This window comes from Nakamurella lactea DSM 19367, from assembly GCF_000426645.1.
Classification (GTDB): domain Bacteria; phylum Actinomycetota; class Actinomycetes; order Mycobacteriales; family Nakamurellaceae; genus Nakamurella; species Nakamurella lactea.
The window spans coordinates 1-56,032 of record NZ_AUFT01000022.1 but is presented as its reverse complement, the minus strand read 5'-3'; the positions used below and the strand labels follow the sequence as shown (position 1 = coordinate 56,032).

Sequence of the window (56,032 nt, the reverse complement as noted above, 5' to 3'; positions counted from 1 at the left end):
GCTCCTGTAGTTCGTCGCTCGGGTTCGTCACCGGCGATGCCGCTCGATCGCGGGGCGCACGGGACTATCCGGCAGCGGTGGGCTGCCGGATCGGGCGGGCGGCTCGGCGAGCCGACCGGTTTCAGGGACGGAGCAGTACGGGCGGTCCGCGGCGGCCGTGCGCCCGGGCGACCCGCAGCAGCAACGGGCGGAGCTGGTCGGTGGGTCCGGCCGCCCAGTGGATGCCGGCGGCCACCAGCGTCGGCAGCGGCGCGAGCCGCAGCACCGTCCGGCGCAGGAGTTGCGCGCAGCGGAACAGCGCCCGTTCGCCGCCGGCCAGCACCGCCGCCGAGCCGACAGCGGCGACCAGGTGGAACACGACCATCCGGCCGAGCTGCAGTTCACCGCCGTGACCGGTCAGGCTGAACAGGGCGTGGAACAACAATTGGGAGGCGGCGAGCGGACCGAGGATCGCCCAGAACCCCCGCTGCTGACGGGCCAGCCCGGCAGCGCCCAGCCCGACCAGCGCCCCGGCGGCGAGCACGGTCGACGGATGCGGGAATTCGCCACCGCCGATCAGGTGCCCGAGCGCCGCCAGCTCCGCGGACACGGCAGCGAAAAGCCCACCCCGGATCCGCCGCCAGCGGATCGAGGTGGGTTCCAACACGCAGCTCAGGCTACCGGGATGGCCGCCCGACCCGGCCGGCCGGGCGGGTCGGTCCGCGGTTGCGTTTGCCGAGGGAGGCGGTGGGTCAGCGACCGACCAGGAAGGTCATCAGGTCGGCGTCGATCTGGTCCAGCTCCCGGTTGACGGCGGAGATCGTCGCCCGGCGTCGCCCGGACGGCATCGATGCGGCCGCCCGCACCGCCGAGGTCAGGTCGGTGATCCGGCCGGTGGCCACGTCGGCGAAGCGGGTGACCTGCAGATCGCCGGACCGACGGGAGCGCAGGTCGGCGATCGACCGCTTCAGGCCGACCAGCCGCGCCTCGACCTTGCCGGTCGCCCCGCGATAGGCGCCCACCTCGGCAGGGCTGACGCCGAGCTGGGTGGCCTTGCGGCTGTCCAGGTAGTCGCGGGTGGAGGTAGCGGCCTTGAGCGCGAACGGCGCGAGCACCGGGCCGATCACTTTCGCCGCCGTCACCACCCGCCGGGCGGCCTTCGGGTCGGTCGCCTTGTCGAACAACGACTGCGGGGTCTTCTTGGCGGCTTCGGTCGCCTTCTTGGCGGCCTCGGCAGCGGCCTTGTCGCCCTTCTTGGCCTGCTTGGCGAGCGCCTTGGCCGACTTGAGATCCGCCTTGCGGGCGGCCTTCGCGGCTTTCTCGGCCTTCTTGTCCACCTTGCTCTGCTCCTTTGCGGTGGCCTTCACGGCCTTCAGCTCGGCGTTATCGGCTGCCTTGAGCGCGCGGGCCGCGGCGTCCTGCGCCGAGCGCCGCGCGGACTCGGCGTCCGCCAGCGCCTCGGTGATGGCATCCATGGACTCGGCGGCCGAGAGCTTCTTCTTGCCGAACACTCCGCTCCTTCCGTCAGCCCAGGCGTTTCGGTGCCCGGACCGGACCGGATGCCGGCGAACGGCGCCGAACGGGCATCCGACAGCCTAAGCGGGAAGGCTCGGTGGAGCCATCCGGGGGCTCAGCCGGAGCGCGGTCGCCACGGGTCGTGCTGGTGTGCGAGCCAGACCAGCTCGGGCTCGAGCGCCCGCACCAGTAGCTGGCCTTCCGTGCGCGGATCGTCGAGTTCGCCACTCCAGACCGCCACGTCGCCGCCGACGACGACCGGGCGCGCGCCGGTCTCGACGACGACGATCTGGGTGCCGGGGGTGTGGCCCGGCGCCGGGACGAGCCGGAGCCCGGGAAGCAGCTCGCGTTCGCCGTCGACCGGCAGGTACTTCACGCCGGGCGCGTCGACCCACTCGCGGATGGTGTAGTCGTGCTCGTTGCGCGCGTCGTCGAGCTCCCGGCGCTGGACATAGATCGGCCGGCCGGCGAACAGGTGGTTGCCGCCGCAGTGGTCGAAGTGCAGGTGGGTGTTCACGACGATGTCGATGCCGGCGAGGTCGAAGTTCTGCTCGTTCAATGGGCGGAGTCGGGGATCGAGGTCGGCCACCGCCGGATGCAACCGCGTCAGGCCGGTGTCGACCAGAACGCGCGCCTCGGGGTGGTCGATCACGTGCACGTAGACCGGCATCCGCTCGCCGTCGGCGAGCAGGTCGGCAACGCAGACCGGCGTGATGGTGACGGCGGCGGGGACGGTCATGGCAGTGCCTGGTCGGAAGCCTTGCTGAACCGGGTGGCGAGGTTGTCCAGGGTTGCGCCCCAGTCGGCCACCATCTCGGCGAAGAACTCGTTCTCCCAATCCGCACCGCTCCCGTAGGCACTCGTGACGACGCGGATCACGCAACTGCCGCCGGACGCCGCCTCGATCAGGAACTCGGTGGCGATCGGGCCGGCCGTGGCCAGGTCGCGGTAGACCTCCGACAGCGGCACGCCGATCGTGGCGAACCACTCGCGCATCCCGGGCGGGATGTCCTCGGCACGGGAGGCGATCGGCCACGGTTCCTCGTAGGCGAATCGAACGTTCGGTGTGTAGTCGGTGATGACACCGGTCGAGTTGAACGCGCCGAGATCGAACGACACCTCACCGCCGATCTGCGGGTCCAGCCGGGTCGGCGCCATCCAGGCCGAGATGCCGTCGGCGGTGGCGATCGCGTCCCACACCTGCTCCGGGGTAGCGGCCAACTCGTGGACGTGCTCGGTCCGGTGTTCGACCCGGCCGGGCCGGTCGGGCTGGTCGTGAGTGGTCACGATGGCTCCTTGGGTCGGGGATAGGAAGAGACGGTCAGCCGGTGCGGCCGACCGTCGTCGTGGTGATAGCGGGCGACCAGCGCGCCGACCGCCGACTGCAGGTCGGCAGCGAACGCGGCACGGTCTTCCGGCGAGCTGAACCCGACCACCGTGTCGACGGTCAGGGTCGGCACCCGCGACCCGGACGCCGCACCGGCGGCGATCGCCGCTACCTCGGACACCGCCCGCGCGTTCACCGCGATCAGATACCCGGCCGAGAGGCGGTCGGCGACCTCGTTCGGATCGATCGTGGTGCTGTGCAATACATCTGGAGCGACCACGAAGTGGCGCGCCGAACGACGGACGAACCGTTCGGTGATACCGCCCCACCTGCGTTCCTCGGCAGGCTCGACCAACCCGTTGGCCTGCAACGCATTCAGGTGGTAGTTCACCTTCTGCCGCGTCAAGCCAACCGCTGCCGCCACCGTGGCGGCAGATCCCGGTTCCTGTAAGGCGTCCAGGATCGAGGCCCGGATCGGATCGAGCGCCACTTCCACGGCGGCCGCATCTACCAGCACCCGAACGTCGTCCATGGGTCAACGTTAGGCTTTGACAGTTAATATTGTCAAGACTCGAATATGGTCAAGACTCGGCTGACGATGCGGCCGACGGGGCGGCAACCGGGGTGGCGAACGCGCCGGCCAGCGGCAGAATCGCCGCAATCCCGACCAGCGGGACGACGAAACCCCAGCGCAGACTGCCGGCCGAGCTGACCAACCCGGTCAGCACCCCGCCCAGGACGAAACCCAGATAGTTGAATTGGTTGAGCCTGGCCACCAGGGCGTCGACCCGGCGCCGGTCGGGACCGGGACCGGCCAGTCGGCCCGCCGCCGCGAAGGTGAGCGGGGCGACCACCGCCACTCCCGCGCCGAGCACGGCGAATCCGACGATCGCCGGCGCCGGCCCTGGTGCGGTCACCACCAGCACCAACCCGGCGACTCCGACGCCGGCCGCCGATCGCACCACGGCGACCGCTCCGTACCGGCGGACCAGCAGGTCTCCGCTCAACCGCGAGCACAGGCTCGCTGCCTGGTAGGCGCCGAAGGCCAGCGGTGCCACCGCCGCGGACGCCGCCAGCACGTCGCGCAGATAGATCGACGACCACGACGAGGCCGCCGAGTCGGCCACGTAGAACAACACAAGTGCGGCGCCCAGCACCGCCAGTGGACGCCACGGAATCGGCACCAGGGCAACACGTCCGGTCGAATCGCCGGCTGCGCCGGCGACCGCCGTCCCGGAGCCGGGAGCCGACGACAACAGGGGCGCGGCGGCGGCGAGCAGCGGAACGACGACGAGTGGCAGCAGCGCGGCCGGCAGCGACCAGTGCAGTGCCGCGGTGCCGGCGGTGGCCAACGCCCCGAAGATCCCGCCGACGCTCCAGGCGGCGTGGAAGGAGGTCAGGATGGACCGGCCGTATTCTGCCTCCAGTGCGACGGCCTGCATGTTCGTGCCGGCGTCGATCAGGCCGACGGCCAACCCGTAGCCGGCCAGACCGGCCAACAGCACCCACAGCGCCGGGGCGACACCGACGACCGTCAATCCGGCCGCCGCCAGCAACAATCCCGACCGGAGGGTGACGGCGCTCCCGACCCTGGCCGCCAGCAGGCCGGCCAGTGCGGATCCCGCCCCGGCCAACACCGCGACGGCGAACATCAGCCCGGTGACGGCCAGATCGTCCAGGGTCCAGCGGTCTTTCAACGCCGGCAGGTGGGTCAGCACGGAGGCGAACACCAGTCCTTGGGCGGCGAAGCAGAACGCGGCGCCGCCTCGGGCCCGGCGCAGCGTCCGGCGCGCTGCCGGTGCCGGCCGGGCCGGCCCGCTCTGGTTCCGCATGACAACGGACTATCGGGCCAACGGCGGCGAAGGTCAATAGTTCTGGTCGAACAACTTGGTCAATTGACCAGAAAGTCTTGACCCGGGCATCGACGGTGTCGCACAGTGGCGACCATGAAATGGTCGACCATGGCGCGGCGAGCGGCATGACGCGGATTCCGGTGGCCGAGCGTCGGACGCAGTTGTTGGCCGCGGCCTGGCGGGTGCTGCTCGCCGAGGGGGTCGCGGGTGCCACCACCCGGGCGATCTGCGAGGAAGCCGACATGCCGCAGGGCGTCTTCCACTACTGCTTCGACAGCCGGGCGGAACTACTCGCGGAGTTGGTCGGCGGGATGCTGCCCCGCGAGGTGTCTGCGGCACTGGCAACGGTGAACCGTCGCGGATCGGCGGCCGGTGCCGTCGAGCGCGCGTTGCTGGCCTATTGGGAGTTGGTGGAGGCCGATCCGCAGGCCCAGCAGGTGATCTACGAGATCACCGTGACCTCGCTGCGCGATCCGGTGCTGGCCGAGCTGACCAGGCAGCGCTATGCCGGATACCCGGCCGGCATCGCCCGGGTGCTCGACGAGCTGGCGCAGGTGCGCGGTTTCCAGTGGGACCGGCCGGTGCGGGTGTTGGCCCGCCAGGTCATCGCCCTGCTGGACGGGCTCACGGTGCAGTTCCTGGTCGACCGGGACGCTGCGACGGCTCGCGCGGCGCTGGCCGCCTTCGCCACCGACCTGTCCTTGCGGACTACCCCGGCGACCGAGCCGAGCCAGCTGTGACCACATCGCGAGCGACGATCTCCGGCAGCGCGACCCGGTGGGCGACGCCGCCGGAGCTGTTGCGGCAGGCCGTGTCCCAGCTGACGCCGCCGTTCGGGGTGCTCGACGACGCCGCGCTGCGGGCGAACGCCGCGGACCTGGTGCGACGGGCCGCCGGCAAGCCGATCCGGCTGGCCACCAAGTCGGTCCGGATCCGCTCGTTGATCCGGCGGACGGTCGACACTCCCGGCTTCGCCGGGCTGCTGGCGTACACCTTGCCGGAGGCCGTGTGGTTGCACGGCAACGGGTTCGACGACATCGTGGTCGGCTACCCGACCGCCGACCGGGACGCCGTGGCGGAGCTGGCCGACACGGCGGAGGCCGCGGCGGCGATCACCGTGATGATCGACGATCCGGCGCAGCTGGACCTGATCGACGCGGTCCGCCCGCCCGGCAGCCGGCCGACGATCCGGGTGTGCATCGAACTGGACGCCGGCTACCGGCCGGCCGCCGGCCTGCATCTCGGCGCCTTTCGGTCGCCGGTGCACACGCCGTCGGCGCTGGTCGCGCTGGCGCGCACCGTGCACAGCCGCGCCGGCTTCGAGCTGGTCGGCATCATGGCGTACGAGGGACAGATCGCCGGCGTCGGCAACGCCGGGCGTGGCCCGAGAGCCCGGGTGGTGCGGGCGATGCAACGCCGATCCGCGGCCGAGCTGGCCGGCCGGCGGTCAGCAGCGGTGGCCGCCGTGCGGGACATTGCCGACCTCGAGTTCGTCAACGGCGGCGGTACCGGATCGCTGGAGACCACGGCGGCCGAGGACGCGGTGACCGAGGTCGCCGCCGGCTCCGGCCTGCTCGGACCCGGCCTGTTCGACCACTATCGGGCCTTCCGGCCGTCAGCGGCGTCGTTCTTCGTGCTGCCGGTCGTGCGTCGCCCCGCCCGGCGCGTTGCCACCCTGGCCGGCGGTGGCTGGATCGCCTCCGGCCCGCCGGGCGCCGACCGGCTGCCGGTGCTGGCCGACCCCCCGGGGCTGCGCTACCTTGCCGCCGAAGCCGCCGGTGAGGTGCAGACACCGGTGCGGGGCCGGGCGGCGGGCCGGCTGCGGGTCGGCGACCAGGTGTGGTTGCGGCACGCCAAGTCCGGCGAGCCGGCCGAACACCTCCAGCGGGTGCATCTGGTGGCCGACGGCGCCGTCACCGAGACCTGGCCGACCTACCGGGGAGAGGGCCAGGTGTTCTAGGTGAAGCGCTGGCGGAACTGGGGCAGGTCGGCTGACGCCACCTTCGCCGCGGTGGCCACACCGCGGAACGAGGCGGAGCTCACTGCGCTGATCGTTGCGACAGTCCGCGCCGGGCAACGGATCCGGCCGATGGGCGCCGGGCATTCGTTCACCCCGGTCGCGGTCACCGACGGGATCAGCGTGCGGCTCGACCTGCTGTCCGGGGTTCGCTCGGTCGAGCCAGACAGTGGGCTGGTGACGCTCGGTGCCGGCACCCGGCTGCGTGACCTGCCGACGCTGCTCGGCCCGCACAAGCTTGCCGTGCAGAACCTGGGTGACATCGACGCCCAATCGATCGCCGGCGCCATCTCCACCGGAACCCACGGCACCGGAACGGCTTTCACCGGAATGGCCGGCCAGGTCCGCGGCCTGCGGATTGCCCTGGCCGACGGCGACATCGTCGACTGCTCGGCCTCGCAGCGGCCGGAGCTGTTCCAGGCGGCCAGGATCGGGCTCGGCGCCTTCGGCGTGATCACCGAGGTCACCCTGCAGTGCGTGCCGCAGTTCGCGCTGGCCGCCGACGAACATCCCGAGCCGCTCGAGGCGGTGCTCGACGGCTTCGACGACCGGATGCGCTCGGCCGATCACGTCGAGTTCTACTGGTTCCCGCACACGGATCGGGCGCTGGTCAAGGCCAACCACCGGTTGCCGGCGGATGCCGAACTTGCGCCGGTGCCGCGCTGGCGCAGCCTGGTCGACGACGAGTTGCTCAGCAACGGGGTGTTCGCGGCCACCTGCGCCGCCGGACGGCTGGCACCGACGGTGATCCCGTCGATCAACCGGCTGGCCACCGCAGTGGTCTCGCAGCGGCAGTACACCGATCTGTCCCAGCGGGTGTTCACCTCGCCGCGGCGGGTCCGGTTCCGGGAGATGGAGTACGCGGTGCCGCGCACCGACCTGCCGGCCGTGCTCCGGGAGATCCGGGCGCTGATCGGCACCCGCGGGTGGCGGATCTCGTTCCCGCTGGAGATCCGGGTGGCCGCCGCCGACGACGTCTGGCTGTCCACCGCCTACCAGCGCGACAGCGCCTACATCGCCCTGCACCGGTACTTCCGGGAGCCGTTCGCCGAGTACTTCCTGGCCGCCGAGCGGATCCTGACCGCGGCCGGCGGGCGGCCGCACTGGGGCAAGCTGCACACCCTTGATGCGGCGCGGCTGGCCGAGAAATACCCCCGATTCGCCGACGTGCGGCGGGTACGGGCGGCGGTCGACCCGCAGAACCTGTTCGGAAACGCCTATCTGGACCGGGTTCTCGGGCCGGTGGGCTGAGCCGCTACTGCTCGCGACTGGCGGTGATCGCCGCGCGGCGCGCCAGCCGGCTCTCCCGGCGGATCTGCGCCTCCCGGAACCGCCGGTGGTCCTCCGCGGTCTCCGGCCGCACCGGCGGGATCGATTGCGGTTGACCGTCGGCGTCGACGGCGACGAACACCAGGTACGCCGTGGCGACCCGTTTCGCCTGTTCGCCGGCCCGGTTCCACGGCTCGGCCACCACCTTGACCCCGACCTCCATCGAGGTGCGGCCCGCCCAGTTGACCTGGGCATGGGCGTGCACCAGGTCGCCGACCTGAACCGGTTCCAGGAACGTCATGCCGTCCATCGCGGCGGTCACCGCCGGGCCACCGGCATGCCGCTGGGCGGCGGCGCCGGCGGTGTCGTCGACCATCTTCATGATGACGCCGCCGTGCACCGTGCCCAGCAGGTTGGTCTCGACCACGGTCATGATCCGGGACAGCGTGATCCGGGCGGCTGATGTGGGTTTCGGCTCCAGTTCCGGCATCTCCTCAGCCTCCCACGCATCCCGGGCCGGCGTGGGTCTCCACGCTACGAGGGGAACCCGATCGCCGACCTGGCGACAACGCCACCCGCGTCCGGGTCCCGCGACTTCCGCCGACGGCCCGACCGCCCGGGTGTCGGTGGTCGGGGGCACTGCGACCCGCATGGACCTGCTGGAACTACTGGACAGGAGAGGTGAGTCGGGGTGACGGAGATCGATCGGCTACCTGACGGGTACGGCGGACTGCTGGCGGCGGTGAAGGCTGAGGTCGCGCGGGCCAGAATCCGGACGGCCAGGGTGGTGAATACCGAGCTGATCGGTCTGTACTGGGCGATCGGCCCGCGGATCCTGGAGAGCCAGCGGGCGGACGGCTGGGGGACCAGGGTCATCGACCGGCTCTCGACCGATCTCCGCGCCGAGTTCCCAGGCATGCGCGGATTCAGTGCACGCAGCCTGGTCTACATGCGGACCTTCGCCGACCGCTACCCAGACTCAATCGCGCAACGGCCCGTTGCGCAATTGCCGTGGCGGCACATCACGACCCTCCTTGACAAGGTTCCGGACCCTGCCGCTCGCGACTGGTATGCAGCACAGGACGTCGAACACGGCTGGTCGACGCCGGTCCTCACCCACCACATCACCACCGAACGGCACAAGCGGGTCGGCGCCGCCCCGAACAACTCCCCGCAGGTCCTCCCGCCGGCCGACTCGGACCAGACCCGCGAGATCGTCCAAGACCCCTATGTCCTGGCCTTCCTGGCACTGGACCCGCACCACAGCGAGCGGGACCTGGAGGACGCGCTGGTCAACCGTCTCACCAGGTTCCTGGCCGAGCTGGGCACCGGGTTCGCCTATGTCGGGCGCCAGTACAAGGTGACCGTCGGCGCCAGCGATTACTTCATCGACCTGCTGTTCTACCACCTGCGGCTGCGCGCATTCGTTGTGTTCGAATTGAAAGCCGTTGCCGCGCAGCCAGAACACATCGGCAAGCTGAATTTCTACGTCAACGTCGTCGACGACCGGCTCCGCAACACCGAGCACGGCGACAGACCTACCATCGGCATCCTGCTCGCTGCCGACCGAGACGATGTGGCAGTCGAATACGCAGTCCGCGGCCTGACCACGCCCCTGGCCGTGTCTACCTACCGGGCATTGCCCGACGACGTTCGGCCCGCCCTACCCAGCGCTACCGATCTCGCAGGCATCGTCAACGATGCCCGTCAGGACCTCAACCAGAAGGCTAGGGATCGGCCGTAGCCGCGTCGCGCGAAGCGGTCCCGTCCAGCTGCGCCGTCAGCTCGGCCACCGTCGGAACAGCGGCGGCCCCGTCGCTCATCCAGGCCCTGATCGCCGCGGTGGCCCGGACGTCGTCCTCGTTGTACTCCAGCACCCGCTGTCGCATCGCCGGGTCGGGCGGCAACCCGTCGGCGCCGACCGCGGCCCGGTACCAGGCCATCGAGTTCTCGCCGCCCGGTTCGGCGTCCCGCCAGGCGAAGCCGGCGATCGGTGCGATCGCCTTGAGTCGCATGGACCCCGGCACCACGAACTGCCGTTTGACCTCGGCGTACAGATCGATCCACTGGGGTGACGTGCAGTACGCGGTGATCTCCTCGACGGTGGGCATGCCGACCGTCTCCGGGAACCGGCGGGGCGTCGAGTACAGCCAGCGTTCCTCGGCCGCTCGTGACCAGCAGTACGCAGCGAAGCTCAAACCCCGTGCGGCGCAAGCGGTACGTACCTCGGTGAGAAATTGCCAGAACCGGACGAAGGCGTCCGCCTCACCGGGGCCGGGCAGCCCGTCCCAGCTGACGAAGGCCTGGTAGTCGCGGTCGAACCCGATATCGGCGCCGGAGAGCAGGGTTCCCCACAGGTAGGCGCCGGCATCGAGGTACGACTCCATGTCGACGTCCAGCTCGACATCGGCCCGGCGGGCGGCCGGATCATTGCGCCGGCGGACCAGCGGCACGCCGTCCAGCCTGGCCTTGGCCCTGATCCTGGCCTCCGTCGGCGGCACCGAGGTGAGTTGCAGGGCATCGAGTTCGGACTGCGGCGCTGCGACCAGGTCGTCGAGGGTCGTCATCCCGGCGTCGTGCAGCAATTGCACGTCCGAGCCGGCGGCGAGCAGCGAGATGTCGTGCGAGGCCTCGAGTTCGGCCGAACAGACCGGCCACCACGGGCACCGTCGGCACTCGGCGATCCGCGATGGGAAGGCGAGCTCGCCGCCGTCCTCGGCGGCCCGGGCGACCGCCCATCGGTCGGCGAACCGCTCGGCGTAGTCCGGCAGCGCTGCCGCCAGATCGTGCCAGACGATCACCGAGCCGTCGTCGCCGTCGGGCCCGCCGCCGCGCCCGATCACGCCGCCGCGGGCGGTCGATGAGGCCAGGCCCAACTCGGTCAGCATCGTGTACAGGTGGGCCAGCTGCAGCACGTCGAGCGGATGCTTGCGGAGCCGGCGCTTCGCATCCACCGTCGCCGTGTCCGGATCGTCCACCGGGGAGGTCAGCGCGCCGCTACCGGGATCCAGCGTGCGGTGCCCACGAACGATCACCGGAAGGTAGCCGCCGTCGGCGGCGATCAGCAGGTCCGGGGTACCGATTCTGGTCGGCGTGCGCAGCGTCGGACCGAGCACGATGGCCGGCCGCTCGCCGGACTTCGGCGACCAGCCGGTCGCCGCCGCCGGGAACCCGGCGAGAACGTCAGCCGCGTGCAGTTGCATGTCGGCCAATCGCATCTTGACCCCGACGTCCGGGCCGGTGCGTTGCTGCTTCGGTGCGCCGGGGGCGTGGTCCAGGTGCACGCGGCGCCGGCAGCGGCCGGCGGCGGCCGGTCCCAGTCGGAGCGCGGTGGGGGAGTTCATCGCGGCTCAGCCTACGACCACGCCCCGACAGCCGGACCGCGGCGACAGTGAGCGTCGTCTCGTATATTTCGCTTGGAATAGTCCGGTCGGGCGAGCTAGTCTCGGACGCGCTCGCCCTGGGGCTGTCGGTACCGGGTGGCTGAATGGGCCGAATGGAAGGAAACCGCATCGATGTCGTCGCTGCTCGGCGATCAGAAGATCAACCCGCTCGGAATGGTGGCCCTCGGGCTTCTCACCGAGGGATCTCGTCATCCCTACGAGATGTACCAGGTGCTGATGCGGCGACGGGAGGACGTGATCGTGAAGATCCGTCCCGGGTCGCTCTATCACGCCATCGCCAGGCTCGAGCAGCTCGGTTTCGTCACCGCGGTCGGTACCGAGCGTGATGGCAACCGCCCGGAGCGCACCACCTACCAGATCACCGACAACGGCCGGCATGTGCTGCGTGACCTGGTCGGAAACCGGCTGGCGAACCCGGAGAACGAGTACCCGATCTTCCCGGTGGCCGTCGCCCAGGTGGGCCGGCTGCCCAAGGAAGAGGCGCGGCGGCATCTGCAGTACCGGCTGGACATCCTGCAGCGCGACGCCGAGGTGATGCGGGACGCCTACGGGTGCCTCATCGAACGGGGCAAGCCGGCCCACATGATTCTTGATCTGCACTACCTGATTGCCATGAAAGATGCCGAGATCTCTTGGCTCACCACAACTATCGATGCCATCGACAGTGCCCGACTGGATTGGAAAGCAGTATGACGAACAACGACGACAAGGCTTCGGGGCGGCACCTGGCCGCCGGCCGGCCGGACCCGGCGGCCAGGCGACTGGTCGCCGGCGCGCCGTCCGGACACGGTGCCCACGAGCTTTCGGGCGCCGGGGACCCGGAGGCGCCGCAGGCCGTCAGCCCCGCCCTGCCACCGCCAGGCAGCACCGACGGACGCAACCCCTGGTTCGCGCTCTGGGCAATGGTGATCGGCTTCTTCATGATCCTGGTCGACTCGACCATCGTCTCGGTCGCCACCGACTCGATCCTGGTCGGGCTCAAGACGGACCTGAACAGCGTGGTCTGGGTGACCAGCGCCTACCTGCTCGCCTACGTGGTGCCGCTGTTGGTCAGCGGCCGGCTCGGAGATCAGTTCGGCCCACGGAACGTCTACCTCACCGGGCTGGTGCTGTTCACCGCGGCCTCCGCCTGGTGCGGGCTGTCCGGCAGCGTCGAGATGCTGATCGTCGCCCGTGCCTTCCAGGGGCTCGGCGCCGCGCTGATGACGCCGCAGACGATGGCGGTGATCACCCGTACCTTCCCGCCGGACAAGCGCGGCACCGCGATGAGCCTGTGGGGCAGCGTCGCCGGCATCGCCATCCTGGTCGGGCCGCTGGCCGGCGGTCTGCTGGTCGACAACTTCGGCTGGGAGTGGATCTTCTTCGTCAACGTGCCGGTCGGGATCGTCGCGCTGGTGCTCGGCTTCCGGTTGATCCCGCAGCTGCAGACCCACCGGCACCGGTTCGACTACCTGGGCATCGCGCTCAGCGCCATCGGGATGTTCCTGCTGGTGTTCGGCATCCAGGAGGGCCAGAAGTACGACTGGGGAACCATTTCCGGCCCGATCTCGGTGTGGTCGCTGATCATCGTCGGGGTGCTGGTGCTGGTCGCCTTCGTCTGGTGGCAGGCGAAGAACAAGAACGAACCGCTGATGAGCCTGTCGCTGTTCAAGGACCGCAACTTCTCGCTGGCCAACTTCGGCATCGCCACCATGGGCTTCGCGATCACCGGCATGGCCATCCCGCTGATGTTGTTCGCGCAGAAGGCGATGGGGCTGACGCCGACCAGATCCGCTCTGCTGATGATCCCGCTGGCCGTCGCCTCGGGTGCGCTGGCCGCGCCGGTCGGTCGGCTCACCGACCGGATGCACCCCCGGTACCTGGCCGGCACCGGATTCTTCCTGACCTCGGTCGCGCTGTTCTGGCTGGGCAGCGTGGCCAGTCCGACCACCTCGGTGATCGGCATTCTCGCTCCGATCACCCTGATGGGCGTCGGCAACGCGTTCATCTGGGCACCGCTGTCGGCCACCGCCACCCGGAACCTGCCGATGCAGCTGGCCGGCGCCGGTGCCGGCGTCTACAACATGACCCGTCAGGTCGGTGCGGTGCTCGGCAGTGCCGCGGTCGGCGTGCTGATGCAGAACCGGATCGCCGCGGAGCTGTCGGCCGCTTCCGGGGGCGCGCCGGGCGGTGCACCCAGCGCCGATGCGCTGCAGACCAGCACCGGCCCGCTGCCGGACGCCCTGAAGGAGCCGTTCGCCACCGCAATGGGACAGAGCGTGTACCTGCCGGCCGCGGTGCTGATCCTCGGCTTCATCGCGGTGCTCTGCTTCGCCGCGCCTACGCACGCGGGAATGGGCGGAAAGAACAGGCAGGCGCCGAAGGAACCGGCGCCAGTGGGAGGAAACTGACCATGACGAAGGGCTACTGGATCGGTCGGGTCAGCGTCTCCGATCCGCAGGAGTACCGCAAGTACCTGGCGGCGAACGGCCCGGTGTTCGCGGCCTACGGCGGCCGGTTCCTGGTGCGCGGCGGGCAGTTCGAGTCGGTCGAGGGCGAGGCCAGGGATCGCAACGTGGTGCTGGAGTTCCCCAGTTACCAGGCGGCGCTGGACTGCTACCACTCGGCGGAATACCAGGCGGTGCTCCCGTTTCGCACCAGGGCGTCGGTGGCCGAGATGCTCGTCATCGAGGGGTATGACGGACCGCAGCCCGCCGGTGACTGACGGCGCACCTCCCGCGCTCACCGACCCCCGCCGAGGGTTACTCTCCGCCACCTGCCACGATTGCCGGATGCGCTTGGACCACGTTTCGTACGCAAGTGGACCCGAAGGACTGGACGCGACGGCGGCCAGGCTGGCCGAGCAGTTGGGGGCGGAGCCGATCGACGGTGGGGTGCATCCCCGGTTCGGTACCCGGAACCGGGTGCTCCCGCTTTCCGACGAGCACTACCTCGAGGTGGTCGAGGCCCTCGACCATCCGGCGGCGGATCTGATGCCGTTCGGCCAGGCGGTGCGGGCCCGTACCGAACTCGGCGGCGGCTGGCTCGGTTGGGTGGTCTCGGTCGACGACCTGTCCCCGGTCGAGGAGCGGCTCGGCCGGCCCCGTACCCCCGCGCACCGGATCCTGCCGGACGGCTTCGAGCTGACCTGGGAACAGATCGGCGTCTCCGGGCTGATGAACGATCCGCAGCTGCCGTTCTTCGTGCACTGGACCTCCTCGAGGGAGCACCACCCCTCGCACTCGAACGGCGATACCGGGATCGCGCTGAAGAGCCTGGCCATTGCCGGCGACCGGGATCGGGTCAAGGCCTGGCTCGGTGAGCCGAAGGACAGCCCGTTGGGCGACGTCACCGTGCAGTGGCAGGCGCCCAACGGTCAGCCGGGATTGCTGTCGGTGACCTTCACGACCCCGCGTGGCGACGTCACCGTCTGACAGTTCCCCGGCAGCGCCCGAAGTTGATCATGGCGCTGAGGCCCCGTCCGGGCGTCCGGATTGTCGTGCAGGTGACCATGATCAACAGCGGCGCCGGTACGGGTACCGGTGCGCTCACATCCGCTCGGGCGCCTGCACTCCGAGCAGGTCAAGGCCTTGCACCAGTACCCGCAGGGTCAGCGCGCACAGCGCCAGCCGGGAGTCGCGGACGGCTGGGTCGTCGGCCTTGAGTACCGGGCAGCTCTCGTAGAACGCCGAGAACGCCTGGGCCAGGTCGAAAAGGTAGCCGCACAGCCGGTGCGGCTCCAGCAGTGCGCCGACCTGGGTCAGCACCGGGCCGAACTCCAGTAGCGCCAACGCCAACGCCCGCTCGGCCGGCTCGGCGATGGTGATGGTGGTGGTCGCCTGGTCCGCCGTCAACCCGGCGTTGCGGAAGATCGACCGGATCCGGGCGGCGGCGTACTGCAGGTACGGGCCGGTGTTGCCCGTGAGCGACAGCATCCGTTCCAGGTCGAACACGTACTCGGTGTCGTGCGCCACCGACAGGTCGGCGTACTTGATGGCGCCGACGCCGATCTGCGGGGCGATCTCGGCCCGGGTCGCCTCGTCCAGGTCCGGCCGGGCCTCGTCGATCACCTTCTTCGCCGTCAGCTTCGCCTCGTCGACCAATTCCATCAGCCGCAACGGGTTTCCGGATCTGGTCCGCATCATCTTGCGATCCGGACCGAGCACGTTGCCGATCTGGACGTGCACCACTTCGACGTCGTCGGTCAGCCAGCCGGCCTTCCGGGCGGTGTCCCAGACCATGTTCAGGTGCAGCGCCTGCGGCGCCCCGATCACGTAGAGCACCCGGTTGGCATGCAGTTGCTCGACCCGGTACTTGACGGTGGCCAGATCCGTGGTGCCGTAACCGTAGCCACCATCCGACTTGCGGATGATCAGCGGCACCGGCTTGTTCTCCCGGCCGGTGTAGCCGTCCAGGAAGACACACAGCGCGCCGTCGCTCATGGTGGCGATGCCGCGGGACTCCAGCTCGTCGCAGATTGCCGCCAGTTGGTCGTTGTAGGTCGACTCGCCGGCCAGGTCATCGTCGGTGAGGGTGACACCGAGCGCCGAGTAGATCCGGTTGAAGTACTGCTTGGACAGATCCACCAGCTCGCGCCACAGTCGCAGGGTTTCGGCGTCGCCGGCTTGCAGCGCAACGACTCTCGCCCTGGCCCGGTTGGCGAATTCCGGGTCGCCGTCGAACTTTGTCCTGGCTGCCTGGTAGAACGCGTTCGGGTCCTGCTCCACCAGCCGCGCCTCGTCCGAGCCTTCTCCGACATCGAGCAGGTGCTCGATCAGCATGCCGAACGGGGTGCCCCAATCACCGATGTGGTTCTGCCGGATCACCGTGTGCCCCAGGTGTTCCAGCGTGCGCGCCAGCGAATCGCCGACCACGGTGGTCCGCAGGTGGCCGGCGTGCATCTCCTTCGCAACGTTCGGCGCCGAGTAGTCGATCGGCACGATCTGACGTTCTTCGGTCGGCACGCCCAGTCGGGGATCGGCGGCGGTACCGCCGGCCTGGGCGGAGATCCAGGCGGGATCCAGGGTGAGGTTCAGGAAGCCGGGGCCGCTGACCTCCACCGAACTGCAGACGCCCTTGACATCGAGCTGCGCCACGATCTGCTCGGCCACCTCGCGGGGCTTGCGGCCGAGTCGCTTGGCCAGCGCCAGTGCGGCATTGGCCTGCAGGTCGGCGAATTGGCTCGGCCGCAGCACCGGGTCGGATCCGGCGTAGTCGTCGCCGAAGGCGGCGGTGATGGCGGCGGAGATCCGCGGGGTCAGTTCGGCAGCAGGTGACGGCACCGCTCCAGCCTATGGTGCCCGACGAGCCGGCCGTGCCGTGCCCGCCTGACGCGTAGCGGGCTTGTCCCGCCCCCCGCGTAGCGGGGTTGTCCCGCTGCGCCGGGACAACCCCGCTACGTCGGGACAACCCCGCTACGTCGGGACAACCCCGCTACGCCGGGACAACCCCGCTACGCCGGGACAACCCCGCTACGCCGGGACAACCCCGCTACGCCGGGACAACCCCGCTACGCCGGGACAACCCCGCTACGGCTGGGGTCAGCGCACGGTCGACAGCGCGTCACCGAAGGCGCAGGTCGCCAGCCGGGCGAGCGGGCCGCCCTGGTCGAAGTGTTCGGGGGCCCTGATGGCCACCAGCACATTGAGTAGCATGCCCTGGGCGAAGAAGTCACGGATCTGTTCGTCGGTCCCGCCGGTTGCCTCCAGCGTCCGGACGACCTCCGACACACACTCGCGCGCGGCGGTGCCGATGTCCGGAACCGCGGCGGCGGCGGTGAATCCGTGCATCATCACCAGCAGCAGGTCCCGGTCCTGGAGCAGGGTGGTGTACGCGTCACCGAGCCGCCCCCAGTCGTCGGGGGACTGCGGGTCGAACGGTGCCGCCTCGATCTCGGCGGCGAAGGCCGCGCAGATGGCCGCGATCGCACGGTCGTGAACCTGCAGGAACAGCTCGAGCTTGGTGCCGAACATCCGGACCACGTACGGCTGGGAGACTCCGGCTTCCTTGGCCACCGCGTCCGTACTGGTGCCGGCGTAACCGCCGGCGGCGAACGCGCGGGTGGCCGCGGCCAGCACCAGTTCGCGTCGCTCCGCTCCGCCCATTCGGGTGACGGGTGCAGCTTTCTCGGTGACCATGCTTGACAGGTTATCACTCGATTACTTAGCCTCGATCGAGTAAGTAATCATTCAATGCCTTCTTGATCCGAGGAGCCCTCGATGACCACCTCCGTTGCCTCTCCCGTCATCCCCGATCCCGAACCGGCGCCGCCCGGCCGGCGCCGCATCCCGGTCTGGCTGGCGATCGTCGCCGCCTCGTTGCCGATGTTCATGGCCACCCTGGACAACCTGGTGCTGACCAGCGCGCTGCCAGTGATCCGCACGGATCTCGGCGCCTCGGTCGGCCAGCTGGCCTGGTTCCTGAACGCCTACACGCTGGCGTTCGCCACCTTCATGCTCCCGGCGGCCACCCTCGGCGACCGGTTCGGTCGGCGCCGGGTGATGCTGGCCGGCGTCGGATTGTTCACCCTGGCCTCGATCGGCTCTGCGCTGAGTACGTCGTCCGAGGCTTTGATCATCGCCCGGGCGTTCCAGGGCCTTGGTGCCGCGGCGATCATGCCGCTGTCGCTGACGCTGCTGGCCGCGGCCGTTCCGCCCGCGATGCGGGCGGCAGCCATCGGCATCTGGGGCGGGGTGTCCGGCCTCGGTGTTGCACTCGGGCCGGTGATCGGTGGTGCAGTGGTGGAAGGCATCAGCTGGCAGGCGATCTTCTGGCTGAACGTGCCGGTGGCGCTGGTCGCGGTGCCGCTGCTGCTGGCGGCGATCCCCGAGTCGAAGGGCGGCTGGAAGCGACTGGATCTGCTCGGCACGGTGCTGCTCGGCGGCGCGGTGTTTCTCGGCATCTGGGGCATCGTGCACGGCAACGACGACGGCTGGGACTCACCGACCGTGCTGGCTTCGCTGGTCGGCGCGGTCGTGCTGATCCCGGTCTACCTCTGGTACGCCCGCGGCCGCGAAGACGCCGTGCTGCCACTGCGGCTGTTCCGCAGCCGGGGATTCTCCGCGGCCAACGCCATCGGGCTGTTCTTCACCCTCGGGATGTTCGGTGCGGTGTTCCTGATGGCCCAGTACCTGCAGGTGGTGCAGGGCTACACGCCGCTGCAGGCCGGCATCCGGACGCTGCCGTGGACCGCGGCGCCGATGATCGTCGCACCGATCGCCGGGGCGCTGGTCCGGCGGACCGGGCTGCGTTCGCTGTTGGTGGTCGGGCTGGTGCTGCAGGCCGGGTCGTTGGTCTGGATGGCTATCGTCACCGAGGCCGGGGACTCCTACGGCGCCTTCATCCCCGCCCTGGCGATGGCCGGGATCGGGATGGGTCTGACGTTCGCGCCGAGCGCCACCGCGGTACTCGACGGACTGCCGGAGAGCGAGTTCGCGATCGCCAGTTCGGCCAACTCGACGATCCGGGAGTTCGGCGTCGCCCTGGGTGTCGCGCTGCTGACGGCGGTCTTCCTCGGTGCCGGCGGCACCATCAGCCCGACCGGGTACACGGGCGCGATCGGGCCGGCCCTGCTGACCGGCGCCGCGGCCGTAGTGGTCGCCGTCATCGCCGCCCTGTTCGCGCCCGGCCGGACCCGGCAACACGGGTGACGCCCGCCGGCCGCCGACGTACCGTTGTTGGATGCCGGAGCCGCGCCAGAAGCCAGCCATCGTCATCATCGGCCACGAGTACCGCGGCGCGATGGTCGAGGAACTGACCAAGCGGTACGCCGCCGACTACGAGATAGTCGCGCCGACGACCATGCTGGAAGTGGTCGACCGGCTCAAGGGCCTGGGTGCGGACCGCCGCCCGATCGCGCTGGTGGCGTGCGAGTTCTTCGCCGACGGCCAGAAGGCGACGCACGTCTTCGCCAAGATCCAGAAGTTCGTGCCGACGGCGCGGCGCCTGGTGATCATTCCGGCCGCGCAGTTCCGCGGATCCGTCGGCCAGATGCACGACAGTCTGGCCAACGGCAGCATCGACGGCTACCTGATGCTGCCGCAGGGGCCGCGGGACGAGGAGTTCCACACCGCGGTCAGTGACCTGCTGTCGGACTGGGGATCGTCGGTCAACCTCTCCGAGATCGAGGGCACCCGGCTGGTCGCCGACGGGCCGAGCGCCGACCTGTCGCGGATCCGCGATTTCCTCGATCGGATGGGCATGCCGAATACGACGTTCCGTGCGGACTCGGAGACGGGCCGCGAGGTCGTCGCACTCGCGCCGGACGGCGCCGAACTGCCGCTGGTGCACAACACCCAGGTCGGCGTGGTCGTCTCCCGGCCGACCAACGCGGACCTCGGCGAGATGTTGTACTCCCCGACGCTGGACCTGGCCGACGGGGAGGCCTTCGACTTCGTGGTGGTCGGTGCCGGTCCGGCGGGGCTCGGCGCTGCCGTGTACGCGGCCAGCGAGGGCCTGAACACCCTGGTCCTTGACTCCGGTCCGATCGGCGGCCAGGCGGGAACCAGCTCGATGATCCGCAATTACCTGGGTTTCCCGCGCGGCATCTCCGGGATGCGGCTGACCCAGCGGGCCCGCTCGCAGGCCATCAGATTCGGGGCTCGGTTCATGATCGGTCGGGCGGTGACCGGGTTCGTCCCCGGATCGGACGGTGCCGCCCATGTGCTGCAGCTGGGGGAGCAGCAGATCCCGACGTCGACCGTGCTGATCGCCACCGGCGTCGACTACCGCCGCCTCGGGGTCGAGGCGATCGAGGAGTTCGTCGGCCGCGGGGTCAGCTACGGGGCGGCCACCAGCACCGCCCGGGAGATGAAGCAGAAGCCGGTGTTCGTCGTCGGCGGCGGCAACAGCGCCGGCCAGGCCGCCGTGCATCTGTCCAGGTTCGCCGAGTCGGTGACGATCCTGATCCGGCGCCCGAGCCTGGCCGAGACGATGTCGGACTACCTGATCCGGGAGATCCTCGGTAATCCGCGGATCAGGGTGCGGCCCTGCACGACGGTGGTGGACGGCGGCGGTGACGGGCACCTGCAGTGGCTACGGCTGCGCGACCTCAATACGCACGAGGAGGAACAGGTCGCCGCGAAGGGCCTCTACCTGCTGCTGGGAGCCGAGCCGACCTGCGGCTGGCTGCCGGCCGACGTCGCCAAGGATGCCCGCGGTTTCGTGCTGACTGGGGCCGATACGCCGTGGCAGTCCTGGCAGGGTGGCCGCCCGCCGGAGCCGTTCGCCACCACCGTCCCGGGTGTGTTCGCCGCCGGCGACATCCGGTGCGGCTCGATGAAGCGGGTAGCCGCCGCCAGTGGCGAGGGATCCGCGGTGATCCCGCTCGTGCACGCCCGGTTGGCCGAGCTCGCCGGGGAGCGCTCACCGGTCTGACCGGCCGGAACGCCGGTCGGCTTGCCTGCGTCGAATCGGGCATGACGATGAGCGAACCCGACCTGTCACCTGACCAGAGGCTCGACCGGCTCGCCGGGGCGCAGCGGGATCTCGTCGGACGATTGGGCCGGCTCGAGAGTCGGGAGCAGGCGACTGCCGACTCGATCCGAGCGAACGCCCTCGCCAGGACCGCGCAAGCGGCGATCGGACCGATCGTGCTGCTGGTCATCGGGATGTTCGCCCCGTTCATCGAGGTGCGCACGCCTACGGACGGCGACGTCGACCCGATCGAGCACTTCAGCGTGCTCGGCGTGCTGGGAAAGTTCTTCGCCGAGCGATCTGCCCGCCATGCGCCCCACCTCACGTCCGCCGGCTTCGTGCTGCTCGCTGCCCTGCTGGTGGCGATCATCGCCGCGCTGGTGGCCGGCAGCGCAGCAAGGTCGGCCACCCGGTCGTCGTCGCGGGCCGGCCGCATCGTCTGCGGGTGGGCCGCGGCCCTCGGGATCGTCGCGCTCGCGGTGGCGCGGATGGCGATGCCGGGCGGGGACTCCGACCTGGACGTCAGCCTGCAGTTCGGTGTGGTCGTACTGGCTTGCGGCTACCTGTGGGCGGCGGCCGTCGCCAACTCGGAACAGGACGACCGCGCCGCCTGAGCCTGGGTGGTCAGCTGCAACGGATCAGCGTGGCGCCATCCGCAGCGATCCGTCCATCCGGATCACCTCACCGTTGAGGTAATCGTGCTCGGCGATCATCAGCGCCAGTTGGGCGTACTCGTCGGGCCGGCCGAGCCGGGCCGGGAACGGCACACTGGCGGCCAGTGACTCGCGGAACTCCTCGGTGATGCCGGCCATCATCGGGGTGTCGATGATGCCCGGCGCGATGGTCATCACCCTGATCCCGAACTGGGCGAGATCGCGCGCGGCGGGCAGGCACATGCCGGCCACGCCGCCCTTGGACGCGGAGTAGGCAATCTGTCCGATCTGCCCGTCGAAGGCGGCCACGGACGCGGTGTTCACGATCAGCCCGCGCTGACCGGCCTCGTCCACCGGGTCGGTCTTCGACATCGCCTCGGCGGCCAGCCGGAGCACGTTGAAGGTGCCGACCAGGTTCACCGAGATCACCGTCTTGAACAGGTCGAAGTCGTGCACACCCTTCTTGCTCAGGATTCGCGAGGCCCAGCCCAGGCCCGCGCAGTTCACCGTCATCCGCAGCGGACCGGCGTCCGCCGCCGCGGCGACGGCGGACGCTACGTCGTCCGCGCTGGTCACGTCACCGGATACGGGGGTGACGCCCTCGCCCGGTCCGCCGGCCTTCTCCCAGCCGGTGGCCAGATCCAGCCCGAACACCCGGACACCAGCAGCGGCAAGGGCTTTCGCGGTAGCAGCGCCGAGGCCGGAGGCCGCTCCGGTGACGATCGCCGAAGTTCCGTCGAGATTCATCTGCTGACTCCTGGTTCGCTGGTGGTGACGTCGCCAGATTCGTGACTGATCTGCCGACGATAGCCGGGGCCGGCTCGCCCCGGCCGGCGGACCCACGACCCGGATCGAACGGCTCTTCGTCGTTCGCCGGACGGCACCGCTGCGAACTGGAAGGATCGGTGGTTTCGTGCGCCGTGGAGACTGCCCGGCGTCGCCCGACCCCATGGGAGTGGCTCCAGATGCGCCTTCGAACGATGTCCGTGCTGATTGCGGCGGTTGCCGTGATGACGGTGTCCGGCTGCGCTGCGAGCGAGACCGGATCCGCGGTCGCCGGAACGTCGACGGTCGGAACCAGCGCGGCAGTAACGAGCGCGGCAGCGACGAGCACGGCCGCGACGGCCGCGACGACCACGACCACGGCCGCGACGACCTCGACAGCAACGAGCGCGGCAGCGACGAGTGCGGCAGCGACGAGTGCGGCAGCGACGACCACGACCGCGGCGACCACGACCGCGCCCGCCGCAATCGCCGACGTCTGGCCGACCGAGGTGTGCAAGCTGATGCCGGGCGAGTTGACGCAGGGCCTGACAAGGGCACCCGGCGATCCGCAAGTGCGGTGCAGCTACGAGAAGCTCACCGGCGGCGACTATCTGAGTGTGTCGATCACCCGAGGTTCGGGTCACATCAGCCCGGACGAGCCAGGTAGCGCCCGGTCCACCCAGGTCCGAACGGCACCGATCGACGGGCGTCCGGGCTGGTCGTGGGAGGACAAGGCCGGCAGCGGCGCCCGGGCGGCCTTCGACAGCGGCAGCGGATCGGCGGTGTTCAGCGTGACCGGCGAATCGATGTCGTACCAGGAGAAGCACACGAAGGTGTTGGCGCTGGCCACCGCGGTGTCGAAGTCGTTGCGCAGCACAGCCCCGATGAGTGGCGCCGTCACGGCGTTGCCGTCGACCACTCACCAGAAGGTCCCCGCCGGCACCAGGGCCTGGCCGCATGTGATCTGCGAGGTGATGCCGCAGCACCTAGTCGACGACGTGGCGTTGGAACAGGCGCGCGGACATGAGGACGAGTTCTGCCGGCTCACCTCCGACACCGGGACGGTGCGGGTCGAGTACGAGGTGCGACGTCAGATCGGTGCAACGGTGCACCCGAGCACCATGGGCCCGACCATGCAGCAGCAGTCATTGGATGGCCGAACCGTGTACTCCTACCTGAGCGACAACGTCGCTTCGCCGACCGCATACGTCGAGTTCGACACCGGAAGGCGAGAGTCGGCGGTGGTCCGGGTGACCCAGTCCGATGTCTCCGCGGACATCGACACGGAGACGGTGCGCAAGGCCGCGATCGCGCTGGCCGGGGAGATTGCGCCGCGGCTGCCCAGGCCGTGAGCTGCTGTGACGAACGCCCTGCGCGCGGCGCCCCGATGTGGGATCCTCGGCAGCCGCGCCGTCCACCCAGGCGCGACCGACGGAACGGACTCCGTCGATCGACCGTCAGACCGGTCGACCACCCCACGGGTGACCTGAGGACGCGCTGCACAGCCGGTGCGCGCCGAACGGGTCGAGATGAGGATCCAGGTACATGCGAATCCGACAGATGACCACCGCGCTGGCCGTGATCGCCGTGTTCGGGCTGAGTGCCTGCGCGTCGGAGCAGGCCGGCACTGCAGTGGCGGCCGCCCCGGCCGACACGGCCATCGCGCAGAGCGCTGATCAGAGCGGCACCGAGGCGAGCGCGCCCGCGCCTTCCGACGCCGGACCGACCGATGCCGGGCCGACCGATGCCGGGCCGACCGACACCGGGCCGACCGATGCCGGGCCGACCGCGTCATCGCCGGCCGACACCGGCACAGCGGCGACCAGCGCACCGCCGAGCCCCGCTCCGTCGACCGACGTACCCACCGACCCGACGGCGTCATCTGCGCCCGGCACCGGCGGGCCGACAGCGGGTGCTGCCAAGGCCGATGTCTGGCCCACCGAGATCTGCAAGCTGATGCCGGCCGATGTGGTCAAGGGGATGGATCGGGAGGACGGTGACCCGCAGCTGCGCTGCATGTACACCGCGACGATCGATCACAACTACACCAGCGCGATGATCAGCAAGGGCTCGTTCAATGTCGATGCCGGAGATCTGGCCGGGCCGACCACCAAGGATGTCAAGGAATCGACCGTTGACGGCCGCCAGGCGTGGTCGTATCTGTCGAAGAACACCCCGACCGCCTGGGTCACCTTCGACAGCGGCAAGGGGTCGGCGTTGATCGGCTTCGGCACCGAGGCCAACTCCGACGATAAGAACCGCACGGCCGCATTGGATCTGGCTGCCCGGGTCTCGAAGGCATTGCGCAGCAACGCCCCGATGACCGGTGCGGTCACTGCCCCGCCGACCACCAGCTACCCGAAGGTGCCGGCCGGCACCCGGGCCTGGCCGCACCTGATCTGCGACCTGGCTCCGGAGAAGCTGCTGGCGGACATGGAGAAGGCCCGCGGCTACGAGACCCAGAGCTGCCGGCTCAGCACCGACACCGACGACGGATTCACCAAGATCTCGATCGAACAGTCCATCCCGCCGCGGGATCCGGCCAACCCGGCCGGCAACATCGGCGAGAAGCAGCAGAAGGAAAGCTTCGACGGCCGGACTGCATACTCCTACCTGGGCCAGCAGATCAGCGAGAACAGCCCGCCGACCGCCTACGTCACCTTCGACACCGGCGGCCGCAAGTGGCTCACCGTCCGGATCACCGAGGCCGACGTGGTGACGCCGATCGACCCGGAGAAGGTGCGCGCCGACGCGCTGGCGTTGGCCAACGAGGTGGCCCCGAAGCTGCCGAAGCCCTGACCCATTCGACCGACGACAGCGTCGGCCCGGCCGGCCGGATCGTTCGGCCGGCCGGAGCCGGCGTCACCAGATGTGCACCCGCTCGGCGGGATCCAGCCACATCCCGTCGCCCTGGGCGGTGCCGAACGCTGCGTGGAACTCATCGAGGTTCTTGGCGATGTTGGCCCGCAGGTCCGGCGGTGAGTGCGGATCGACCTGCAGGTACTGCAGGGCGAGTTCGGTGCGCCGTTTGGTGCGCCAGGCCCGCGCCCAGGCGATGAACACCTGCTGGCGATCGGCGTCGGTCACCTCCTCGGTGCCCCGGGAGATCTGGTAGGCCTTCAGGGCGATGGTCAGGCCGCCGAGATCGCCGATGTTCTCGCCGACGGTCAGTCCGCCGTTCACCGTGTGCTCGGGCAGTTCCAGCGGGTGCAGGCCGGAGAACTGTGCGATGAGCTTCTCGGACCGCTGGGTGAAGGCGGACCGGTCTGCGTCTGTCCACCAGTTGACCAGGTTGCCGTCACCGTCGTACTGCGCACCCTGGTCGTCGAATCCGTGCCCGACCTCGTGTCCGATCACCGCGCCGATGGCGCCGTAGTTGGCCGCGTCGCTACCCGCCAGATCGAACATCGGTGGCTGCAGAATGGCTGCCGGGAAACAGATCTCGTTGGTGCCTGGGTTGTAGTAGGCATTCACGGTCTGCGGCGACATGAACCACTCGGTGCGGTCGACCGGACCTCCGATCTTGGCCAGTTCGCGGTCGGTCTCGAACGCCCTGGCCCGCCGGATGTTGCCGACCAGATCGGTCGGGTCGACGACGACCGATGAGTAGTCGCGCCAGCTGTCCGGATAGCCGATCTTCGGGGTGAACTTGTCGAGCTTGGCCAGCGCCCGCTCCTTGGTGTCCGCGCCCATCCAGTCGAGCGCGGTGATGCTCTGCCGGTAGGCTTCGAGCAGATTCGCCACCAGCTCGTCCATCCGGTGCTTGGCGGCCGGCGGGAAATGCCGCTCCACATAAAGCTTTCCCGCCGCCTCCGGCAGGGTCGCCTCGATCAGCGCGACGCCGCGCTTCCAGCGCTCGCGCTGCTGCTGGGTGCCGGCGAGCGTCTTCGAGTAGAAGTCGAAGTTCTCGTCGACGAACTCGGTGGACAGGTGCGGCGCCCAGGCGTGCACCAGATGCCAGCTGAGCCAACGCTTCCAGTCGTCCAACGGCAGTCTTTGCAACGCATCCGACAGCACCGGCAGGTATGACGGCTGCCGCACCACGGTCTCGGCGATGGTGCCCCCCGGTCCGGCCGTCCCGCCGAGCGCGGTGATCCAGGCGGTCCAGTCGAAGGCGGGGGCGGCGGCCGCGAGCTCATCGGCGGTGGTGAGGTTGTAGGTCTTGATCACGTCGCGACAGGCGACCGCATCCCAGTGCCCGGCGGCCAGCGTCGTCTCCAGCGACATCACTGCCGCGGCGGCAGTCTGCGGATCCGGGACGCCGGCCAGGCCGAGCATCCGGCCGATGTGCGCGACGTACTGTTCGCGGGTCCCGGCGAACTGGTCGTCGCGATAGTAGGACTCATCGGGCAGCCCGAGGCCGCCCTGCATGACGTTCACCACGTACCGGTCGGAATTGCGGTCGTCGGTATCGACGTAGCTGCGCACCGCCCCGGACACGCCCGTCCGCTCCAGTTCGCCGAGCAGGGCTGCGAATTCCGGCAGGTCGGCGATCGCATCGATCCGCCGCAGCGCATCGGCCAGCGGCGAGACCCCGAGCTCCTGCACCCGGTCGACGTCCATGAACGAGGCGTACATCGCGCCGATCTGCTGCTCGGGGCTCCCGGGTGCCGCGGCGCCCGACTCGGCGGCAGCCGCGGACTCGGTCAACAGCTCGCCGATCTGCTGCTCGGACTTGAGGCGCAGATCGATCATGGCTCCGGTCGACGGCAGGTCGGCCGGAATCTCGGTGGCGTCGAACCAGCCACCGTTGACGTGGCGGTACAGGTCGTCTTGCGGGCGGGTATCCGGATCGATCCCGGTCGGATCGGTGACTGTCTGGGTCATGGCGGACAGCCTACGGATGTCCACGATCTCTCGATGCGGGTCGGGAGGTGCCGCCGCACCCGGTCCGGCTATCTGATCAACGTGACGATGCCGATCTCCGCCCTCGCCGGCGAGCACGCACAGGTCGGTGAACTCGACGGGTACGGCCCGATCACCACCGGGCAAGCCCGGACCCTGCCGGACCCGATGCCGTCGCCCGCACTCAGCGGGCCCGTCGAGGGTGAACCGCAGTCCGGATGGCCGATCCGGACCTGACCACGCGCGAAAGCCATTGCTGCTCACCAGATGCGAGGCGGGACAACCGCGCTACGCCGGTGGGTGGCGGGCGGGGACCGTCGCTGACCCGCTGACGGCTGCCGTTCAGCTCTACGACCCAGGGGGCAGTCATTTCACAGGAAGCTCCAACCCGGAGCCGATGTGTCCTTCCGACTGCCCGCCTAACGTCGAGTTCACCAGGTGAGGAACTCGCAGCGGGAGGCACGTCATGAGCGACATAGCGATGGCCAGGCGGCCGGACCGCCGGCAGAGCCTCGGCGTCCCGATGCTGCTGCTGGTCCTGACGATCGCGGCGATCGCCGCGATCTTCGTCATGGCCGTCTGAGCCGAACCGGCGCGCAGGTGGCCGGGCTGCCGTCGACCTGCACTCGGACCAGCTCGACGGGCATGTTGGTGGGTGGTGAAAATTCCGGCGGTCCTTATCGTCCGGGTACACCAAGCCCGAATGACGTGGACGCGCCTACGGTCGAGGCACCCGAGATATCAGTACGTCCGAAACCGAAAGAGGCCGCCGATGTCCAAGCTCGATCAGATCAGTGAGTGGATCGCCGCCCGGCTTCCGGAACTGATTGCCGAGAACAAGGTTCCGGGCGCGGCTGTCGCCGTGTACGCCGGTGGCGAGATCGTCGATCACGCCGCAGGCGTGCTGAGCAAGGCCACCGGAGTCGAGGCGACCCCCGACTCGGTGTTCCAGATCGGATCGATCACCAAGGTCTGGACGACGACGCTGGCGATGCAGCTGGTCGACGAGGGAAAGCTCGATCTCGAGGCGACCGTCCGCAGCTATCTGCCCGAGTTCAAGCTCGGCGACGAGGACGCGGCTGCCCGGATCACCGTGCGGCAGTTGATGTGTCACGTCTCCGGCTTCGAGGGCGACCTGTTCAACGACACCGGCAACGGCGAGGATGCGGTCGCGAAGTACCTTGCCACGCTGGTGGACACTCCGCAGCTGTTCGAGGTGGGGGAGATGTTCTCCTACAACAATGCCGCGTTCAGCGTGCTGGGTCGAGTGGTCGAGGTGTTGCGCGGCAAGCCTTATGACGCCTGTCTCAAAGAGCATCTGTTCGCCCCGTTGAACCTCACCCATGCGGCGCCCAGTGCCTGGGAGGCGATCCTGTACCGGGCCGCGGTGGGCCACATCGAGCGGAAGCCAGGCGCCGAGATCGAACCTGCTCCGGCGTGGGCGTTGGTCCGCTCGAACGCGCCGGCCGGTTCCATGCTGGCGATGCGGCCGCGGGATCTGGTCACCTTCGCTGCCATGCACCTGCGGGAGGGCCGCAGCGAGGCCGGCGACCAGGTGCTGAGCAGCGCATCGGTCAAGGCCATGCAGCAGCGGCAGGTCGAGTTGCCCGACCTCGGGCTGATGGGCAACGCGTGGGGACTCGGCTGGGAGATCTTCGACATGGCGGGCGGCACCGTCATCGGGCACGACGGCGGCACCATCGGTCAGAGCGCGTTCCTGCGGGCGGTTCCGGGCAGGGACGTGGCGGTCGCCGTGCTCACCAACGGTGGCGGCGTGCTGAACGTGTACTACGAGATCGTCAGCAAGGTGCTGGCCGAGCTGGCCGATATCGAGCTGAGCCCGCTGCCGACGGTCAGCGGGGACGAGCCCACCATCGACGCCGCGAGGTACGTCGGAAGCTACAGCTCGTCGGTGAGTGACTCGGTGGTCAGCCAGGACGAGGACGGCAGGGTGTGGGTGCAGGTCACCCCGAAGGGCATCTTCGCCGAGCTCGGCACCGGTGAGTCGGAGAAGGTCGAATTGGTCCTGCTGCGCGGCGACACGCTGATCGCCAAGGAGCCGGTGCACGGGTTGCACATGCCGCACGCCTTCGTCGGTGACGACGGCGCCGGCCACGCCCAGTTTCTGCACACCGGCCGCGCCGACCGCCGGGTGGCAGACTGAGCGGCCCGCGCAGCCGTAGCGGGGTTGTCCCGGGCCGGCGGGTCACGTGCGCCACGCCCAGGCGTAGCGGGGTTGTCTCGGGCCGGCGGGTCACGTGCGCCACGCCCAGGCGTAGCGGGGTTGTCTCGGGCCGGCGGGTCAAGTGCGCTACCGCCCGGCTGACCCCTGCCTGGTCGCCGACGGCGGATCGACCTCGGCGAGCAGGCGATGGAGGCCGCAGGTGCAACCGCCTTCGGTCGCCGGGTCACAGCCGTCACGGTGTTGGCCGTAGTGCCGCAGTGCGGCCACCAGCCGATCGTGCCGGAGCCTCAGATCGGTTGCCAGCTCGGCGATATCCGCAGCCAGCCGGGCCGCCGGCCGGGAAGCCGACGGCCCGAGGCTCGCCCGGACGCGCCCGGCTCGGGCCACCCGGACACCCGGGCCGTCGAGCGCTTCGGCTTCCGCCTCGTCCTGCGCGAGCCGGTCCGTCACCAGGGCGAGTGCATCGATATCGATCCCAAGATCCACCAGCAGTTGGTGTCCGGCACAGTCGCGGACATCGATGATCGCCCGCAACAGGTGCGGGGTATCGATCGACTGCCCACCAAGGCGCTGGGTCACCAGCAGTGCAGATTCCAGTACCTGCTTGGCGTGCGGGGTGAACGGGATGTGCCCACTCGGCGCCGCCCGGCCGTCACCGGGCCACCGCTCGAGGAGCCGGCCGCGCGCGGCAGCCAGGCTGACGCCGGCCTCGCCAAGCGCCGTCGCAGCCGCGCTGTCTTGGTCGCGTAGGACTCCCAGAAGCAGGTGTGCGGTGCCGATCCGGTCGTGGCTGAGCATCCGGGACTCCTCCTGGGCCAGCACCACCACCCGCCGGGCACGATCGGTGAATCGCTCGAACACAGGACCTCCCTGGATGGCCCCTCCCACGGTACAAGCGGCGGCTCAGGGTTGCAGCAGAGTCCCGGTCGCGGTCAGGATGCTCCGTCCGGTGGTATCCACCAGTTTCTGTGCGGCGATGGCCCGCGCGGGCTCCGACGACTGGTACCGCAACGCCGGTAACGGGTCGGCGGCGATGTCCCGGATCACCTCGGCGACCGATTCGGCGGATTGGCCCCCGGATCCGAGCGCACTCATCCGCTCGGTGAACCGGCTGATGAGTTCCCGGTACGGATCGTCGTCATCGATGTTGTCCACGTGCCCACCGAGATTGGCGAAGAACGCGGTCCGCACCGGACCCGGTTCCACCACCGAGATGTACACGCCGAACTCACGCATGACCGTCGCCAGGCTCTCCATGAGGCCCTCGACAGCGAACTTGGCGGCGTTGTACGCGTCACTGAACGGCAGCGCGACAATGCCGTTCAAACTCGTCACGGTGATCACCCGGCCGGCGCCGGCTTCCCGCATAGCAGGCAATACGGCCTTGGTGACGCGGGCGACTCCGAAGAAGTTCAGTTCCATGGCCTGCGCCAGCTCGGACAAGGCAAGTTGTTCCAACGTTCCGCGATGCCCGGCGCCGGCATTGTTGACCAGCAGGTCGATACCGCCGCGGTCTGCGAGGACCGAGCCGATGCACGAGTCGACCGACCCGTCGCTGGTGACGTCGAGAGCTCGGAGCGTCACTGCCGGCAGTTCATCGGCCAGCTGCCGCAGCGACTCGGCGGCCTCCGGCCGGCGAGCCGTTGCGATGACGTCCCACCCGGCCGCCGCCAGCGCCCGGGTGGTTGCCAGACCGATGCCGCGACCGGCACCGGTGATCACTGCTACAGAAGACATGTCTGTTTCCGATCTCCGAGGCGATTGATCTCAGCTCGCGAGCGGATGTCTTGCGGGGAGCCTTCGAACCATGGACCTCCCATTGTCGTCTCGGCAACGTCGGCCCGCAGGTTCTGCCGGTTGCGGTCGCTTTAACCGCGAGACCTGCCGACCAGCGAATCAGCGAGTCAGCGAGTCCGGAGCGCTTCCCGGACAACGGCCGCGGCATCGCCGACCGGACCGAGATGCCTGAGCTTGTCGGGGTTCAGCAGGGTGTGGATCTGTTGGATCCGACCGTCAACCCCGTCCACCGTCACCGTTCCGACCACCTTGCCGCTCCGATCGCGGTAGACGGCACCGATGTCTCCGTTCATCACCCGCAGCTCCTCGGTGACGCCTACCCCGATCACCAGCGGAGCCACCGATGCCAGTGTCCTGGCCACCCGCTCGACACCGAACACTCCCTTGACCCAGTTCGGGCCGCGGCCGGCGGTGTCCGCGGTCATCCGGACGTCGGCGGCCAGCAGTGCCCGCAGGCCGTCGAGGTCACCCTCCCGGAGGGCGCGGAAGAACCGCACTGCCAACGCATTGCGTTGCTTGCGGTCGGTCTCGAACCGGGGTCGTCCAGCGTCCATGTGGCGCCTGGCCCGCACCGCGAGCTGACGGCAGGCAGCCTCCGATCTGTCCACCACAGACGCGATCTCGGGGAAGTCGAAGGCGAACACCTCCCGCAACACGAAGACCGCCCGCTCCAGCGGGCTGAGCCGCTCGAGCAGCAGCAGGGCCGCGGTCGACACCGAGTCGGCGAGTTCCGCCGACCTCGCGGGGTCGGAGTAGGTGTCGGTGATCAGCGGCTCGGGGAGCCACTGGCCGACGTACTGCTCCCGCCGCACCCGCGCGGAGCGCAGCACGTCGATCGAGATCCGGGTGACCACGGCCGACAGGAATGCCTTGGTGGACGTCGGCGTGGTCGCGGATCGCTCGTAGCGGAGCCAGGTTTCCTGGACCGCGTCCTCGGCCTCGCTGACGCTGCCGAGAATCCGATAGGAGATCGCGAACAACAGAGGTCGCAGCTCCTCGAACTCCGCAACTCGGCTCATGCCAGTTCAGCCTTGAAGCCCTGTCGCCACGACGGATAGCGCAGTTGCCAGCCGAGCTCGTGCTTGGCCTTGGCGTTGGAGAAGCCACGGCCTTCCGTCATCAGGCTCACCGCGACCTTGCCGGCGGCCAGCCGGGCCAGCCAGCCAGGGACCCGCATCGGTGGCTTGCCGCCGGCGCAGGCCGCAAGGTACGGCAACCACTCGTTCGCGGGTGCTGGCTCGTCATCCACGATGTTGAACACGCCCTTCGCCTGCTGCTCCACGGCAAGAACGGTAGCGCTCGCCGCGTCGTCCAGATGCAGCCACGAGGTGTAGCCGGCGCCGCTGCCGATGAGCGGGAACTGCCGCTTGCGCACCGGTGCGACCAGATCTTCGGTGGCGCCCGGCCCGTACAGCCAGCCGAACCGCAGCGCCGCACCACCCGCCGAGCCGACCGCGTCCTCGACATACCGGACCGCCGCCATCACCGGCTCCGCCGCCGTCCCCGTCATCGGATCCAGTGGGTCCGCCTCGGTCTTGACCCAGCCGCCCTGATGGATGCCGTTCCAGCCGGCATAGCTCTGGGCGATGAAATTGGTGACGCCGGTCGCCTCGGCGGCGGCCAGCAGGTGATCCGTCCCCTGGGTGCGCAGCCGGTTGGTGGTCGCGAACCACCGGTCCATGTGCTTGATGTCCGCCTTGCCGGCGATGCCGGTCATCTGGTGGACGATCGCGTCCGGCCGGGCGGCGGCCACCGCCTCGCCAACCGATGCGGCATCAAGTCCGTCCATCACCAGCGCCGCGGCGCCCAACTTCTCCAGCGCACCCACCTTCGCCCCGCTCGTCGTCGTCGCCGTCACCTGGTGGCCGCGGGCCACCAACTGCGGCACCAGCCGTCGCCCCACCACGCCCGTGCCGCCCGCTACGAATACCCGCATGTCGATCACCTTCCGCTGCTTGTCCTGGGTGTTCGGACCGGAGACGAGACAGCCACGGCCGGGTGTGACATGCAGCGCGGGCGGCCGAAATCTGTGGGTCGGGTCGGAAGCTCGCCCCGCCGTCGTCGAGGATGACGGCATGCGAGAGTTCGAATTCCTGGCCGATGTCTCCGGGGTCGTCAGCGGCGACGAATTGGCTGCCCGCGCCCGGCACGCCGAGCAGCTCGGGTACCACTGTTTGGTGCTGCCCGATCATCTGCTCGGCGGCATGTCACCGGTGGTGACGATGGCGATGGTCGCGGCCGCGACGTCCACGCTGCGGGTGTCGGCGTTCGTGCTGAACAACGATCTGCGGCATCCGGCGGTGCTCGCACAGGAGCTGGCCAGCATCGACGTGCTGTCCGGGGGGCGGCTGGACATCGCGATCGGAGCCGGCTGGAACGAGGCCGAGTACGACGCCATCGGCCTGACCTTCGACCGTGCGCCGGTCCGCCAGGCGCGGCTGGCCGAGTCGATCACCGTGCTGAAGGGGCTGTTCTCCGGGGCCCCGTTCAGCTTCGCCGGTGAGCACTACGCGATCACCGACTACACCGCCGGTCCGGTGCCGGTGCAACGGCCGCACCCGCCGTTCTTCATCGGTGGTGGGGGGCGGCGCACGCTGAGCCTGGCCGGGCGGGAGGCGGACATCGTCGGGCTCTCGCCGCGCATCCTGCCGGGCGGCACGGTCGACGCCCGGTCGCTGACCCTGGCCGCCGCCAGGGAGAAGATCAGCTGGGTTCGCGAGGCCGCCGGCGCCCGGTTCGATGCGTTGCGCATCAACATCTATCCGTCGATGTGGCCGGTGACGGTGACCGATGATCTGCGGGGCGAGGCGCGCCGGGTGATCGACGGACTCCGGTCGCGGACCGGGGTCGAACTCACCGAACAGGAGGTGATCGACTCCCCGCACCTGTTCATCGGTTCGATCGATCGGTTGGTCGAGAAATTCCTGCAGTTGCGCGAGGAACTCGGCATCTCCTCGGTCCTGTTGGGCGGCGTTGATCAGCTCGCGCCGGTGCTGGAGCGGCTCCGCGGATAGCGTCCGGCCGGGGCGATCGCGGGGCCGTCGGGTGTGCGATTCGCCGACATTCGGCCCGCGGCAGCGATACCGAGAGGCCTGATGGACGGGCATGACGTGCCACCGGGGTTGGCGTACTGGAACAACCGTCGCGGCACCTCGGAGGACATCCTGCTGCGGTGAAGGAGGGGTCCGTTACTGGTGGGCGGGCACCGTGCGTTCGGTGCTGCGGGCACCGCGCAGCAACGGGTCGCTCGCCTACACCCGGGCAGGGCCGGCTGCCCGGTCGGCAAACGGCAGGAAAGCTGGTGCGGCGCTTCACCGATCACGTCGGTTCGGTACTGATCCGATGCAGGCGGGACGGATCCGACGGCCACTCGTGGGTCAGCACGGAGTACATCCTCGAGTCGCGCCAGCCGTCGCGGATCAGCATGGTGTGCCGCAGCGTTCCCTCGTAGCTCATCCCGATTCTGGTCAACACCGCCGCTGACGCTGTGTTCCGCGGGTCGCAGGTCGCCTGCACTCGCTCGGTACCGGGTTGGTGGAAGGCGAATTCGACCAGCAGCAGCGCGATCTCGGTCGCCAGGCCGCGCCCCCACAGATCCGTGTGCACGATGTAGCTGATCTCCTGACAGTGGGGCGAGATCGACGTCAGACCGCCGTTGCCGACGACACCCTGCCCGGGTAACACGGCACACCAGGTCCGGGCAGGGGCGTCCGGGGCGAACCAGGCGGCTGCCGCCGCGTCGACGAACGCCTCGGTCTGGGCGAAGGTGTTCGGCCCCCAGGTCTGGTACCGGGACGCGGATTCCTGGGAGGCCCACTCATGGATCCGATGGACGTCGGCCCGGGCAATCGGACGCAGGGTCAGCGACATGCGGGCAGTTTATGGTCGGCCGGGACACCCGTCATCCCGGTTCTGCCGACGGCGCCGATCGACGATCCTGGTGCCCGCGTCGGAATCCCCACCTACAGTGGGCCGATGACCCGCTTCGTGATCGACGCCCCGACCCTGCTGCAGCTGGTGGCCGACGACGTCCGGGTCCACCCGATCCACCAGTTGGTGGCCCCGAACCTCATTCGCTCCCAGGCTCTTTCGTTGCTGCTGGCCGCCGTCCGGCGCGGCGACATCGCCGAGCGGATTGCGCTGCAGCGCCACGACCGGCTCACCGAATTGAAGATGCGGCTGCTCGGCGACCGGGTGTCCCGCCGGACCGCCTGGAAGATCGCCCGCGAACACGGATGGGACAGCATCTACGAAGCGGAGTACCTGGCCGTCGCCAGGCTGCAGGCCGACGCGTTGATCACGGTTGACCCGGACCTGGCGGCGAAGGCGCAGGGGGTGGTGCCGCTCGCCGGCGTCGCCGCGCTCACCTCGGCCGACCCGGCGTGAACGCCGTGCCGCGCCGCGTCCGGTGCCGTTGACCCGCCTGGCACGATGAATGCCGTGAGCGAGCTCGGCACGTTTCTCGGTGAGCTGCCACCGTTCGACTCCCTGACGCCCGCCGCCAGGGAGGCGCTCGTCGCGGCCGGGCGGGTCTCGGATTTCCGACCAGGGCAACGGATCCTGGACGGGTTCGTCACCGGCAGCGACGAGGTGTTCGTGGTGCTGTCCGGTGAGGTGGAGCTGTGGATGTCCGAGGCACCCGCCGGCACTCCCGCGGACGAGGTGTTGGGCCGGGGTGGGATCTTCGGGTTCACCGCGGTGCTCAGCGGAACCAAAACGGGGCCGCGAGTGGTGGCGGTGGGACCGGTGCGGGTGCTCCGGTTGCCGGCCGAGTTGGCAGCGCCGGCCTTCTCGTCACCGGCCGGAATGCGTTTCGTCACCCGTGCGCTGTCGGCCGTTGCCGGACGGACCTCCACCCCCACCTACAGCACCGTCGACGAGCTGATCGTCTCGCCGCCGTTGTCCGGTCCGGCATCGCTGACCGTTGCCGAGGCGGCGCGCCGGATGACGGCGGCCGGGTTGACCTATCTGGCGGTGCCGCTGCCGTCCGGGAACTTCGGCATCGTCACCGACCGGGTCCTGCGGGAACGGGTCGTCGCGGCCGGACTCCCGCCGCGGACACCGATCGGTGACGTGATGGTGCCCGCGGTATCAGCGGTCACCGACAGCCTGGCGGCCGATGCCCTCGTTCAGCTCACCGAGTCGGACCTCGACCATCTGCTGGTGGTCGACCGGGCCGGCGCCCTGCGCGGGGTGATCCTGCCACAGGACTTCATGGTGTCGGTGTCCTCGGTCGGGCTGTTGCTGCGCGAACAGCTCGGGCGGGCCGACAGTATCGACAGTGTCGTCCAGCTCGGGCACCGGTTGCCGTCGCTGCTGCACGGACTGTTCGAGCGGGGCCGGCAGGCGTCGGAGGTCACCGCGATCTACTCCACCGTCGTCGACCAGCTGCAGCGCGCGGTCCTTGGCCTGGTACTGGACGATCATCCAGAGGTCGACACCGGCCAGATCACCTGGCTGTCGCTGGGCAGCAACGGTCGGCGCGAACCGGTACTGGGATCGGACATCGACTCGGCGGTGGTGCTGGGCCCCGAGGTGGACACCGAGGCGAAGGCGGCGAGCTACCGCGCGGCGTTCGTCGACGTCGAGCAGACCTTGCGGCGAGCCGGGCTGCACGTCGACGAACACGGTGCTACCCCGAGCAAACCGGCCTTCGCCCGGACCCAGCAGCAGTGGCGGGCCGCCGCACAGGCCTGGCTGCGCAGTCCGCTCACCAACCAGGGCATGGTGATGTCGTCGTTGCTGCTGGACGGCCGGCCGATCCAGGGCGACCCGGCGTTGCCGGTGGTACACAAGGTGTTCGGGGACATCCGGAGCCATCCCGGCACCTTCAAGCTGCTGCTCACCGAGTCGCTGTCCAACCGGGCCAGGCTGCGGTCGGTGCGCGATGTACTGGTCCGCCGGGCCGGCACCTTCGACATCAAGGCGCACGCGCTACGGCCGGTGGTCGACATCGCCCGGTGGGCTGCCCTCGGCGTGCAGTCCGCAGAGGTCTCCACCCGCGGGCGGCTGATGGCGGCGTCCGGCTCCGAGCTCCTCCCGACCGAGCAGGCGACGGTGCTGATGGAGGTGTTCGAGGTGCTCCAGCGCCTGCGGCTGGGCTATCAGCTCGACCAACATGACCGGGGGGAGCGGCCGTCCAATGTGCTGAGCCGGAGCCGTCTCTCGCCGCTGGACCGGAGCGTGCTCGCGCAGGCGGTCCGGGAGATCGGCGCGGTCCAGAGAAGGCTGGCCAACGTCATCCAGTTCACCGATCCGGACGACTGGGCCAGCCGCTGACCGCGGCGGACGTCAGCCGCCGATCCGGGCGGGCGTCAGCCGCCGATGGCCGGCGGATCCGGAATGCCGTACCCGGACGGACGGATGTTCCTGTCCAGCGAGCGTTTCCACGACCCGTCGTCGATGTACGACCGCAGCGCGGCATTCACCTTCGCCACCAGCTCGGTGTCGCCCTTCTTGACGCCGATTCCGTATCGCTCGTCGGTGAAGCCCTTTCCGACCACCTTCAGGATGCCCTTGTACTGCGGTTCGGCGGCGAACCCGGCGAGAATGAGGTCGTCGGTGGACACCGCGTCGACGTCACCGTTGGCGAGGTTGCGAACGCATTCGGAGAAGGTCGGAACCTCTCGCACGGTGATCTTCCCGGCATAGTGCTGCGTCACGTAGTCGGCCGATGTGGTGCCACTGGCCTCGCACAGAATCTTGCCGTTGAGGGTCTCCGGGCTGGTGATCGAGGTGTCGTTGCGTCGGATCAGCAGATCCTGATGGGCGATGAAGTACGGCCCGGCGAAGGAGACCTGCTGTTCGCGCTCGGGGGTGATGGAGAAGGTCGCCACCACCAGGTCGACCTCGCCCTTCTCGAGTGCGCTGATCCGTTCGCCGGGGTCGACGGGCTTCCAGGTGATGTTCGCCGTCGGCACGCCGAGTTTGCCGGCAACGTAGTTCGCGGTATCGATGTCGAAGCCGGCGTAACCGTTGTCGGTCTTGATGCTGACGCCCGGCTCGTCGTCGGCGATGCCGATGGTCAGCTTGGCGTTGCCGGTCGCGCCGTTGTCCGTCGCTTCGGCGGGCCCGGCCGACCCGGAGGAACATCCCGCGAGCACGGTCAGGCCGACGGCGAATGCGACGACGACCGGCGCCGCGCCGATCGGTCGGCCGCGCCGACCCGGAACAATTCGCCTCATTCGTCAGCCCTCCGCATCGTCGCCCGGGCGGCCGGCGGGCGGCGGCGTCGATGCCACCGCGTCCGGCGCCGACCCGTAGGTCGGCCCGTCCTCGGACCACACCGCCTTGAGTCGACCGCCGGTGTTCGCGACGACCTTCGGTCGGACGATCAGCCAGCCTATGGTCAACAGCACCGCGAGCACCGGAATGCCGAGCACCACCACCAGGAAATCGACCTTGTGCCAGAAGTACGGCGACGATTGCCATCCGGAGATCGCCATCCCGACCAGGACCAGTATCAGGAACGCCAGGCCGATGTAACTGGTGTAGGGGGAGCCGGGCATTCGGAACGGGCTTGCGGGTATGACCCCGAGGTCGGACAACCGCCGGAGCCGCAGTTGACACAGGAAGATCGTGCCCCAGGTGAACAGCACCCCGATCGCAGCGGCCTCGAGTGCGACTTCGAAAGCGTCCGGCGTCAACGCGTTGAGAACGGCGCCGAAGACGAAGACCACCGACGTCATGACGATGCCGGCCCATGGCACACCGGAGGCACTCATCTTCAGCGTGAATCGCGGGGCCTGCTTGGCCATTCCGAGGCTGCGCAGGACGCGGCCGGTCGAGTACAGCCCCGAGTTGAGGCTGGACATCGCGGCGACGATCAGGATGATCTGGATGACGCTGGCCATCCAGTCCATGCCCATCCGGCCGAACACGGTGACGAACGGGCTGATCCCCGACTTGTATTCGCTGGTCGGCAGCATCGACACCAGCAACAGGATCGAACCGCAGTAGAAGACGCCGATCCGGAAGATCACCGCGTTCACCGCCTTGGGTACCTCGCGCTTGGCATCCTCCATCTCGCCGGCGGCCACGCCGACCATCTCGATCGCGGCGTAGGCGAAGACCACACCCGACATCACCAGGATCGGGCCGTACCAATGGAAATCGCCGCTGCCCGGCCAGAACCCACCGGGGTTGCTCCACAGATTGTTGAAGCCCGCCTGGTGCGTGCCGATGTGGAACCGGCCGATCACCACGACCAGACCGACGACCAGGAACACCACGATGGCGCCGACCTTCGCCAGCGCGGCCCAGAACTCGAATTCGCCGAACGCACGCGCCGACATCAGGTTGATCACCAGCACCACGGCCAGCGCGATCAGCACGGTCAACCAGGTCGGCAGGTTCGGGAACCAGTGCTGCATGTAGAGGCCGACGGCGGAGAGCTCGGCAATCCCGGTCAGCGCCCAGTTCAACCAATACATCCAGCCGGTGATGTACGCGGCGCGCTCGCCGTAGAACTCCCGCATGTACGACACGAAGGCGCCGGAGGTCGCCCGGTGCAGCACGAGTTCACCCAGCGCGCGCATCAGCAAGTAGGCGATCACGCCGACGAAGGCATAGCTGAGCAGCAGTGCCGGGCCGGTGCTGTTCAGCCGGGAGGCCGAGCCCAGGAACAGGCCGGTACCGATGGCGCCGCCGATGGCGATCATCTGCACGTGGCGTCGGCCGAGCGACTGCTTGTAGCCGACCTGCTCTGCGTCCAGTGAGTTGCTACCGCTCGGTGGCTGCGTCGCGGTGTCGGATTGCGTCATCCGATCGCCCCTTTCAGAGACTGACCTCGCACTCGCACTCGCACTTGTCGGATCGCGACACCTCGACGGGTACGAACGAAACTATGACCTCGTCCGGAGCAGCGCGCAACAGATGGCGGTTCGACCCGCGGCGCGCAGCAGCTCGGCGACCTGGTTCGTCGGTAACCAGAAGCGCAGCTCGACGCCTCGCTGCTCGTCCGGAGCCTGTTCTACTGTGATCCGATGATCGACGTGCCCCAGCGGGTCGGGAGCGAGCCGATGGACAGGACGTTCGCCGGGACGCTCTGGTACTGGCGAGGACCGGCGCCGTGGTACTTCGTCAGCGTGCCCGAAGTGGACTGCCTCGACCTGCACGAGGACGCCCGGTTCGTCAGCTACGGCTGGGGAATGATCCCGGCGGAGATTCAGATCGGCCGCACCTGCTGGGAGACGTCGCTGTGGCCCAAGGACGGCGGCTACATCGTGCCGGTGAAAGCTGATGTGCGGAAGCGGGAACACCTCGAGGACGGCGACACGGTGACGGTCCGGATGAGGGTCGCGACCCGCACCGGCGCGGCTCGCGGCAGCGTTCCCGTCGACGACGAGTGAGTCGCCGCCGATTCATCCGTCAACCGTGCGCTATTCGCCGACCGTGCCGTCGATGGCCTCCCGGAGGAAGTCGGCGTGACCGACGTGCCTGGCGGTCTCCTCGATCAGGTGCAGCAACAGCCATCGCAGCGAGAATTGTTGCCCACCCCGCAGCGGAGTGACCGATAGTTGTTCCAGGCCGGCAGCTTCGGTCACGATCGTCCGGCTCCGCTCGCACGCCAATCGGTAGCGATCCCGCAGCTGTCCCGGATCCATGCTGGGCGCCGCATGGAATTCCCAGTCCCGATCCGCGTCCCAGTCGGCGCTCGCCCACGGTTCGCGTTCGGGCAGACCGGAGAACTTCACCTCCATCCAGTCCTCCTCCACCAGTGCCAGGTGATACAGCAGGCCGGCCAGCGTGAGCGCCGACGGTGGATGCGGCCGGGCCAGCTGTTCCTGGGTCAGCCCGTCGACCTTCATCAGCATCGACTCGCGTTGGTAGTCCAGGTACTGGGTGAGCTGCTCGAGCTCTGAGCCTTGGGGTGCAGGATCGGTTCGCATCCGTCGATGGTCCCAGCGCTGTCGTCTCGTTTGTTCATGCACCTGCGCTGCCATGTCCAAGCGCATCCGATGAGATCCAACGGCAACCTTGCCCCTTTCAAGGACCCTTGGCCGTCCCTACCACTCTGCCCCGGATACCGGGGCAGAGTGGTATGGCTCCGCAAGGCACTGCCCGCGAGGGCGCCACCGGGCGCTAGGGCCGGACGGTCACGGTATGACGTACCCGAGGCGCCTCCGTCACCCGCGAGTATCGTTGTCGACGGAGTTCGTGCTCCGGGGTCGGTGAAATTCCGAGCCGGCGGTGAAAGTCCGCGACCCGTTCCCGTGATGACATCCCGGGAACGGTTGATCCGGTGAAATTCCGGAACCGACGGTCAAAGTCCGGATGGGAGGCGCACGAGTGACGCCGGTGTGTCCGCCACCACGGATACCCCGGCAACGCGCACCCCGGATCCCGCCGGATGTCGGTTGATCGGAGTGTGGAAAGCGTGCAGGTGTTCTCGTGGTTGAACGAGACGGTGACGATCGTCGGCTTGCCGGTGCGCTGGTCAGATCTGTTCGGCAACGTGTTCGCCGTGGCCACCGTCGTGCTGGCGATGCAGCGCCGGGTGATTGCCTGGCCGGTCCAGATCCTCGGCTCGGTACTGCTCTTGTCGGCGACCCTCGCTGCGCACCTTCCCGGCAACGCCCTGCGACAGGTGGTGATCATCGTCGGTGCGGTCTGGGGCTGGACCCGCTGGCGACACGACCGCGCGTCCGAGGGCACTCTCACCGTGAGCTGGGCCTCGCCGCGGCAGCGGATCGTGATCGGCACCGCGATGGTGGTCGGAACCGCCGGCGTCGCCGGCATGCTGAAACTGACCAACGGGTCGTTCTTCCCCGAAGCGCCGTGGCATCTGGTGATCGCCGACGCCTGGATCTTCGTCGGCTCGGTGATCGCGATGTACGCCCAGGGCAGGCGGGTGGTCGAATTCTGGTTGGTCTGGATCGCCGTCGACCTGGTGGGCGTGCCGCTGGCGATCTCGTCCGGGCTGTACTTCTCCGGCATCGTCTACGGCCTGTTCTTCGTGATGGTGATCCTCGGACTCCGGGACTGGGCATCCCGCTCGCAGCAGACGATCTCGTCGCCGGTCGAGGGTGCCCGACGGATCGTCCCGCTGGAATCCGAGCCGGCCGCACCGCCCGCCGACCTTGCCGTCGTGAAGGCCGATACAGCCGGTTGAACGGAGACCGTGCGGCGTCGCAGGGTTGGCGACCGGTTCGGCGGGCTCTGAACCGAATGGCCAGACCACCGCCGGAGCAGCTCAGCCGAAGTCAACGGAGTCGGTGGTCACTGTTCCCGCTCGTCGGCCGGGAGCTCGGTGGTTGGACCAATACAGATTCGTGTGGTCGATGACCTTGTCCGGGGTCGGAGCACCCCACTCGCTGAGGTCTTCGGTGGTGTGGGCATCGGAAACCAGCGTCGCGTCGTAGCCGCGGACGATCGCTCCGTGCAGCGTCGCCCGGATGCACTCGTCGGTCTGCGCGCCGGCCAGGACGATGCTGCCGATCTTGCGCTGCGCCAGCACGCTCTCCAGGTCGGTGTCCTCGAAGACATCCGCATACAGCTTGCGCACCACCGGCTCCGACTCGTTCTGGTCGAGTTCGGTGACGAACTGCCAGCCGTCGCTACCTATCGGCAGCTCTTCGGATGAGTGTTGCACCCAGACGATCGGTACCTGCGCTGCTCGGGCCTTGCCCACCACGGTCGCGATGTTGGCGACGACACTGTCTCGATTGTGGGTGCCGGCCATCACGTCGTTCTGCACGTCGACAACCAGCAGAGCTGTGTTCGGTCGGTCGGTGAGGGTGCTCATGTCTGTCCTCCGAAGGATTGTGGGGTTGATCTTGAACGGATCACGCCATCGATGGCACGGCAACGTCCAGCCTCAGCCAGCGGGCCAGGTCGGCGATCTCGTGGTCGACAGCGGTCGTCATCGCCTTGTTGAACGGCACATCGCGGTGGACAGCGTCGACTCTGAGCACGCCGGCGGTGTGATCCGCGGTGGCGTCGACCTTGCCCACCAACAGGTCGCCGTGCAGGATCGGCAGCGCGAAGTACCCGAAGCGGCGCTTGCTCGCGGGTTTGAACATCTCCAGGCCGTAGTCGAACTCGAACAGCTCGAGGGTCCGTTTCCGGTCGTGGATCAGCCGGTCGAACGGGGACAGCAGCGCCGTCCGGCCGGCGAACGGCAGGCCCAGGAATGACGGGTCAACTCGCCAGGTGCCACGGACACCCTCGATCACAGCGGGCTCGCCGGCCTCGCCGACGTCCAAGGGCTCGACCGGACACTCCGGACCGCGGGCGCGGGCGATGCCGAGGGCATGCAGTCGCCGCTCGTTGCGCAGCCGTCGAGCGTCGGCGGCCGGTACCACCGGATCGTCCGGGTAGACCCGGGATGCCAGGTCCCACAGGCGATCCCGGCGGTCCCGGCCGGCGAGCGCGACCTCGCCGCGCAGCACCATGAACTCCAGCAGCTGACTCAGGTTCCGGTTGTTGTTCCACCCGGTCGATCGCCAGGGCACAGCGCAGTTGTCCGGCAGTTCGCGCAGCGGTAACGGTCCGGCCCGCTCGAGCCGGGTGAGAATCTCGCGGCGGCAGGAGTCGTTCGCCCGCACCCACTCCCGCTGCGATACCCGATAGCCGGGCAGGTCCCCGCGGGCCGCGCCGTCCCAAGCGGCCATGTCTGCCCGGTAGAGCGCCAGGTCTTCGGCCGGGCGGATCATCGCCCGGAGCTCGATGAGTTCGCGTTTCGCCAGCGCCGTGGCCAGCTCGTCCGGCGAGTACCGCGAGCCCAACCGGCTCCACAGCACCAGGTCCGCGTTCGGGGCCACCGCGGCGGTGGGGTCGAACTGCAGCAGGGTGAGGCCGCGGACCGCATCGAGCAGGCCGGGCGGCCGATAGTTGTCGAGCAGCTGGGCGCGGACCGCGATCCGGCGCGCGTCGGTGCGGGAAAGCTGGTGCACCGTCATGGCGGGTACCTCCTGGCCGCTGATCGCCGAACCGCTGTCAGCCTAATGATCCAAGATTGTAGAATGATCCAGTGGAGTCGATCAATAGTGGATTTCCGGACTATCAGCTCGAGGACCGGATGGTGGTGACCGAACCGCGAGAACTGCGGGCGATGTCCGATCCGTTGCGCGGCACCATCCTCGACCTGATGTTGGAGCGAGCGGCGACGGTCAGCGAGCTCGCCGAGGCCGTCGGCCGGCCCAGGAGCACGGTGGCGCACCACGTCAACGTGCTGGTCGATGCCGGAATGATCAAGGTGGTGCGCACCCGCCGGGTGCGCGCGATCGAGGAGCGGTTCTACGGGCGTACGGCCCGGATGTACTTCGTCGGCCGGGTCCGCCCGGAGGATGTGACGCCGCCGCCGTGGTCGAACGAGCTCGCCGATGCGGCCGAGGAATCCATGCCGGCCTATCAGGCCGATCGGATGCGGGCGCTGCGCCGGCACGTGCGGATCTCGAACGAACGGGCCGGCGAGTTCTGGGAGCGGGTGATCGAGCTGATGAACGACTTCAATCAACTGCCCCGCGACGGTGACGAGCCGTACGTCTTCGTCGTCAGCCTGTATCCGGCCGAGCGACCGGGCCTTCCGGCGCCGGACCGGCGGCCGGACTGACCGGCGGCGACCGCGACACCGGCCGCTTCCCACCCTGAACCGACGCTTCGACGCGAGCAGCAGCAAGATTCTCGACCCGCTCGGTTGATCCGACCGGGCCGACCTGCCGGGCGCTCAGATGTCGCGAAACGGTTCGATGCGGGCACCCAGCTCGTTGAGCCGCTGCGCGAGATCCTGATAGCCGCGGTTGATCACGTAGGTCGAGCGCAGCACCGACGTGCCCTTCGCGGCCAGCATCGCCAGCAGAATCACTACGGCTGGTCGCAGTGCCGGCGGGCAGACGATCTCGGTGCCGGAGAAATGGGTCGGGCCGTCCACCATCACCCGGTGCGGGTCCAGTAGCTTCACGCTCGCGCCCAGTTTGGTCAACTCGGTGAGATAGATCGCCCGGTTCTCGTACACCCAGTCGTGCAACAGGGTTCGGCCCTGCGCGACGGCGCCGATGACGGCGAAGAACGGCAGGTTGTCGATGTTCAGGCCCGGGAAGGGCATCGGGTGGATCTTGTCCAGCGGCGCAGTCAGCCGGGACTTCTTCGTCGTCAGATCGACCAGCCGGGTGTGACCGTTCTCGGCGGGATACTCGTCCGACCGGACGTAGTCCAGGCCCATCTCTTCGAGCAGGGCCAGCTCGATCTCCAGGAACTCGATGGGCGCTCGCCGGATGGTGATCTCCGATTCGGTGACGATGGCCGCCGCCAGCAGCGACATCGCCTCGATCGGATCCTCACTGGGCGCATACTCGACGTCCACATCGATCGACTCGCGACCGGTGACGACCAGTGTTGTGGTGCCGACCCCCTCGACGTCGACCCCGAGCTGCTGCAGAAAGAAGCACAGATCCTGCACCATGTAGTTCGGTGACGCGTTGCGAATGATCGTCGTCCCCGGGTGCAGAGCCGCTGCCATCAAAGCGTTTTCGGTGACGGTGTCGCCGCGCTCGGTCAGCACGATCGGCCGGGTCGGCGACATCGTGCGGTCGACCCTGGCGTGGTACGACCCATCGGTCGCGGCGACCTGCAGTCCGAACGGGCGCAGCGCGGCCATGTGCGGCTCCACCGTTCTGGTGCCCAGATCGCAGCCGCCGGCGTAGGGCAGGCCGAAGGCATCGGCGCGGTGCAGCAGCGGCCCGAGGAACATGATGATCGAGCGGGTGCGACGAGCGGCCGCAACGTCGATGTCGGCCAGCCGCAACGTCTTCGGCGGCACGATCACCAGATCGTCGTCGTGCCAATTGGTTCGCACGCCGATGCTGTGCAGCACCTCGATCAGCCTGTTGACCTCCTCGATCTGCGCGACCTTGCGCAGCGTGGTCCGGCCCTTGTTGAGCAGTGAGGCGCAGAGCAGGGCAACCCCGGCATTCTTCGACGACTTCACATCGATCGACCCGGAAAGTGTTGTCGGGCCGGTGATCCGCAGATGAGTGGGACCGGCGCCGAGCGCGACGATCTCCGAGTCCAGCGCCTCGCCGATCCGCGCCAGCATCTCCAGGGAGAGGTTCTGGTTTCCCTTTTCGATCCGGTTGATCGCGCTCTGACTGGTCGACAGCACGGTGGCCAGTTCCTGCTGCGTCAGCCCGCGGTGCTTGCGGGCGTCGCTGATCAGATTGCCGATCCTGGCCAGGTATGTCGGTTGTTCGGTCGACGTCATTCCCGGAATGTTATCTCACATATGAGATACCTTCGTCATCGCCGCGCCGGGACAACCCCGCTACGCGCGCCGGGACAACCCTGCTACGTGCTCGGGACGGGCCGGCTACAGGTGGTCCTCAGGCCGGTAGGCGAGTTGGATCAGCTGGGGCTTGCGGCCCCGGCGGACCAGCAGGCCACGGCCGGGCGGCTGCACCGACATGTAAGCACCCGGGAACAGCTGGCCCTCCATCCGGTCGCCGGACAACAGCAGCCCGGTCGCCCCGACCTCCTGCATACGCTGCGGCACCTGCTCGTACATCGATCGGCTGGCGCCGCCGGACCGCCGGCACAGGATCAGGTGCAGGCCGAGGTCACGGGACTGCGGCAGGTACTCGAGGAAGGGTGCCAGCGGCCCGGCGCCGCCGGGGGACAGCAGGTCGTAGTCGTCGGCGATCACCACCACTTCGGTGCCCTGCCACCAGGAACGGTTGCGCAATTGGGCGGCGGTCACGTCGTCCGGCGGCAGCCGCTTGTGGATCTCGGCGGCGACCGCGGCGGCCGTCGGCGCCGCGATCGAGGTGGTTCCGGCGTAGGCGCCGAGATAGTCCTCGGGCACCACGTCCAGCAGGGTGCGGCGGATGTCGAACACCGCGAACACCACCTGCTGATCGCTGTACTTGCGAATCAGGTCGTTGACGATCACCCGCAACAGCGAGGTCTTGCCGGACTCGGAATCGCCGAACACCATCAGGTGCGGATCGGCGCCGAACAGGTCCAACTCGACCGGCTTCAACTCGGCCTCGTCGACGCCGATGACGACGCCCTTGCGGTCGCCGGCCCGTTCCACCAGGGAGGCGTAGTCGACCAGGGCGGGCAGCATCCTGATCACCGGCACCGGATCGCCCTGCCAGGCAGCGGCGATCTGCGCGATCAGCTTCTCGGTGGGCGCGCCGCCGTCCGGTGCCCCGCCGCCGGGCCGCGCAGGCTCGGTGAGCGGGACCTGATCTTCGTCATCCCCGTCGTTGTCCCGACCCCGCTTCTCCAGCGCGCTGAGCTCGTCGTCCAGCCCGGCCCGTTCCTGCTCGGGGCTCAATTCCGTCGGTTCCGGCAGCCCGAGGCCCAGCTCGTCGCCGGCCGGGCCGTCGCCGGCCAGCGCCGGATCGGCGGCCCGGTCGTCGGCCAGCGTCGGCAGGCAGATGTGCAGCTGCAGGCCGGGTTCGATGATCGCCCGGCCGGGGGTGTCGGCGCGCAGGTTCTCCGAGGCCTTGCGGGCCACCACCGAGTCGATCGGGTCGTTGATCCGTAGTTCGATCTTGGTGCCGATGGCCGCCTGCAGCTGGGTGCGGACATCGGACCAGCGACCCATCGTCATGATCAGGTGGATGCCGTAGCCGGGGCCGCGGGTGCCCAAGTCCTGTACCAGGTCGGCCAGGTCATCAAAATCGCTGCGCAGCACCGGCCAGTTGTCGATCACCAGGAACACGTCGGCCACCGGGGATTCGGGCAACCGGCCGGACCGGTGTCGCTCGCGCATCTGCTCGACCGAGTCGATGCCGAGCCGGCCGAACAGCTCCTCGCGCTCGACCAGCGTGCTCATCACCTCGGCGACGGTCCGGCGCACCCGGTCGCCGTCCAACCGGGTGGCGACCCCCGCGACGTGCGGCAACCCGTCCAGGATCCGTAGCGCGCCGCCGCCCAGGTCCAGGCAGTAGAAGGCGACCTCACCGGGCAGGTGGGTCAGCCCGGCGGCGATCATGATGGTGCGGAGCAGCACCGACTTGCCGGTCTGCGGGGCGCCGATGATGGCCAGGTGCCCGCCCGTGGTGGCCAGGTCCAGCAGGTACGGCTCCTGCTTCTGCTCGGCCGGCTTGTCCAGCAGCCCGATCGGTACCTTCAGGTCGCCGCCGAGGTCCACCCGAAGCCCGCGGACCGGGTCGATCCTGACCGGCCCGGTCAGGGTGTCGAGGTCGAGCCGTTTGGGCAGCGGCGGCAGCCAGATCTGGGTGGTCCGGGTGCCGACCGCGGCCATCTGCCGCACCGCGACGTCCAGCACTGTCGGCAGCAACGCGTCCTCGTCGGTCTCCGCCGGCTCGTCGTCGTCCGACGGCGGCTTGATCGACGCCAGGTAGGCGGCGGTGTCGTTGAACAGCGGGAACGGGGCCACCACCGGATCGGTGTCGATCACCGTCTCGCCGGTGGCCGGCGGCTTGTAGGTGCCGGAGACGTAACCGGCCTTGAACCGCTGGAACACCGTGGTGTCCACCGCGAGGTAGCCGGAGCCGGGGATCGGCGGCAGCTCGTAGGCGTCGGGCACGCCGAGCACGGTGCGCGACTCCTGGGCGTTGAAGGTGCGCAGTCCGAGCCGGTACGACAGGTACGACTCCAGGCCGCGCAGCCGGCCCTCCTCCAGTCGTTGACTGGCGAGCATCAGGTGCACCCCGATCGATCGGCCGATCCGGCCGATGGCCAGGAACAGCTCGATGAAGTCCGGTTTCGCGGTGAGCAGCTCGCCGAACTCGTCGATGACGACGAACAGGTTGGGCAGCGGGTCCAGAGGTTCCCCGGCGTCCCGCCGCCGGTTGTACTCGGTGACGTTCGGCAGATTGCCCGCTTTGGCGAGAACCTGTTGCCTGCGCTTCATCTCGCCGAACAGCGCGTCGTGCAGCCGGTCGACCAGGCCGTCGTCGTCGGAGAGGTTGGAGATCATCGCCGCGCAGTGCGGGGTGTCCTCCAGCCCGGCGAAGGTGGCGCCGCCCTTGTAGTCCACCAGCACCATCGCCAGCCGCTCCGGTGGATGATTGATGGCCAGGCACAACACGATCGTCCGCAACACCTCGGACTTGCCGGAGCCGGTCGCGCCGACGCACAGGCCGTGCGGGCCCATCCCGCCGAGTGCGTTCTCCTTGATGTCCAGGTGCACCTTCTCGCCGGAGGGGCCGAGCCCGAACGGCACGTTCAAGAAGTCCGGCATGGTGCGCTTGCCCCACGTCCGGCGCGGATCGAAGGTGCCGGGGTCGGAGACGCCGACCAGGTCGCCAAGGGTGAGGGTGGCTTCAAGGGGCGCACTCGCGGCACTTTCTTCGACCAGCCGGACCGCCGTCAGCTCCCGGCTGAGCGCCTGCAGCATCGCCGGCGAGATCCGGTCGATGACGCCGGACGGAGCGCCCTTGGCGTGGTTCCGATCGGCAAAGTCCTTGTCCTGATCGGGGTTCGGTGCCGGCCGGAGGTCCCGGACCTGCACGCCGTCCTGGTCACAGGAGACCCGGACGTCGACCCGCTCCGGCTCGTTGGCCGGCGAGTCGGCGAGGGTGATGCAGTGCACGCCGAGCTGCCCAGGGGAGATCTCCGGCGGGATGCCGGCCAGCACGTCGGGTGCCTTGCCGCCGGCGGCGTCGACCACGATCACCATCGCGTATCCGAACGAGCCGGCCAGGTTGGCCCGCATCCGTCCGGACCTGGTCAGCTCGCCGACCCGCCGGGACAGCTCGGTCCGGATCAGCTCGCCCAACTCGTCCAGGTCGGAGGCGACCATCCGCTTCGGCGCGGTGCCGTCGACATCCTCGTCGCTGAGCGCGTGCGGCATCCACTTCAACCAGTCCAGCCAGGCGACGTTGCGGCGCGGGGAGACCGCGAACAGCCGGACCTCCTCCGGCCCGTGCAGGGTGACCAGCTGGGCCAGCGCGGCCGTCACCGTGTCCCGGACCATCGCGGTCGGGCCGACCACCGTCACCCGGCCGGAGATGGGCACCGCGACCGGCATGCCGCCCACCATCCGGTCCCGTTCGACGATGCGATGGACCGCGGCGGCAGTGACGATGTCCGGCTCGGACAGCGGATCGTGCGAGGGGGAGGCCGCCACCCGCTGCCACAGCGGCGAGGAACCGGTGCCGACCCGCACGGTGAGGAAATCGGCGTCCGAGGGCCGCCGCTCCCACAGCCGCAGCGGATCCCTTGCGACGTCCACCAGCGCGTCCATCGGAGGGTGATGATGCTCGGCGATCTCCCGCTGTTGCTTGCCGGCCTCGCCGAGCTCCGCCCGCACCCTCTCCAGGTACTCCAGGTAGCGGCGGCGCATGTCGTGGGCGCGTTTGGTGGCGCCGGTGCGCTGCCCGATGAACATCAGGATCGCACCCAGAACGGTGACCACCAGCATGATTCCACCGGCGATCAGCATCACCGGGTTCTTGTTGGCGACGATCATCACCAGCGAGCCGGCACCGCCCATGATCGGCATCAGGATCTGCATGGCGCCCTGCATGCCGGCGCCGCCGTCCGGCATCACCGGTGCCGGGATCAGCTCGACCGGGCGCAGGTCGGCATCGGGTGGGCGGTGGCGGGCGGGCCGATGGATCAGCCGCTGCGCCATTGGGGTCTCTGTGCCACGTTCCCGATCCTCCCGTTGCTGTCCGCCCGGACGCCTGAAGCAGTTGCCGAGTCACGGCGAACCCCGGTGGCGGCCGACTCGCGACCCCTAGACTACGGCGGCCGGGCATTCGCGCAGGCCCGATCGGAAATGTCGTCAGACCCCGGAAGGTTCGTCCATGGCAACGCGGTTCACCCGGGTGACGATCGCCGGCGACGACCGGCAGGTGGACGTATCGCTGCCGGCCTCGGCGCCGGTCGCGGAGCAGCTGCCGATGGTGCTGCGGTTGCTGTCCGTCCCGACCACGCCGGTGCCGCGCAGGTGGGTGCTGTCCACCCCGGAGCTCGGGGTGCTCGCCCGTGACCGGTCGCTGGACGACAGCGGCATCCTGGACGGGATGGTGCTGTTCCTCACCGAGGCCCCGGAGGCCGCCGCCCCGCCGTTCGTCGACGACGTCGAGGCAGCCGCCGCGGAGACCGTCGCCGAGATCGCCCCGGCCTTCACCGATGAGTACCGGCGGTCGGGGATCGCCGGGCTGATGGCGTTGATCCTGCTGGCCGCCTGCTGGGTGTCGCTGACGGCGCCCAGCCCGATCGGCTGGCTCGGGGCCTGTATCGCCGGGGTGACGGCGCTGGCCGTCGGCGCCCTGGTCGCCGAACGCGGTGGCAGCTACGTCGCGGCGATGGCGGTGCCGGCCGCGGCCACCCTGGTGTACTCGGTCCAGCCCCGGCCCGATGGGGTGACGGCCGCCGACCTGATGCTGATCCTGACCGCCGCCTCGCTCGCCCTGATCGCGGTCGGGCTGGTCCGTCAGGCATCGGCGGTGACGGCCGCCGGGATCACCGCGACGCTGCTCGCGGTGGCCTCTTGGGTGGGGCTCTACGCGGGTCTGCCGGCGTACCGGATGGCCGGTCTGGTGGTGGTGATCACCGTGCTGTCCTCCGGGCTGGCCGGGCAGTTCGCGTTGGGTGGCGCCGGCCTGGTGAACCTGATGGTGGCCGACGAGCGCGGCGAGAAGGTGCCGCGGCTGGCGGTCGACCGGGCGTTGCGTCGCGGCCAGGCGATCGCCACCGGCGTGGTCTGGGCGTCCGCAGTGGGTGCCGGGGTCGCCGTGCTGGTGCTGATCCGCACCCAGTTGCCGATCGCGAACGGCTGGATCTCACCGGTCTTCGGCGTGCTGGCAGCGGCCGTGTTCGGCCTGCGCAGCCGGATGTTCAGCCGGACCAAGCAGGTGGTGCCGATGCTCGGCGTCGCGGTGGTCGGCGCCATCGGGGTGGCCACCATGCTGCCGGCCTGGGTCTCGATGACGAATGTCCGGGCCGCCACCGCCGTGGCCCTTGGGCTACTGGCGCTGGCCGCGGTGCTGCTGGGCGCCACCGGGTTCTCCCGGATGGCCGAGGTGCCGCGGGCCCGGATACGCCGGCTGCTCGAAGGACTGGAATTTGTCACCGTGCTGGCGCTGTTGCCGGGCCTGATCCTGCTGTTCGACGTGATCACCGCGATGAAGCGCGCCTTGGGCTGATTCGTTTGGTTCGCCGGCCGCGTTCGACTGCGGCCACGAGGTGGGCTCCTTCGTCGCCTACCTCGTGTCCTCGCTTCGCTGTGCCGGCGAACGTGAGGCGTGGCGGGACAACCGCGCTACGCAGCCATGCGAGGCGATCTAGTGCGACATGGCGCCGAGTCGGCCGGCCACGTAGAAGCCGACCAGGATGACCACCGCGAGGACGGCGCCGGCGATCAGTGCGCCGAACGGCTTCTTCAGGTCGCGCGCGCCGCGGTCCTTGCTGTGCAGCAGCACCGCCAGCGCCACCTTGGACCGGGTGGCGTGCGCCTGCAGGATGATCTTCGGGCGGGGATCACTCACGATGGCTCCCCGCTCGTCCCTCGCGGGTTGCCATCGTTCTGTGCCGATGATTCGTTCGCCCGCTCAGTCACGATTCAGCTGCTCCGCCGGCACTCCCGGAGTGATCGTCGCCCGGGTCGATCCGCTTGCGCACCAAGGTGGTGAAGCCACGCTCGATGCCGGGCCCCTTGCCCTTCGGCAGCTCGGTGAACTCGGCCGGATCGTCGGACTCCGGCGGGGTCTCGTCCGTGGGTTGGCCGACGGCAGCGTTCGGCTCCGGCTCCCGGCGGAAACTCGCGACGATCGCCCGCAGCAGCCGCTCCACCGGGTCGGTCAGTTCCGGGAAAGCGCTGGCGGTGGCGAACACGGCGGTCCAGGTGGTGCCCGGGATCGGAACGAAGATCTGGATGCTGGTGAGTGCGGCCAACTCGGTGGCCCCCGGCGGGACCATCGTCATCCGCTCGGAATGCATCAGTGCCGGCCCGACCCCGGACCCGACCTCGGTGGTGATTCCGTTGCGGGGTAACGAGTCCTGGACCGACGCGAGGCTGGCCGGCCGCCCCTCGTCGCCGAACGCCAGATGGATGCCGAGGCTGGCCGCACCGCCGGCGGCCAATCGGCCGACCTGGATCAGGCTGAGCGCGGCGCCCGCCTGCTGGCAGTCGGCGACCAGCTGGTCGAAGAAGCCCAGCACCTCGCGCCGTTCCCGCGCCGACAGCTTCGACCGGTGGAACGTGGTGTCGAGCATGTTCTGGGCGGATCGTTCCCAGGTGGCCGGGTTGGTGTCCAGCAACGTCCAGCTGCTCGGCAGCTCCAGGTAGAGCGGAAACGGCGGCTGCGGAGCGTCGGGATTCAGCTCGATGGTTTCGGTGAGCTCGCCGATCTCTGTCACGTGGCCTGCGGCCCTGCGGTCCTGCCGCCGCCCCCGCCTCCGCCTCCGCCGCCGGGCTTGATCGCCTTCGCGACGTCGGCGTCGAAACCCTCCACCATGGTGCCGATATTGGTCGACAGGGTGCCGAACGTGCCGATGTTCTCCTGCAGCTTCTTCACGCTGGCCTCCCACTCGCCGCGGAAGTCGCCGATGTGGCTGTTGATGTCCGACTGGTCGTCGGACAGGCCGTCGACGTCTTTCGCGCCCTTGTCGCCTTCGCCGAGCGTGGTGTGCACGCCCGTCAGCTTGGTGCCGATCGCCTTCAGGGTCGCGTGCGGGTACTTGGCGTACGGGGTTGTCATCCTCGGTCCTCCCAACGTCGCTGCGGCCGGGAGAGTCACCGGCCGTACGGTCCTAAGACTAAGCACAACCCTGCCAGGTTCCGCCGGGTTCCGGTGGGGTTGGGGACTACTGCCCATCCGGTGGTGGCTGTGAGCCCGCTCTCGGATCGGCCCTCGGCCGACCCGGGCCGGCGAAACGGGGCAGAATCGCGCACGGACGTACGGCGGCTCACGCAGGGAAGGGACAGACGTGGCGAAGGTGATGGCCAACATGCTGGCCGGCGCCGTCAACCCAGGGTTGACGGCAGAGCTGGCCGAGTTCGCCGCTGCCCGTGCCGGGTTCGCCGCGACCCGACCGGTGGCCAGGACGGTCGCCGTCCTCGGGCTGACGCCGGGCGAGGGACGCAGCAGCGTCGCCGCCCTGCTCGCCCTCAGCGTCGCCGGCTGGTCGGACCGACGGGTCGCCGTGCTGGACACGGTCGCCGTACCGACCGGCCCGCACCCGGCCGTCGCCGGGATGCCCGGGGTCCGGGACGTCGCCGGCCGCACGGTGACGGCACTGCTCGGGGGTGACGTCGGCCAGGGGCGACTGCAGGGCCTGGTCGACCCGTCCGCCGGATCGACCGTGGTGGCCAGGAACAGATTGCGGGCGGCGCTCACCCCGGGGGCCGCCGTGCCGGTGCTGTCGCTGCCGCCCGGCGGGCCGGGCTTCCCCCCACAGTTCGTCGAGCAGGCGCTGGCCCGGCTGCGCCAGCGGGCCGATCTGGTGGTGATCGATACCCCGGTCGGGCCGAGCGCACCGGTGCTGCACGGGGTGCTGCAGCACGCGGACCACTTCCTGCTGGTGGTCAGGGGTGACGGTGACACCGACCGGCGGCTGCAGGCCGTCGCCCACTGGCTCGGCAACGCACCCGGACGTGCGCGAACCCGGCCGGCGACGGCGGTGATCGTGAGCCGCGGTCTGACGAAACCCAGCTGGACCTTTCCGTCGCTGCCGGTGGTGGTGATCCCGCGCGACGAGGGGCTGCGCCGCCGCCGGCCCGAGCGGCTCGGCCGGCCGGCGGCGGTGGCCGGGCTCAGGCTGGCCACCGAGATCGCGGCCCGCGGGTCGACCGGCGACGCCCCGGCCGACCCGCCGACGGGCTCGGCGAGCGCGGTCGACCCGTCGATCTTCGGCCCGCGTTGATGTGGGGGAGCTGACTCGTTGGGCCCGGCTGCGGCACCCTCCGATGGGTACTCCTCCCCATTGTGGACAGCTGCGGGAACCGCCGAAAGTTCGCTAGCGTCGGTAGAGGCAGGTGCGGGACGTACTCGTGCCGCGAGAAGGGTTCCGACCGAAGGGGAACGTCATGGGTCCGAAGTTCGCAGTCCGCGAGAACGCGGTGGTCAAGCACAGTTCCAATCTGGAGACCGCCGAGACGTCGATGAACACGCAGGCGAAGCGGTTCATCCAGGCCATCGAGCCGCTGCAGGGGGTGTGGCAGGGCACGTCGTACGGATCGTGGGGCGAGCTCACCGAAGCCTGGAACACCGCCATGTCCGGCCTGAACAAGGCCCTGAGCGACATCAAGAAGCGGGTCGGCAACGCCGGTGCGCTGTACAACCAGTACGAGGCAGAGCAGGACGCGGACCTGAAGAAGGTCCACGGCGGCGCCAACTTCGATGCGACCCAGGTGCGGATCTGACGGTTGCAATACCTGCGACACAACGAATGTGGCGCAACCAGCGACAGTAACCCCTCAGCAGAAAGGTGGTCATCGAAATGACCCAGGCATACGACGAATCAGTTGCCGAGACGTCCCACTCCGACATCCAGGGCGTGATCAGCGGGCTGGAGGCCTCGCTCACCGACCTCGGTGGCTTCGTGAGCGCGGTGAAGAGCTCGTGGGACGGCGACGAGATGGAGCAGTACAACCAGATCCAGAGCACCTGGAACAACTCGTCGGCGGCGGTCAGCGAAATTCTCAGGGCCGTACACACCGCGCTCGGCTCGAAGACCGGCTCGGTCAAGCAGATGCGTGGTGCCGTGCTGGGGGCGTTGGCCACCCAGTCGTGAGGCACGTCGAGTTCCGGAAGTGACACCCGGCCGGATCGGTGGGGTGTCACTTCCGGTTTTCCGGGCCGACGGCCAGTTGTCGATGTCTCGTCTGCTGTAGATCGAGAGTCGTTGTAGGGAACCAAGAACCGTCCATCGCGTCACATTCGAGAGGGCTGTCGGGCGCGGTGATGAACAAGCCAGGGTGACGAAGCCGAGTGGCCGTGATCGACGCCCAACAGCTGGCGGCAAAAGATGTTCGAACAGGCACACGCCGGGAGGGTTGATTCGAGTGGGCGCGTCGTTCTCGTTGGGTGGTGATCCGGCGTCGATTCGGGCGTCGGCGTCGTTGTGGGGCACGTTCGGGACTGCTGCCGGTTCGGCGTCGACGGAT

Annotated in this window: 52 protein-coding genes and 1 riboswitch; of the genes, 25 read left to right on the top strand and 27 right to left on the bottom strand. The window is 69.3% G+C overall.

Annotation, left to right across the window (positions count from 1 at the left end; all coding sequences use genetic code 11):
* Positions 1–121: 121 nt before the first annotated feature.
* The 6 genes from K340_RS34565 to K340_RS0119620 all read right to left on the bottom strand — a co-directional run bounded on the left by K340_RS34565 (position 122) and on the right by K340_RS0119620 (position 4,653).
* On the bottom strand, positions 122–646 hold the full coding sequence (locus K340_RS34565) for a hypothetical protein (protein ID WP_029137959.1): 525 nt from the start codon (positions 644–646) through the stop codon (positions 122–124).
* Between the two features lie 85 nt (positions 647–731).
* Entirely contained in the window at positions 732–1,490 is a 759-nt protein-coding gene (locus K340_RS0119640) for a DUF6474 family protein (RefSeq protein ID WP_029137958.1), read from the bottom strand.
* A gap of 119 nt (positions 1,491–1,609) precedes the next feature.
* Positions 1,610–2,233 carry an MBL fold metallo-hydrolase gene (locus tag K340_RS0119635; RefSeq protein ID WP_029137957.1) on the bottom strand — a complete coding sequence of 208 codons (624 nt, stop codon included), beginning with the start codon at positions 2,231–2,233 and terminating at the stop codon, positions 1,610–1,612.
* Positions 2,230–2,781 (bottom strand): SRPBCC family protein, encoded by a 552-nt coding sequence (locus tag K340_RS36285; RefSeq protein WP_051266942.1) that lies wholly within the window; start codon positions 2,779–2,781, stop codon positions 2,230–2,232. Before K340_RS36285 ends, K340_RS0119635 begins: the two co-directional genes overlap by 4 nt.
* Positions 2,778–3,353 (bottom strand): ArsR/SmtB family transcription factor, encoded by a 576-nt coding sequence (locus K340_RS0119625; protein WP_029137956.1) that lies wholly within the window; start codon positions 3,351–3,353, stop codon positions 2,778–2,780. The genes K340_RS36285 and K340_RS0119625 overlap by 4 nt, the downstream gene beginning before the upstream one ends.
* Positions 3,354–3,402: 49 nt before the next feature.
* Positions 3,403–4,653, bottom strand: coding sequence for an MFS transporter (locus K340_RS0119620; RefSeq protein ID WP_029137955.1), 1,251 nt, complete (start codon positions 4,651–4,653; stop codon positions 3,403–3,405).
* 146 nt (positions 4,654–4,799) lie between these two features.
* Between K340_RS0119620 and K340_RS31680 the strand changes: the two genes are divergently transcribed.
* Genes K340_RS31680 through K340_RS0119605 form a run of 3 tightly spaced genes read left to right on the top strand, consistent with a single transcriptional unit; the run spans position 4,800 to position 7,942 of the window.
* A complete protein-coding gene (locus tag K340_RS31680) occupies positions 4,800–5,414 on the top strand; it encodes a TetR/AcrR family transcriptional regulator (RefSeq protein ID WP_161632144.1) in 615 nt (204 codons plus the stop codon).
* A 17-nt stretch (positions 5,415–5,431) separates the two neighbouring features.
* Positions 5,432–6,634, top strand: a complete 1,203-nt coding sequence (locus K340_RS0119610; protein ID WP_051266960.1) for an amino acid deaminase/aldolase — start codon at positions 5,432–5,434, stop codon at positions 6,632–6,634.
* Positions 6,635–7,942: a D-arabinono-1,4-lactone oxidase gene (locus K340_RS0119605; RefSeq protein ID WP_029137953.1), complete on the top strand. Its 1,308-nt coding sequence runs from the start codon at positions 6,635–6,637 to the stop codon at positions 7,940–7,942.
* A 4-nt stretch (positions 7,943–7,946) separates the two neighbouring features.
* Here K340_RS0119605 and K340_RS0119600 read toward each other — a convergent pair whose 3' ends face one another.
* Complete coding sequence (locus tag K340_RS0119600) at positions 7,947–8,450, bottom strand: acyl-CoA thioesterase (protein WP_029137952.1); 504 nt, start codon at positions 8,448–8,450, stop codon at positions 7,947–7,949.
* A gap of 201 nt (positions 8,451–8,651) precedes the next feature.
* On the opposite strand from K340_RS0119600, the gene K340_RS0119595 reads away from it, so the two are divergent.
* A complete protein-coding gene (locus K340_RS0119595) occupies positions 8,652–9,704 on the top strand; it encodes a PDDEXK nuclease domain-containing protein (protein ID WP_029137951.1) in 1,053 nt (350 codons plus the stop codon).
* Here the strand turns inward: K340_RS0119595 and K340_RS31675 are convergent.
* A complete protein-coding gene (locus K340_RS31675; RefSeq protein WP_051266938.1) occupies positions 9,688–11,304 on the bottom strand; it encodes a TM0106 family RecB-like putative nuclease in 1,617 nt (538 codons plus the stop codon). The two genes, K340_RS0119595 and K340_RS31675, sit on opposite strands and share 17 nt — an antisense overlap.
* Positions 11,305–11,475: 171 nt before the next feature.
* On the opposite strand from K340_RS31675, the gene K340_RS0119585 reads away from it, so the two are divergent.
* The 4 genes from K340_RS0119585 to K340_RS0119570 all read left to right on the top strand — a co-directional run bounded on the left by K340_RS0119585 (position 11,476) and on the right by K340_RS0119570 (position 14,777).
* Positions 11,476–12,057, top strand: coding sequence for a PadR family transcriptional regulator (locus tag K340_RS0119585; protein ID WP_037365811.1), 582 nt, complete (start codon positions 11,476–11,478; stop codon positions 12,055–12,057).
* Between the two features lie 209 nt (positions 12,058–12,266).
* Positions 12,267–13,754 (top strand): DHA2 family efflux MFS transporter permease subunit, encoded by a 1,488-nt coding sequence (locus tag K340_RS0119580; protein ID WP_084614680.1) that lies wholly within the window; start codon positions 12,267–12,269, stop codon positions 13,752–13,754.
* Between the two features lie 2 nt (positions 13,755–13,756).
* A complete protein-coding gene (locus K340_RS0119575; RefSeq protein ID WP_029137948.1) occupies positions 13,757–14,068 on the top strand; it encodes a DUF1330 domain-containing protein in 312 nt (103 codons plus the stop codon).
* Positions 14,069–14,135: 67 nt separating this feature from the next.
* Positions 14,136–14,777 carry a VOC family protein gene (locus tag K340_RS0119570; protein WP_029137947.1) on the top strand — a complete coding sequence of 214 codons (642 nt, stop codon included), beginning with the start codon at positions 14,136–14,138 and terminating at the stop codon, positions 14,775–14,777.
* 114 nt (positions 14,778–14,891) lie between these two features.
* Here K340_RS0119570 and argS read toward each other — a convergent pair whose 3' ends face one another.
* The gene (gene argS / locus K340_RS0119565; protein ID WP_029137946.1) at positions 14,892–16,625 is read right to left on the bottom strand and encodes an arginine--tRNA ligase; all 1,734 of its coding nucleotides are present in this window, start codon (positions 16,623–16,625) and stop codon (positions 14,892–14,894) included.
* A 258-nt stretch (positions 16,626–16,883) separates the two neighbouring features.
* Entirely contained in the window at positions 16,884–17,480 is a 597-nt protein-coding gene (locus tag K340_RS0119560; protein ID WP_037365809.1) for a TetR/AcrR family transcriptional regulator, read from the bottom strand.
* Positions 17,481–17,561: 81 nt separating this feature from the next.
* On the opposite strand from K340_RS0119560, the gene K340_RS0119555 reads away from it, so the two are divergent.
* Genes K340_RS0119555 through K340_RS0119545 form a run of 3 tightly spaced genes read left to right on the top strand, consistent with a single transcriptional unit; the run spans position 17,562 to position 21,371 of the window.
* Positions 17,562–18,992 carry an MFS transporter gene (locus tag K340_RS0119555; RefSeq protein ID WP_029137944.1) on the top strand — a complete coding sequence of 477 codons (1,431 nt, stop codon included), beginning with the start codon at positions 17,562–17,564 and terminating at the stop codon, positions 18,990–18,992.
* 31 nt (positions 18,993–19,023) lie between these two features.
* On the top strand, positions 19,024–20,718 hold the full coding sequence (locus tag K340_RS31670) for an FAD-dependent oxidoreductase (RefSeq protein ID WP_037365807.1): 1,695 nt from the start codon (positions 19,024–19,026) through the stop codon (positions 20,716–20,718).
* Positions 20,719–20,759: 41 nt separating this feature from the next.
* Positions 20,760–21,371 carry a hypothetical protein gene (locus K340_RS0119545; protein ID WP_037365805.1) on the top strand — a complete coding sequence of 204 codons (612 nt, stop codon included), beginning with the start codon at positions 20,760–20,762 and terminating at the stop codon, positions 21,369–21,371.
* A 24-nt stretch (positions 21,372–21,395) separates the two neighbouring features.
* On the opposite strand, the gene K340_RS0119540 is transcribed toward K340_RS0119545, so the two are convergent.
* Positions 21,396–22,157 carry an SDR family NAD(P)-dependent oxidoreductase gene (locus K340_RS0119540; RefSeq protein WP_029137942.1) on the bottom strand — a complete coding sequence of 254 codons (762 nt, stop codon included), beginning with the start codon at positions 22,155–22,157 and terminating at the stop codon, positions 21,396–21,398.
* 218 nt (positions 22,158–22,375) lie between these two features.
* Between K340_RS0119540 and K340_RS0119535 the strand changes: the two genes are divergently transcribed.
* Both K340_RS0119535 and K340_RS36745 read left to right on the top strand, forming a co-directional pair.
* Positions 22,376–23,527, top strand: a complete 1,152-nt coding sequence (locus K340_RS0119535) for a hypothetical protein (RefSeq protein WP_154674365.1) — start codon at positions 22,376–22,378, stop codon at positions 23,525–23,527.
* A gap of 193 nt (positions 23,528–23,720) precedes the next feature.
* The gene (locus K340_RS36745) at positions 23,721–24,974 is read left to right on the top strand and encodes a hypothetical protein (protein ID WP_029137940.1); all 1,254 of its coding nucleotides are present in this window, start codon (positions 23,721–23,723) and stop codon (positions 24,972–24,974) included.
* Between the two features lie 63 nt (positions 24,975–25,037).
* Here K340_RS36745 and K340_RS0119525 read toward each other — a convergent pair whose 3' ends face one another.
* Positions 25,038–27,002: a M13 family metallopeptidase gene (locus K340_RS0119525; protein ID WP_029137939.1), complete on the bottom strand. Its 1,965-nt coding sequence runs from the start codon at positions 27,000–27,002 to the stop codon at positions 25,038–25,040.
* Between the two features lie 33 nt (positions 27,003–27,035).
* Here K340_RS0119525 and K340_RS0119520 point away from each other — a divergent pair, with 33 nt between their 5' ends.
* Both K340_RS0119520 and K340_RS0119510 read left to right on the top strand, forming a co-directional pair.
* Positions 27,036–27,257 carry a hypothetical protein gene (locus tag K340_RS0119520; RefSeq protein WP_029137938.1) on the top strand — a complete coding sequence of 74 codons (222 nt, stop codon included), beginning with the start codon at positions 27,036–27,038 and terminating at the stop codon, positions 27,255–27,257.
* Positions 27,258–27,792: 535 nt separating this feature from the next.
* A complete protein-coding gene (locus K340_RS0119510; protein WP_029137937.1) occupies positions 27,793–29,184 on the top strand; it encodes a serine hydrolase domain-containing protein in 1,392 nt (463 codons plus the stop codon).
* Positions 29,185–29,331: 147 nt separating this feature from the next.
* On the opposite strand, the gene K340_RS0119505 is transcribed toward K340_RS0119510, so the two are convergent.
* The 4 genes from K340_RS0119505 to K340_RS0119490 form a co-directional block, all read right to left on the bottom strand.
* Positions 29,332–30,066: a Clp protease N-terminal domain-containing protein gene (locus tag K340_RS0119505; protein WP_029137936.1), complete on the bottom strand. Its 735-nt coding sequence runs from the start codon at positions 30,064–30,066 to the stop codon at positions 29,332–29,334.
* 42 nt (positions 30,067–30,108) lie between these two features.
* Positions 30,109–30,942 (bottom strand): SDR family oxidoreductase, encoded by an 834-nt coding sequence (locus K340_RS0119500; protein WP_029137935.1) that lies wholly within the window; start codon positions 30,940–30,942, stop codon positions 30,109–30,111.
* A gap of 167 nt (positions 30,943–31,109) precedes the next feature.
* Entirely contained in the window at positions 31,110–32,021 is a 912-nt protein-coding gene (locus K340_RS0119495; RefSeq protein WP_029137934.1) for an RNA polymerase sigma-70 factor, read from the bottom strand.
* Positions 32,018–32,938, bottom strand: a complete 921-nt coding sequence (locus tag K340_RS0119490; protein ID WP_029137933.1) for an NAD-dependent epimerase/dehydratase family protein — start codon at positions 32,936–32,938, stop codon at positions 32,018–32,020. Before K340_RS0119490 ends, K340_RS0119495 begins: the two co-directional genes overlap by 4 nt.
* A 139-nt stretch (positions 32,939–33,077) precedes the next feature.
* Between K340_RS0119490 and K340_RS31665 the strand changes: the two genes are divergently transcribed.
* The gene (locus K340_RS31665) at positions 33,078–34,016 is read left to right on the top strand and encodes a TIGR03621 family F420-dependent LLM class oxidoreductase (protein ID WP_161632143.1); all 939 of its coding nucleotides are present in this window, start codon (positions 33,078–33,080) and stop codon (positions 34,014–34,016) included.
* A 304-nt stretch (positions 34,017–34,320) separates the two neighbouring features.
* On the opposite strand, the gene K340_RS31660 is transcribed toward K340_RS31665, so the two are convergent.
* A complete protein-coding gene (locus tag K340_RS31660) occupies positions 34,321–34,872 on the bottom strand; it encodes a GNAT family N-acetyltransferase (RefSeq protein ID WP_037365802.1) in 552 nt (183 codons plus the stop codon).
* 105 nt (positions 34,873–34,977) lie between these two features.
* On the opposite strand from K340_RS31660, the gene K340_RS0119470 reads away from it, so the two are divergent.
* Both K340_RS0119470 and K340_RS0119465 read left to right on the top strand, forming a co-directional pair.
* Positions 34,978–35,388, top strand: a complete 411-nt coding sequence (locus tag K340_RS0119470) for a type II toxin-antitoxin system VapC family toxin (protein WP_029137932.1) — start codon at positions 34,978–34,980, stop codon at positions 35,386–35,388.
* 54 nt (positions 35,389–35,442) lie between these two features.
* Entirely contained in the window at positions 35,443–37,281 is a 1,839-nt protein-coding gene (locus K340_RS0119465; protein ID WP_211229549.1) for a putative nucleotidyltransferase substrate binding domain-containing protein, read from the top strand.
* Between the two features lie 35 nt (positions 37,282–37,316).
* Here the strand turns inward: K340_RS0119465 and K340_RS0119460 are convergent, their stop codons facing one another.
* Both K340_RS0119460 and K340_RS31655 read right to left on the bottom strand, forming a co-directional pair.
* Positions 37,317–38,186: a glutamate ABC transporter substrate-binding protein gene (locus tag K340_RS0119460; protein WP_029137930.1), complete on the bottom strand. Its 870-nt coding sequence runs from the start codon at positions 38,184–38,186 to the stop codon at positions 37,317–37,319.
* Positions 38,187–38,189: 3 nt separating this feature from the next.
* The gene (locus tag K340_RS31655; RefSeq protein WP_051266932.1) at positions 38,190–39,764 is read right to left on the bottom strand and encodes an amino acid permease; all 1,575 of its coding nucleotides are present in this window, start codon (positions 39,762–39,764) and stop codon (positions 38,190–38,192) included.
* A gap of 222 nt (positions 39,765–39,986) precedes the next feature.
* Between K340_RS31655 and K340_RS0119450 the strand changes: the two genes are divergently transcribed.
* A complete protein-coding gene (locus K340_RS0119450) occupies positions 39,987–40,352 on the top strand; it encodes a DUF1905 domain-containing protein (protein ID WP_211229548.1) in 366 nt (121 codons plus the stop codon).
* A gap of 30 nt (positions 40,353–40,382) precedes the next feature.
* On the opposite strand, the gene K340_RS0119445 is transcribed toward K340_RS0119450, so the two are convergent.
* Positions 40,383–40,892 carry a DinB family protein gene (locus tag K340_RS0119445; RefSeq protein WP_029137928.1) on the bottom strand — a complete coding sequence of 170 codons (510 nt, stop codon included), beginning with the start codon at positions 40,890–40,892 and terminating at the stop codon, positions 40,383–40,385.
* Positions 40,893–41,157: 265 nt separating this feature from the next.
* A riboswitch (FMN riboswitch) is annotated at positions 41,158–41,293 on the top strand.
* Positions 41,294–41,353: 60 nt separating this feature from the next.
* Here K340_RS0119445 and K340_RS31650 point away from each other — a divergent pair.
* Positions 41,354–42,115 carry a nicotinamide mononucleotide transporter family protein gene (locus K340_RS31650; protein WP_051266931.1) on the top strand — a complete coding sequence of 254 codons (762 nt, stop codon included), beginning with the start codon at positions 41,354–41,356 and terminating at the stop codon, positions 42,113–42,115.
* A gap of 81 nt (positions 42,116–42,196) precedes the next feature.
* On the opposite strand, the gene K340_RS0119435 is transcribed toward K340_RS31650, so the two are convergent.
* Positions 42,197–42,748, bottom strand: a complete 552-nt coding sequence (locus K340_RS0119435; RefSeq protein ID WP_029137927.1) for an isochorismatase family protein — start codon at positions 42,746–42,748, stop codon at positions 42,197–42,199.
* 40 nt (positions 42,749–42,788) lie between these two features.
* Positions 42,789–43,904 (bottom strand): DNA glycosylase AlkZ-like family protein, encoded by a 1,116-nt coding sequence (locus tag K340_RS0119430; RefSeq protein WP_029137926.1) that lies wholly within the window; start codon positions 43,902–43,904, stop codon positions 42,789–42,791.
* A gap of 71 nt (positions 43,905–43,975) precedes the next feature.
* On the opposite strand from K340_RS0119430, the gene K340_RS0119425 reads away from it, so the two are divergent.
* On the top strand, positions 43,976–44,557 hold the full coding sequence (locus K340_RS0119425; protein WP_029137925.1) for an ArsR/SmtB family transcription factor: 582 nt from the start codon (positions 43,976–43,978) through the stop codon (positions 44,555–44,557).
* 114 nt (positions 44,558–44,671) lie between these two features.
* Here the strand turns inward: K340_RS0119425 and K340_RS0119420 are convergent, their stop codons facing one another.
* Both K340_RS0119420 and K340_RS0119415 read right to left on the bottom strand, forming a co-directional pair.
* Positions 44,672–46,204, bottom strand: coding sequence for a UDP-N-acetylglucosamine 1-carboxyvinyltransferase (locus K340_RS0119420; protein WP_029137924.1), 1,533 nt, complete (start codon positions 46,202–46,204; stop codon positions 44,672–44,674).
* Between the two features lie 105 nt (positions 46,205–46,309).
* Entirely contained in the window at positions 46,310–50,551 is a 4,242-nt protein-coding gene (locus K340_RS0119415; RefSeq protein WP_029137923.1) for a type VII secretion protein EccC, read from the bottom strand.
* 175 nt (positions 50,552–50,726) lie between these two features.
* Between K340_RS0119415 and eccD the strand changes: the two genes are divergently transcribed.
* Complete coding sequence (eccD, locus tag K340_RS0119410; protein WP_029137922.1) at positions 50,727–52,070, top strand: type VII secretion integral membrane protein EccD; 1,344 nt, start codon at positions 50,727–50,729, stop codon at positions 52,068–52,070.
* Positions 52,071–52,208: 138 nt separating this feature from the next.
* On the opposite strand, the gene K340_RS0119405 is transcribed toward eccD, so the two are convergent.
* From K340_RS0119405 to K340_RS0119395, 3 genes are all read right to left on the bottom strand, one after another.
* Positions 52,209–52,412: a hypothetical protein gene (locus K340_RS0119405; protein WP_029137921.1), complete on the bottom strand. Its 204-nt coding sequence runs from the start codon at positions 52,410–52,412 to the stop codon at positions 52,209–52,211.
* A 67-nt stretch (positions 52,413–52,479) separates the two neighbouring features.
* Complete coding sequence (locus K340_RS0119400; RefSeq protein WP_029137920.1) at positions 52,480–53,283, bottom strand: hypothetical protein; 804 nt, start codon at positions 53,281–53,283, stop codon at positions 52,480–52,482.
* Positions 53,280–53,624, bottom strand: a complete 345-nt coding sequence (locus K340_RS0119395) for a hypothetical protein (protein ID WP_029137919.1) — start codon at positions 53,622–53,624, stop codon at positions 53,280–53,282. The genes K340_RS0119400 and K340_RS0119395 overlap by 4 nt, the downstream gene beginning before the upstream one ends.
* 229 nt (positions 53,625–53,853) lie before the next feature.
* On the opposite strand from K340_RS0119395, the gene K340_RS0119390 reads away from it, so the two are divergent.
* From K340_RS0119390 to K340_RS0119380, 3 genes are all read left to right on the top strand, one after another.
* Positions 53,854–54,789, top strand: coding sequence for a P-loop NTPase family protein (locus K340_RS0119390; RefSeq protein WP_029137918.1), 936 nt, complete (start codon positions 53,854–53,856; stop codon positions 54,787–54,789).
* A gap of 163 nt (positions 54,790–54,952) precedes the next feature.
* Positions 54,953–55,288 carry a WXG100 family type VII secretion target gene (locus tag K340_RS31645; protein WP_037365798.1) on the top strand — a complete coding sequence of 112 codons (336 nt, stop codon included), beginning with the start codon at positions 54,953–54,955 and terminating at the stop codon, positions 55,286–55,288.
* A gap of 77 nt (positions 55,289–55,365) precedes the next feature.
* Positions 55,366–55,659 carry a hypothetical protein gene (locus K340_RS0119380; RefSeq protein ID WP_029137917.1) on the top strand — a complete coding sequence of 98 codons (294 nt, stop codon included), beginning with the start codon at positions 55,366–55,368 and terminating at the stop codon, positions 55,657–55,659.
* The last annotated feature ends 373 nt before the right edge of the window (positions 55,660–56,032 follow it).

What these genes read in the sequence shown, in the direction of transcription:
- K340_RS0119635 (WP_029137957.1), bottom strand. Translation starts at nt 2,233, where the DNA reads ATGACCGTCCCCGCCGCCGTCACCATCACGCCGGTCTGCGTTGCCGAC.
- K340_RS0119625 (WP_029137956.1), bottom strand. Translation starts at nt 3,353, where the DNA reads ATGGACGACGTTCGGGTGCTGGTAGATGCGGCCGCCGTGGAAGTGGCG.
- K340_RS0119620 (WP_029137955.1), bottom strand. Translation starts at nt 4,653, where the DNA reads ATGCGGAACCAGAGCGGGCCGGCCCGGCCGGCACCGGCAGCGCGCCGG.
- K340_RS31680 (WP_161632144.1), top strand. Translation starts at nt 4,800, where the DNA reads ATGACGCGGATTCCGGTGGCCGAGCGTCGGACGCAGTTGTTGGCCGCG.
- K340_RS0119600 (WP_029137952.1), bottom strand. Translation starts at nt 8,450, where the DNA reads ATGCCGGAACTGGAGCCGAAACCCACATCAGCCGCCCGGATCACGCTG.
- K340_RS31675 (WP_051266938.1), bottom strand. Translation starts at nt 11,304, where the DNA reads ATGAACTCCCCCACCGCGCTCCGACTGGGACCGGCCGCCGCCGGCCGC.
- K340_RS0119585 (WP_037365811.1), top strand. Translation starts at nt 11,476, where the DNA reads ATGTCGTCGCTGCTCGGCGATCAGAAGATCAACCCGCTCGGAATGGTG.
- K340_RS0119580 (WP_084614680.1), top strand. Translation starts at nt 12,267, where the DNA reads ATGGTGATCGGCTTCTTCATGATCCTGGTCGACTCGACCATCGTCTCG.
- K340_RS0119575 (WP_029137948.1), top strand. Translation starts at nt 13,757, where the DNA reads ATGACGAAGGGCTACTGGATCGGTCGGGTCAGCGTCTCCGATCCGCAG.
- K340_RS0119570 (WP_029137947.1), top strand. Translation starts at nt 14,136, where the DNA reads ATGCGCTTGGACCACGTTTCGTACGCAAGTGGACCCGAAGGACTGGAC.
- K340_RS0119560 (WP_037365809.1), bottom strand. Translation starts at nt 17,480, where the DNA reads ATGGTCACCGAGAAAGCTGCACCCGTCACCCGAATGGGCGGAGCGGAG.
- K340_RS0119555 (WP_029137944.1), top strand. Translation starts at nt 17,562, where the DNA reads ATGACCACCTCCGTTGCCTCTCCCGTCATCCCCGATCCCGAACCGGCG.
- K340_RS31670 (WP_037365807.1), top strand. Translation starts at nt 19,024, where the DNA reads ATGCCGGAGCCGCGCCAGAAGCCAGCCATCGTCATCATCGGCCACGAG.
- K340_RS0119545 (WP_037365805.1), top strand. Translation starts at nt 20,760, where the DNA reads ATGACGATGAGCGAACCCGACCTGTCACCTGACCAGAGGCTCGACCGG.
- K340_RS0119540 (WP_029137942.1), bottom strand. Translation starts at nt 22,157, where the DNA reads ATGAATCTCGACGGAACTTCGGCGATCGTCACCGGAGCGGCCTCCGGC.
- K340_RS0119535 (WP_154674365.1), top strand. Translation starts at nt 22,376, where the DNA reads ATGCGCCTTCGAACGATGTCCGTGCTGATTGCGGCGGTTGCCGTGATG.
- K340_RS36745 (WP_029137940.1), top strand. Translation starts at nt 23,721, where the DNA reads ATGCGAATCCGACAGATGACCACCGCGCTGGCCGTGATCGCCGTGTTC.
- K340_RS0119525 (WP_029137939.1), bottom strand. Translation starts at nt 27,002, where the DNA reads ATGACCCAGACAGTCACCGATCCGACCGGGATCGATCCGGATACCCGC.
- K340_RS0119520 (WP_029137938.1), top strand. Translation starts at nt 27,036, where the DNA reads ATGCGGGTCGGGAGGTGCCGCCGCACCCGGTCCGGCTATCTGATCAAC.
- K340_RS0119510 (WP_029137937.1), top strand. Translation starts at nt 27,793, where the DNA reads ATGTCCAAGCTCGATCAGATCAGTGAGTGGATCGCCGCCCGGCTTCCG.
- K340_RS0119500 (WP_029137935.1), bottom strand. Translation starts at nt 30,942, where the DNA reads ATGTCTTCTGTAGCAGTGATCACCGGTGCCGGTCGCGGCATCGGTCTG.
- K340_RS0119495 (WP_029137934.1), bottom strand. Translation starts at nt 32,021, where the DNA reads ATGAGCCGAGTTGCGGAGTTCGAGGAGCTGCGACCTCTGTTGTTCGCG.
- K340_RS0119490 (WP_029137933.1), bottom strand. Translation starts at nt 32,938, where the DNA reads ATGCGGGTATTCGTAGCGGGCGGCACGGGCGTGGTGGGGCGACGGCTG.
- K340_RS31665 (WP_161632143.1), top strand. Translation starts at nt 33,078, where the DNA reads ATGCGAGAGTTCGAATTCCTGGCCGATGTCTCCGGGGTCGTCAGCGGC.
- K340_RS31660 (WP_037365802.1), bottom strand. Translation starts at nt 34,872, where the DNA reads ATGTCGCTGACCCTGCGTCCGATTGCCCGGGCCGACGTCCATCGGATC.
- K340_RS0119470 (WP_029137932.1), top strand. Translation starts at nt 34,978, where the DNA reads ATGACCCGCTTCGTGATCGACGCCCCGACCCTGCTGCAGCTGGTGGCC.
- K340_RS0119460 (WP_029137930.1), bottom strand. Translation starts at nt 38,186, where the DNA reads ATGAGGCGAATTGTTCCGGGTCGGCGCGGCCGACCGATCGGCGCGGCG.
- K340_RS31655 (WP_051266932.1), bottom strand. Translation starts at nt 39,764, where the DNA reads ATGACGCAATCCGACACCGCGACGCAGCCACCGAGCGGTAGCAACTCA.
- K340_RS0119450 (WP_211229548.1), top strand. Translation starts at nt 39,987, where the DNA reads ATGATCGACGTGCCCCAGCGGGTCGGGAGCGAGCCGATGGACAGGACG.
- K340_RS0119445 (WP_029137928.1), bottom strand. Translation starts at nt 40,892, where the DNA reads ATGCGAACCGATCCTGCACCCCAAGGCTCAGAGCTCGAGCAGCTCACC.
- K340_RS31650 (WP_051266931.1), top strand. Translation starts at nt 41,354, where the DNA reads ATGTCGGTTGATCGGAGTGTGGAAAGCGTGCAGGTGTTCTCGTGGTTG.
- K340_RS0119435 (WP_029137927.1), bottom strand. Translation starts at nt 42,748, where the DNA reads ATGAGCACCCTCACCGACCGACCGAACACAGCTCTGCTGGTTGTCGAC.
- K340_RS0119430 (WP_029137926.1), bottom strand. Translation starts at nt 43,904, where the DNA reads ATGACGGTGCACCAGCTTTCCCGCACCGACGCGCGCCGGATCGCGGTC.
- K340_RS0119420 (WP_029137924.1), bottom strand. Translation starts at nt 46,204, where the DNA reads ATGACGTCGACCGAACAACCGACATACCTGGCCAGGATCGGCAATCTG.
- K340_RS0119415 (WP_029137923.1), bottom strand. Translation starts at nt 50,551, where the DNA reads ATGGCGCAGCGGCTGATCCATCGGCCCGCCCGCCACCGCCCACCCGAT.
- eccD (WP_029137922.1), top strand. Translation starts at nt 50,727, where the DNA reads ATGGCAACGCGGTTCACCCGGGTGACGATCGCCGGCGACGACCGGCAG.
- K340_RS0119395 (WP_029137919.1), bottom strand. Translation starts at nt 53,624, where the DNA reads ATGACAACCCCGTACGCCAAGTACCCGCACGCGACCCTGAAGGCGATC.
- K340_RS31645 (WP_037365798.1), top strand. Translation starts at nt 54,953, where the DNA reads ATGGGTCCGAAGTTCGCAGTCCGCGAGAACGCGGTGGTCAAGCACAGT.
- K340_RS0119380 (WP_029137917.1), top strand. Translation starts at nt 55,366, where the DNA reads ATGACCCAGGCATACGACGAATCAGTTGCCGAGACGTCCCACTCCGAC.